This is a genomic window from Erwinia psychrophila, from assembly GCF_039023475.1.
In the GTDB taxonomy this organism is placed as follows: Bacteria; Pseudomonadota; Gammaproteobacteria; order Enterobacterales; family Enterobacteriaceae; genus Erwinia.
Map to the genome: position 1 here is coordinate 1 of NZ_JBCHVB010000010.1, position 57,671 is coordinate 57,671.

General features: G+C 54.8%; 43 protein-coding genes. 18 read left to right on the top strand and 25 right to left on the bottom strand.

From position 1 onward, the window contains the following. From AAH446_RS18410 to AAH446_RS18425, 4 genes are all read right to left on the bottom strand, one after another. Positions 1-9,003 (bottom strand): Ig-like domain-containing protein (locus AAH446_RS18410; protein WP_342908130.1); only part of this gene is annotated, 9,003 nt, incomplete at its 3' end. Positions 9,004-9,044: 41 nt separating this feature from the next. Continuing rightward, entirely contained in the window at positions 9,045-10,028 is a 984-nt protein-coding gene (locus tag AAH446_RS18415) for an OmpA family protein (protein ID WP_342908131.1), read from the bottom strand. A gap of 136 nt (positions 10,029-10,164) precedes the next feature. Beyond that, on the bottom strand, positions 10,165-10,782 hold the full coding sequence (locus AAH446_RS18420; protein WP_342908132.1) for a helix-turn-helix transcriptional regulator: 618 nt from the start codon (positions 10,780-10,782) through the stop codon (positions 10,165-10,167). A 66-nt stretch (positions 10,783-10,848) separates the two neighbouring features. Continuing rightward, a complete protein-coding gene (locus AAH446_RS18425; protein WP_342908133.1) occupies positions 10,849-11,439 on the bottom strand; it encodes a transcriptional regulator in 591 nt (196 codons plus the stop codon). Between the two features lie 1,350 nt (positions 11,440-12,789). Here AAH446_RS18425 and AAH446_RS18430 point away from each other — a divergent pair. Both AAH446_RS18430 and AAH446_RS18435 read left to right on the top strand, forming a co-directional pair. Next, positions 12,790-13,446 carry a response regulator transcription factor gene (locus tag AAH446_RS18430; RefSeq protein WP_342908134.1) on the top strand — a complete coding sequence of 219 codons (657 nt, stop codon included), beginning with the start codon at positions 12,790-12,792 and terminating at the stop codon, positions 13,444-13,446. Positions 13,447-13,827: 381 nt separating this feature from the next. After that, positions 13,828-14,250: a DUF1090 family protein gene (locus AAH446_RS18435; protein WP_342908135.1), complete on the top strand. Its 423-nt coding sequence runs from the start codon at positions 13,828-13,830 to the stop codon at positions 14,248-14,250. Positions 14,251-14,306: 56 nt separating this feature from the next. Here AAH446_RS18435 and AAH446_RS18440 read toward each other — a convergent pair whose 3' ends face one another. From AAH446_RS18440 to AAH446_RS18450, 3 genes are all read right to left on the bottom strand, one after another. Continuing rightward, entirely contained in the window at positions 14,307-14,849 is a 543-nt protein-coding gene (locus AAH446_RS18440; protein ID WP_342908136.1) for a YfaZ family outer membrane protein, read from the bottom strand. Positions 14,850-15,208: 359 nt separating this feature from the next. Beyond that, positions 15,209-15,703 carry a FidL-like protein gene (locus AAH446_RS18445; RefSeq protein WP_342908137.1) on the bottom strand — a complete coding sequence of 165 codons (495 nt, stop codon included), beginning with the start codon at positions 15,701-15,703 and terminating at the stop codon, positions 15,209-15,211. Further along, positions 15,700-16,509, bottom strand: coding sequence for a winged helix-turn-helix domain-containing protein (locus tag AAH446_RS18450; protein WP_342908138.1), 810 nt, complete (start codon positions 16,507-16,509; stop codon positions 15,700-15,702). Before AAH446_RS18450 ends, AAH446_RS18445 begins: the two co-directional genes overlap by 4 nt. 346 nt (positions 16,510-16,855) lie before the next feature. On the opposite strand from AAH446_RS18450, the gene norV reads away from it, so the two are divergent. From norV to AAH446_RS18480, 6 genes are all read left to right on the top strand, one after another. Next, a complete protein-coding gene (norV, locus tag AAH446_RS18455) occupies positions 16,856-18,292 on the top strand; it encodes an anaerobic nitric oxide reductase flavorubredoxin (RefSeq protein WP_342908139.1) in 1,437 nt (478 codons plus the stop codon). A 4-nt stretch (positions 18,293-18,296) separates the two neighbouring features. Continuing rightward, entirely contained in the window at positions 18,297-19,430 is a 1,134-nt protein-coding gene (gene norW, locus AAH446_RS18460) for an NADH:flavorubredoxin reductase NorW (RefSeq protein WP_342908140.1), read from the top strand. Between the two features lie 172 nt (positions 19,431-19,602). Continuing rightward, a complete protein-coding gene (locus tag AAH446_RS18465) occupies positions 19,603-19,959 on the top strand; it encodes a TehB family protein (protein ID WP_342908141.1) in 357 nt (118 codons plus the stop codon). A gap of 237 nt (positions 19,960-20,196) precedes the next feature. Further along, entirely contained in the window at positions 20,197-21,177 is a 981-nt protein-coding gene (locus AAH446_RS18470; RefSeq protein ID WP_342908142.1) for an XdhC family protein, read from the top strand. A 197-nt stretch (positions 21,178-21,374) separates the two neighbouring features. After that, positions 21,375-21,794, top strand: coding sequence for a translesion error-prone DNA polymerase V autoproteolytic subunit (gene umuD, locus AAH446_RS18475; protein WP_342908143.1), 420 nt, complete (start codon positions 21,375-21,377; stop codon positions 21,792-21,794). Positions 21,795-21,802: 8 nt separating this feature from the next. Continuing rightward, complete coding sequence (locus AAH446_RS18480) at positions 21,803-22,201, top strand: hypothetical protein (RefSeq protein WP_342908144.1); 399 nt, start codon at positions 21,803-21,805, stop codon at positions 22,199-22,201. A gap of 135 nt (positions 22,202-22,336) precedes the next feature. Here AAH446_RS18480 and treF read toward each other — a convergent pair whose 3' ends face one another. Beyond that, entirely contained in the window at positions 22,337-23,995 is a 1,659-nt protein-coding gene (gene treF / locus AAH446_RS18485) for an alpha,alpha-trehalase TreF (RefSeq protein WP_463322838.1), read from the bottom strand. 489 nt (positions 23,996-24,484) lie between these two features. Between treF and AAH446_RS18490 the strand changes: the two genes are divergently transcribed. Beyond that, positions 24,485-25,114 (top strand): LysE family translocator, encoded by a 630-nt coding sequence (locus AAH446_RS18490; RefSeq protein WP_342908145.1) that lies wholly within the window; start codon positions 24,485-24,487, stop codon positions 25,112-25,114. A 16-nt stretch (positions 25,115-25,130) separates the two neighbouring features. Next, positions 25,131-26,039, top strand: a complete 909-nt coding sequence (locus AAH446_RS18495; RefSeq protein WP_342908146.1) for a LysR family transcriptional regulator — start codon at positions 25,131-25,133, stop codon at positions 26,037-26,039. A gap of 29 nt (positions 26,040-26,068) precedes the next feature. On the opposite strand, the gene AAH446_RS18500 is transcribed toward AAH446_RS18495, so the two are convergent. Together AAH446_RS18500 and AAH446_RS18505 are read right to left on the bottom strand one after the other, a co-directional pair. Next, a complete protein-coding gene (locus AAH446_RS18500) occupies positions 26,069-26,848 on the bottom strand; it encodes an L-threonylcarbamoyladenylate synthase (RefSeq protein ID WP_342908147.1) in 780 nt (259 codons plus the stop codon). A 241-nt stretch (positions 26,849-27,089) separates the two neighbouring features. Then, positions 27,090-28,157 carry an SDR family oxidoreductase gene (locus AAH446_RS18505; RefSeq protein WP_342908148.1) on the bottom strand — a complete coding sequence of 356 codons (1,068 nt, stop codon included), beginning with the start codon at positions 28,155-28,157 and terminating at the stop codon, positions 27,090-27,092. 99 nt (positions 28,158-28,256) lie between these two features. On the opposite strand from AAH446_RS18505, the gene AAH446_RS18510 reads away from it, so the two are divergent. Next, positions 28,257-29,162: a LysR substrate-binding domain-containing protein gene (locus AAH446_RS18510; protein ID WP_463322837.1), complete on the top strand. Its 906-nt coding sequence runs from the start codon at positions 28,257-28,259 to the stop codon at positions 29,160-29,162. 14 nt (positions 29,163-29,176) lie between these two features. Here the strand turns inward: AAH446_RS18510 and yjdN are convergent, their stop codons facing one another. From yjdN to gltP, 5 genes are all read right to left on the bottom strand, one after another. After that, complete coding sequence (yjdN, locus tag AAH446_RS18515) at positions 29,177-29,608, bottom strand: VOC family metalloprotein YjdN (RefSeq protein WP_342908149.1); 432 nt, start codon at positions 29,606-29,608, stop codon at positions 29,177-29,179. A gap of 94 nt (positions 29,609-29,702) precedes the next feature. Then, positions 29,703-32,645, bottom strand: a complete 2,943-nt coding sequence (locus AAH446_RS18520; protein ID WP_342908150.1) for an EAL domain-containing protein — start codon at positions 32,643-32,645, stop codon at positions 29,703-29,705. Positions 32,646-33,056: 411 nt separating this feature from the next. Then, entirely contained in the window at positions 33,057-34,706 is a 1,650-nt protein-coding gene (locus AAH446_RS18525; protein WP_342908151.1) for a dihydroxyacetone kinase subunit DhaK, read from the bottom strand. 637 nt (positions 34,707-35,343) lie between these two features. Beyond that, positions 35,344-36,888: a methyl-accepting chemotaxis protein gene (locus AAH446_RS18530; protein WP_342908152.1), complete on the bottom strand. Its 1,545-nt coding sequence runs from the start codon at positions 36,886-36,888 to the stop codon at positions 35,344-35,346. 351 nt (positions 36,889-37,239) lie between these two features. Further along, positions 37,240-38,544 carry a glutamate/aspartate:proton symporter GltP gene (gltP, locus tag AAH446_RS18535; RefSeq protein WP_342908153.1) on the bottom strand — a complete coding sequence of 435 codons (1,305 nt, stop codon included), beginning with the start codon at positions 38,542-38,544 and terminating at the stop codon, positions 37,240-37,242. A gap of 530 nt (positions 38,545-39,074) precedes the next feature. Between gltP and acs the strand changes: the two genes are divergently transcribed. From acs to actP, 3 genes are all read left to right on the top strand, one after another. Beyond that, on the top strand, positions 39,075-41,030 hold the full coding sequence (gene acs / locus AAH446_RS18540) for an acetate--CoA ligase (protein ID WP_342908154.1): 1,956 nt from the start codon (positions 39,075-39,077) through the stop codon (positions 41,028-41,030). Positions 41,031-41,308: 278 nt separating this feature from the next. Continuing rightward, entirely contained in the window at positions 41,309-41,620 is a 312-nt protein-coding gene (locus tag AAH446_RS18545) for a DUF485 domain-containing protein (protein WP_342908155.1), read from the top strand. Further along, a complete protein-coding gene (actP, locus tag AAH446_RS18550; RefSeq protein ID WP_342908156.1) occupies positions 41,617-43,275 on the top strand; it encodes a cation/acetate symporter ActP in 1,659 nt (552 codons plus the stop codon). The genes AAH446_RS18545 and actP overlap by 4 nt, the downstream gene beginning before the upstream one ends. Positions 43,276-43,315: 40 nt before the next feature. On the opposite strand, the gene AAH446_RS18555 is transcribed toward actP, so the two are convergent. The 3 genes from AAH446_RS18555 to AAH446_RS18565 all read right to left on the bottom strand — a co-directional run bounded on the left by AAH446_RS18555 (position 43,316) and on the right by AAH446_RS18565 (position 45,124). Further along, the gene (locus tag AAH446_RS18555; protein ID WP_342908157.1) at positions 43,316-43,861 is read right to left on the bottom strand and encodes a YfaZ family outer membrane protein; all 546 of its coding nucleotides are present in this window, start codon (positions 43,859-43,861) and stop codon (positions 43,316-43,318) included. Positions 43,862-44,004: 143 nt separating this feature from the next. Further along, positions 44,005-44,703, bottom strand: coding sequence for an LrgB family protein (locus tag AAH446_RS18560; RefSeq protein WP_342908158.1), 699 nt, complete (start codon positions 44,701-44,703; stop codon positions 44,005-44,007). After that, positions 44,696-45,124, bottom strand: a complete 429-nt coding sequence (locus AAH446_RS18565) for a CidA/LrgA family protein (protein WP_342908159.1) — start codon at positions 45,122-45,124, stop codon at positions 44,696-44,698. The genes AAH446_RS18560 and AAH446_RS18565 overlap by 8 nt, the downstream gene beginning before the upstream one ends. A 102-nt stretch (positions 45,125-45,226) precedes the next feature. Between AAH446_RS18565 and AAH446_RS18570 the strand changes: the two genes are divergently transcribed. Further along, on the top strand, positions 45,227-46,129 hold the full coding sequence (locus AAH446_RS18570; protein ID WP_342908160.1) for a LysR family transcriptional regulator: 903 nt from the start codon (positions 45,227-45,229) through the stop codon (positions 46,127-46,129). A gap of 41 nt (positions 46,130-46,170) precedes the next feature. Here the strand turns inward: AAH446_RS18570 and AAH446_RS18575 are convergent, their stop codons facing one another. The 4 genes from AAH446_RS18575 to soxR all read right to left on the bottom strand — a co-directional run bounded on the left by AAH446_RS18575 (position 46,171) and on the right by soxR (position 50,882). Further along, positions 46,171-47,820 (bottom strand): Na+/H+ antiporter, encoded by a 1,650-nt coding sequence (locus AAH446_RS18575; protein ID WP_342908161.1) that lies wholly within the window; start codon positions 47,818-47,820, stop codon positions 46,171-46,173. A 153-nt stretch (positions 47,821-47,973) separates the two neighbouring features. Next, positions 47,974-49,323, bottom strand: a complete 1,350-nt coding sequence (locus tag AAH446_RS18580; protein WP_342908162.1) for an NCS2 family permease — start codon at positions 49,321-49,323, stop codon at positions 47,974-47,976. A 385-nt stretch (positions 49,324-49,708) separates the two neighbouring features. Beyond that, positions 49,709-50,371 (bottom strand): glutathione S-transferase family protein, encoded by a 663-nt coding sequence (locus tag AAH446_RS18585; protein ID WP_342908163.1) that lies wholly within the window; start codon positions 50,369-50,371, stop codon positions 49,709-49,711. A gap of 43 nt (positions 50,372-50,414) precedes the next feature. Further along, the gene (soxR, locus tag AAH446_RS18590; protein ID WP_342908164.1) at positions 50,415-50,882 is read right to left on the bottom strand and encodes a redox-sensitive transcriptional activator SoxR; all 468 of its coding nucleotides are present in this window, start codon (positions 50,880-50,882) and stop codon (positions 50,415-50,417) included. Positions 50,883-50,995: 113 nt separating this feature from the next. On the opposite strand from soxR, the gene soxS reads away from it, so the two are divergent. Continuing rightward, positions 50,996-51,421, top strand: a complete 426-nt coding sequence (gene soxS, locus AAH446_RS18595) for a superoxide response transcriptional regulator SoxS (protein WP_342908165.1) — start codon at positions 50,996-50,998, stop codon at positions 51,419-51,421. A 1-nt stretch (position 51,422) separates the two neighbouring features. Here soxS and AAH446_RS18600 read toward each other — a convergent pair whose 3' ends face one another. Next, complete coding sequence (locus AAH446_RS18600; protein WP_342908166.1) at positions 51,423-52,745, bottom strand: diguanylate cyclase DgcN/YfiN; 1,323 nt, start codon at positions 52,743-52,745, stop codon at positions 51,423-51,425. A gap of 670 nt (positions 52,746-53,415) precedes the next feature. Between AAH446_RS18600 and AAH446_RS18605 the strand changes: the two genes are divergently transcribed. After that, positions 53,416-53,697 carry a YjcB family protein gene (locus AAH446_RS18605; protein ID WP_342908167.1) on the top strand — a complete coding sequence of 94 codons (282 nt, stop codon included), beginning with the start codon at positions 53,416-53,418 and terminating at the stop codon, positions 53,695-53,697. Between the two features lie 55 nt (positions 53,698-53,752). Here AAH446_RS18605 and AAH446_RS18610 read toward each other — a convergent pair whose 3' ends face one another. Together AAH446_RS18610 and AAH446_RS18615 are read right to left on the bottom strand one after the other, a co-directional pair. Next, positions 53,753-54,712 (bottom strand): ATP-grasp fold amidoligase family protein, encoded by a 960-nt coding sequence (locus tag AAH446_RS18610; RefSeq protein WP_342908168.1) that lies wholly within the window; start codon positions 54,710-54,712, stop codon positions 53,753-53,755. Positions 54,713-54,720: 8 nt separating this feature from the next. After that, positions 54,721-55,977 carry an MATE family efflux transporter gene (locus AAH446_RS18615; RefSeq protein ID WP_342908169.1) on the bottom strand — a complete coding sequence of 419 codons (1,257 nt, stop codon included), beginning with the start codon at positions 55,975-55,977 and terminating at the stop codon, positions 54,721-54,723. 539 nt (positions 55,978-56,516) lie between these two features. On the opposite strand from AAH446_RS18615, the gene AAH446_RS18620 reads away from it, so the two are divergent. Then, positions 56,517-56,912 carry a transposase gene (locus tag AAH446_RS18620; protein ID WP_342908170.1) on the top strand — a complete coding sequence of 132 codons (396 nt, stop codon included), beginning with the start codon at positions 56,517-56,519 and terminating at the stop codon, positions 56,910-56,912. The last annotated feature ends 759 nt before the right edge of the window (positions 56,913-57,671 follow it).

The window sequence follows — 57,671 nt, forward strand, 5'->3', positions numbered from 1 at the left end:
CACCTGCGCGCTGTCCTGGTTGTTGGCAGTACGCTGGTTCACCTGCTGCTCGGTGCCGATTTTGTGCAGACCATCGGCCTCATAAAGCTGCATGTAGACCTCGGTACCCATAGCGCTGGTACCGGAGATATCAGTTCCCTGCCATACCACCACGATGCGGCCATCGGCCAGTCGGGTGGTTGCCGGGTTAAGCTGATCGCCTGCGGTGGTGGTGTTCACCTGCGCGCTTTCATTCAGAAGGTCATAGCTGGCCAGCGCCGAGCCCTGGAACGCAACAGGCTCGCCCTGATTACCCGCCGGGTCGATAGCATAGATCTCGCCTGACTCACCGGCAGCAATAGGGTTAGGTGCAATAATCCATTTACCCTGCTGATCGGCTACGGTGCGATATTCAGTGCCATTATTATCAATGACGACAATCTCCACGCCGGGTTCAGTAACGCCGCTCAGTGACTCTTCAGCATTGCCTGAAATACCAACGTTAGGCGCAGTGATGTCCAGAATGAAATTCCAGCTATTGCTGATTTCGCTCACGTTACCTGCCGCATCAGTCGCCGTTGCAGTAATGCTGTGCGTGCCTTCCAACAGGTTAGTGGTCGGGGTGTAGCTCCAGTTACCCTCCACATCTGCAGTGATCGTTGCCAGCAGAAGACCATTGTCATACAGCGTGACCAGCGATCCCGCTTCCGCCGTACCGGTAAAGGTCGGTGCCGGATCGTCCGTGACATTACCTGCCACCGGTGAGGTGAACTGTATTGTGCCGACATCATCTTCCAGTGACTGAATAATCACCGGCTCAGGCGGCGTAGTATCGACCGTCAGGGTGAAGGTGGCCTCGCTGCTGTTGCCCGCCGCGTTGATCACTTCCGCCGTGAAGCTGTGCTCGCCGTCCGCCAGCTCCGCCACCGCAAAACGCCATGCGCCGCTGCTGTCCGCCGTACTGCTGCCCAGCACCACACCCGCCGCATCGCGGATGGTCACCACCGCGCCGGCCAGCGCCGTGCCCTGCAGCTCCGGCGTGCTGTCGTCGGTCAGACCGCCGTTCAGTACCGCGCCGGTCACGCTGCCCACGTCATCGTTCGCCTGGTCAATCGTCAGCGCCACGCTGCTGCTGTCCAGCGTGAAGGCTGAACTTTCGCCGCGCGTTTCGTTGCCCGCCGCGTCCGTTACCTTCACCTGCCAGCTGTGCTCACCGTCCGCCAGCGTGCCCAGCGCCAGCGTCCAGCTGCCGTCTGCGCCCGCCACCGTGCTGCCCACCGCCGTGCTGCTGCCGTCCAGGTAAACCGCCACGGTCGCGCCCGCTTCCGCCGTGCCCTTCAGCACCGGTGAACGGTCGTCGGTCACGCCGCCGTCCGCCACCGTGCCCTGCACTTCGCCCTGCGCATCCATCAGTGACGCTTCTGCCGCCGCCGGAGCCGCCGTATCCAGCACCACGTTAAACGCGCCCGTTTCCGCTGAGGAGACGCCTGCCGCGTTCACCGCCGTTGCCGTCAGGCTGTAGCTGCCGTCTGCGCCCAGCGCCGTCGTGGTGATACTCCAGCGACCCTCGCTGTCCGCCACGCCTTCGCCCACGTTCACCCTGTTACCTTCGGCGTCCGTCGCCCAGACCACCACCGTCAGGCCCGCGCCTGCGGTTCCGTTCACCGTCGGCGTGCTGTCGTTGGTGGACTGCCCTTTCTGCAGGAAGCCGGTATCCGCATCCTCGCCCTGGCTGTAGTCATCCACCACGTTTTCAATTGCCGGCTGCCCCGGGGCGCTGGTCAGGACGCTGAAGTCCCACGCCCCGTCCGCCGTGCCGCTCACCTGCGGACCTTCGTTGCCCGCCGCGTCGACCGCCGCCACCGTCAGGGCATGCGCCCCGCTTGTCACCGCGCTTTCCGGCGTCCAGCTCCAGTTGCCGTCCGCATCCACCGCCGCGCTGCCAACCAGCTGTCCGGCGTCATAGATATTGACGCTGACCACACCGTCCGTCAGGCCTTCCGCGCTCACGCTGCCGCTGTAAGTTGGCCGCGCGTCATCCGTGGTCGCGCCGTCCGCGATGATACCCTGTACTGGTCCAACGTCGTCCGTCAGGCTGATACTGCCTTCCGTGAAGGCGTTGTCACCCGGTGCAGAGGTGTCAATGGTGAAGCTCCAGCCGTCGTCCGCCGTGCCGCTCACCTGCGGGCCTTCGTTACCTGCCGCATCGACCGCCGCCACCGTCAGCTCATGTACCGAACCGTCCGCCAGATCCTGCGCCGGGGTCCAGCTCCAGTTGCCGTCCGCGTCCACCGGCGCCGTGCCGGCCAGCTCGCCGTTGTCATAGATGTTGACGTGATCGATATCCGCCGTCGCCTTACCGGCGTAAACCGGACGGGTGTCGTCGGTGACGCTGCCGTCAGCGATCTCGCCGATCACCGCGCCCACGTCGTCGGTCAGGGTGATCGAATCCACCACGATACCTGAGGTCTGGTTGTCCGGGACGGAGGTGTCAATGGTGAAGCTCCAGCCGTCATCCGCCGTGCCGCTCACCTGCGGACCTTCATTGCCCGCCGCGTCAACCGCCGCCACTGTCAGCTCATGTACCGAACCGTCCGCCAGATCCTGCGCCGGGGTCCAGCTCCAGTTGCCGTCCGCGTCCACCGGCGCCGTGCCAGCCAGTTCGCCGTTGTCATAGATGTTGACGTGATCGATATCCGCCGTCGCCTTACCGGCGTAAACCGGACGGGTGTCGTCGGTGACGCTGCCGTCGGCGATCTCACCGGTCACCGCGCCGACATCGTCGGTCAGGGTGATCGAATCCACCACGATACCTGAGGTCTGGTTGTCCGGGATGGAGGTGTCAATGGTAAAGCTCCAGCCGTCATCCGCCGTGCCGCTCACCTGCGGACCTTCGTTACCTGCCGCGTCAACCGCCGCCACCGTCAGCTCATGTACCGAACCGTCGGCCAGATCCTGCGCCGGCGTCCAGCTCCAGTTGCCATCCGCGTCCACCGGCGCCGTGCCGGCCAGTTCGCCGTTGTCATAGATATTGACGTGATCGATATCCGCCGTCGCCTTACCGGCGTAAACCGGACGGGTGTCGTCGGTGACGCTGCCGTCAGCGATCTCGCCGGTCACCGCGCCCACGTCGTCGGTCAGGGTGATCGAATCCACCACGATACCGGAGGTCTGGTTGTCCGGAGGCGTGCTGTCAGCCGGGCCATCAATAACGATACTGTTACTGTTGCCCGCCTCATCGATGGCTTCCACCACCACATCCTCAGCGCCCACATCCACCGGATTAGGCTGAATGCTCCAGTGCCCGTCGGCATCCGCCACCGTTTCGGTTTTGCTGCCATCTGCCGGATCGGTGATCACAATCACCGCGCCCGGCTCGGCGTTACCCGCCAGTTCATCCTCGGTGTTGACGGTAATGGCAGGTGCATTGGTGCTGGTGTCAATGGTAAAGCTCCAGCCAGCGTCCGCCGTGCCGCTCACCTTCGGACCTTCGTTACCTGCCGCGTCAACCGCCGCCACCGTCAGCTCATGTACCGAACCGTCCGCCAGATCCTGCGCCGGGGTCCAGCTCCAGTTGCCGTCCGCGTCCACCGGCGCCGTGCCGGCCAGTTCACCGTTGTCATAGATATTGACGTGATCGATATCCGCCGTCGCCTTACCGGAGAAGGTCGGACGCGCGTCGTCGGTAACGCCGCCGTCGGCGATCTTGCCAGTGATGGCGCCGATATCGTCAGTCAGGGTGATCGAATCAGCCACGATACCGGAGGTCTGGTTATCCGGGGTGGAGGTGTCAATGGTGAAGCTCCAGCCGTCGTCCGCCGTGCCGCTCACCTGCGGGCCTTCGTTGCCCGCAGCGTCAACCGCCGCCACCGTCAGCTCATGTACCGAACCGTCGGTCAGATCCTGCGCCGGGGTCCAGCTCCAGTTGCCGTCCGCGTCCACCGGCGCCGTGCCGGCCAGCTCGCCGTTGTCATAGATATTGACGTGATCGATATCCGCCGTCGCCTTACCGGCGTAAACCGGACGGGTGTCGTCGGTGACGCTGCCGTCAGCGATCTCACCGGTCACCGCGCCGACATCGTCGGTCAGGGTGATCGAATCCACCACGATACCGGAGGTCTGGTTGTCCGGAGGCGTGCTGTCAGCCGGGCCATCAATAACGATACTGTTACTGTTGCCCGCCTCATCGGTGGCTTCCACCACCACATCCTCAGCGCCCACATCCACCGGATTAGGCTGAATGCTCCAGTGCCCGTCGGCATCCGCCACCGTTTCGGTTTTACTGCCATCCGCCGGATCGGTGATCACAATCACTGCGCCCGGCTCGGCGTTACCCGCCAGTTCATCCTCGGTGTTGGTGGTGATCTCTGGCGCGATCGTGCTGGTATCCAGCGTGAACGACCAGTCGGCGCTCGGCGCGGAAACATTACCTGCCGCATCGGTACTGGTGACGCTGATGCTATGTTCGCCGTCCACCAGATTGGTGGTTGGGGTATAGCTCCAGCTGCCTGCGGCATCCGCACGAACGCTGCCCAGTACGGTGGTATCGCCGTCATACAGCGTGACCAGTGACCCAGCCTCTGCCGTACCGGTAAAGGTTGGTGCCGGATCGTCAGTTACACCGCCGCTGACCGTAAGCGTATCCTGAACGGTGCCTACGTCATCAGTCATGCCGGTAATAACCGGCAGGATCGGTGCAGTCGCATCCACTGTCAGAGTGAAGGTCGCCTCGCTGCGGTTGCCCGCCGCGTTGGTCACTTCCGCCGTGAAGCTGTGCTCGCCGTCCGCCAGCTCTGCCACCGCGAAGCGCCAGATACCGCTGCTGTCCGCCGTGCTGCTGCCCAGCACCTCACCCGCCGCATCGCGGATGGTCACCACCGCGCCTGCCTGCGCAGTTCCCTGCAGTTCCGGCGTGCTGTCGTCGGTCAGACCGCCGTTCAGCACCGCGCCGGTCACGCTGCCCACATTGTCGTTCGCCTGGTCTATCGTCAGCGCCACGCTGCTGCTGTCCAGCGTGAAGGCTGAACTTTCGCCACGCGTTTCGTTGCCCGCCGCGTCAGTGACTTTCACCTGCCAGCTGTGTTCGCCGTCCGCCAGCGTGCCCAGCGCCAGCGTCCAGCTGCCGTCTGCGCCCGCCACCGTGCTGCCCACCGCCGTGCTGCTGCCGTCCAGGTAAACCGCAACCGTGGCACCCGCTTCAGCGGTGCCCTTCAGCACCGGTGAACGGTCGTCGGTCACGCCGCCGTCCGCCACTTCGCCCTGCACTTCACCCTGTGCATCCATCAGCGTCGCTTCTGCCGCTTCCGGGACCAGCGTATCCAGCACCACATTAAACGCGCCGGTTTCCGCTGAGGAGACGCCTGCCGCGTTCACCGCAGTCGCCGTCAGACTGTAGCTGCCGTCTTCTCCCAGCGCCGACGTGGTGATGCTCCAGCGGCCTTCGCTGTCCGCCACGCCTTCGCCCACGCTTACCTTATTGCCCGCGGCGTCCGTGGCCCACACTACTACCGTCAGGCCCGCGCCCGCGTTACCGTTCACCGTCAGCGTACTGTCGTTGGTGGACTGCCCCTTCTGCAGGAAGCCGGTGTCCGCATCCTCGCCCTGGCTATAGTCATCCACCACGTTTTCAATCGACGGCTGTGCCGGGGCGCTGGTCAGGACGCTGAAGTCCCATGCCGCGTCCGCCGTACCGCTCACCTGCGGACCTTCGTTACCCGCCGCGTCCACTGCCGCCACCGTCAGGGCGTGCGCCCCGCTCGCCAGCGCACTTTCCGGCGTCCAGCTCCAGTTGCCGTCCGCATCCACCGCAGCGCTGCCGATCAGCGTGCCGTCATCGTAAATGTTGACGTGATCGATATCTTGGGTTGCGGTTCCTGCATAGGTCGGACGCGCATCGTCGGTGACGCTACCGTCGGCGATCACGCCCTGCACCGGACCAACATCATCGGTCAGGGTGATCGAGTCAGTCACGATACCGGAGGTCTGGTTGTCCGGCGCAGAAGTGTCAACGGTGAAGCTCCAGCCATCATCTGCCGTGCCGCTCACCTGCGGACCTTCGTTACCTGCCGCATCGACCGCCGCCACCGTCAGTTCATGCACCGAACCGTCGGCCAGATCCTGCTCCGGCGTCCAGCTCCACTTGCCGTCCGCATCCACCACCGCGCTGCCGGCCAGTTCGCCGTTGTCGTAGATGTTGACGTGATCGATGTCCGCCGTCGCGCTGCCCGAGAAGGTCGGCCGCGTGTCGTCGGTGACGCCGCCGTCGGCGATTTCGCCGGTAACAGGACCAACGTCATCAGTCAGGCTGATGTCATCAACGATAATGCCGGAAGTCTGGTTATCCGGGACAGAGGTGTCGACGGTGAAGCTCCAGCCGCCGTCGGCAGTACCGCTGGCCGCCGGACCTTCGTTGCCCGCCGCGTCAACCGCCGTGACGGTCAGCTCATGCACTGAACCGTCGGCCAGATCCTGCGCCGGCGTCCAGCTCCAGTTGCCATCCGCGTCCACCGGCGCCGTGCCGGCCAGTTCGCCGTTGTCATAGATATTGACGTGATCGATATCCGCCGTTGCCTTACCGGAGAAGGTCGGACGCGCATCGTCGGTGACGCTGCCGTCGGCGATTTCGCCGGTAACGGGACCGACGTCGTCAGTCAGGCTGATGGAGTCAGCCACGATACCGGAGGTCTGGTTATCCGGCGGCGTGCTGTCTGCCGGGCCGTCAATGATGATGGTGCTGCTGTTGCCCGCCTCATCAGTGGCTTCCACCACCACATCGTTGTCGCCCACGCCTGCCGGGTTCGGCTTAATGCTCCAGTGTCCGTCGGCGTCCGCCACCGTTTCGGTTTTGCTGCCATCCGCCGGATCGGTGATCACAATCACCGCGCCCGGCTCGGCGTTACCCGCCAGCTCCTCTTCGGTATTGACAGTGATCTCCGGGGCTACCGTGCTGGTGTCCACGGTAAAGCTCCAGCCATCCGTCTTCGCACCTTCGTTACCTGCGACATCGACGGCTGCTGCGCTCAGGTCATGCGCCGAGCCGTCGGCCAGATCCTGCGCCGGGGTCCAGCTCCAGTTGCCGTCCGCGTCCACCGGCACGCTGTCGATCAGCTTACCGTTGTCGTAAATGTTGACGTGGTCAATATCTGCCGTTGCCTTACCGGAGAAGGTCGGACGCGCATCGTCGGTGACGCTGCCGTCGGCGATCTCGCCGGTGATGGCGCCCACATCGTCAGTCAGGGTGATCGAATCAGCCACGATACCGGAGGTCTGGTTGTCCGGCGCAGAAGTGTCAATGGTGAAACTCCAGCCGTCGTCTGCCGTGCCGCTCACCGCCGGACCTTCATTGCCCGCCGCGTCAACCGCCGCCACCGTCAGCTCATGCACTGAACCGTCCGCCAGATCCTGCGCCGGGGTCCAGCTCCAGTTGCCGTCCGCGTCCACCGGCGCCGTGCCGGCCAGTTCGCCGTTGTCATAGATATTGACGTGATCGATATCCGCCGTTGCCTTACCGGAGAAGGTCGGACGCGCATCGTCGGTGACGCTGCCGTCGGCGATTTCGCCGGTAACGGGACCGACGTCGTCAGTCAGGCTGATGGAGTCAGCCACGATACCGGAGGTCTGGTTATCCGGCGCAGAAGTGTCAACGGTGAAGCTCCAGCCGCCGTCGGCAGTACCGCCCGTCTGCGGACCTTCGTTGCCCGCCGCGTCGACTGCCGCCACCGTCAGCTCATGCGCAGAGTTGTCGGCCATATCCTGCGCCGGGGTCCAGCTCCAGTTGCCGTCCGCATCCACCGGCACGCTGTCGATCAGCTTGCCGTTGTCGTAAATGTTGACGTGATCGATATCCGCCGTCGCCTTGCCGGAGAAGGTCGGACGCGCGTCGTCGGTGACGCTGCCGTCGGCGATCTCGCCGGTGATGGCACCGACATCGTCAGTCAGGGTGATCGAATCTTTAATAATGCCGGAATTAATATTGTCTGGCGCAGTAGTATCGGGGCGCGAAGCATCCGTCGGAGGGGATAAATTCCCGGCAGGATCGACTACCACGACGCTCACGTCGCTGTCGCCTTCATTAACAGGGTTGGGCTGGATGCTCCAGTCACCATTTTCATCAACGTCAACCGTAATAGTTTCACCGGTATCACCATCAGTGATGATTACCGTTGAGCCTGGCTCAGCTTTACCCGCTATTTGCTCATTATCATTGACGTTAACGATGGCAGATTCAGGCGGGACAGTATCGATATAGTCTTTGTCCATACTGCCGCTGTTACCTGCACTGTCGGTAACCGTAACGGTGATTGTACCGTTAGGTTCCGATGCCGGTGCTTCGGCAGACCAGTTACCTTGACTGTCGGTTTTTGCCGTAATTTCTGAGCCGTCTGGAAAGTGGATAACGACCTGTGAGTCAGGGCTGTTTGAAGTTCCCGAAATTTCTGGACGACCATTATTATCCGCATCAGTCACCGGATTCATGGTTATAGAAATAGTTTTGCCTGCCGCAGCGTGATGATCGCCACCGCCGCCACCATGGGAAGCCGCTATCGCGATGCCGCCCGCCGCAGCGGCGCCACCCAGCAGCAGGAAGGGAAGCCAGCCAAAATTGTTATCACCAGCAGCAAGAGGATCGGCACCGGCAAAACCTTCCCCACCGAGTACCTGTTCACCACTATGCCCTTCGGCTAAAGCTGGCGGGTATTCAGCAACATCGCCTGAGGTCGGTACATATTCATAATATTGGCCGTTTTCACCCAGGCCAATCAGATGGACATTATTATTATCGTAATAGTCTTCCAGCACGATATCAGGATGTGCAAAATTATCACCCCCAATGACAATAAGTAAATTATTACCGACGCGTTTGGTCATCACCATCTGTGGTGCATGACCAGTGGTGCTATCGAGCAGCTCTACATTTACGGCTCCATGATGGGGGATTTTGATAGTAGTAGTCTGATCGGTTTTAGTATCAACGGTGTAAGAAGAAATAATTCCCTTAACACTACGCATATTAATTTTAAGCATGGCAACCTTCTTAATAACAAGAATTAATTAAATTGGAAAAATTAATGAGAAAAACGCAGATTTTTTCTGACACCATAAATTTCAACGTTCACGCTTCTCCTGGAATCAAGACAGGCCTGTTCATCATGCTTACTGGCAGAATGTGTAAAGCAATTTTTGAGATCTTTTCCTTGCGCGCTAAACGCCGGCGAAGGGAAATGGGAGTTCACTAACCACGTCGCAACACTATTAGCCCGCATTTGCGAAAGTGGGTGCGTGATGGTGATCTTTTCATTAATGTCACTGGTATTTTTAACAGCTACCTTATCAACTTCACTAAACTCACGTTCAATCGTGCTGACCAATGCCGCCAGCACACTACTGCCCTCAGCGCTTAACGTCGTTGAGTTTTTTTTTGACGTGAAAAGCTTACTGGTATCAATCGAATAGGTTATTTCAGGGCAAGAGCGCTCTCTGACCACACGCGACAGCGTACGCTGTTGAGGCTTAAGACCCATCAGCTCGGATTTCGCGATTGTTTCTGGCACCCAGCGTGTGGTTATGACACCCTGACCGTTTAACGAAACTTGATAATAGTAGCGCTCACCAGATTGCAGCGTGGGTGAAACCACCGCCACGTTGCCTGGCTGCCCATGATGATACTTATCAAGCTGACTGAACGAGACATTTACCGACTTCTTTCCCGGGCATAAAAACAGCTCTACCGCGCGGGTTTGAGGAAGAACGCTGGTATAATATTGATCGTCTATAAAAACGTTAAGAACACGTTTTGATGACAGTGACGAGTTATCATCTTTACGATAAACAATGATATGCGCATGAGTATCCATAGGCTGCCAGCGGCCTGCCACCTCCGGATCATGGCTTGTCAAAGAAGAAGCTGGTACACCTTTCAATGGCGCAGCTGAAACGGGATTGCTGTAAATATAAGTAGATAAAACAACCGCAATGCCTAATAAAATTCCCGTCACAACATTAAATGGAATAGAAAAGCGCGTGGCGTTTTTTGGTGGTTTTTTATTCATAAATGTCTCTTACAAAATGAAAAAAAATAAAAAACTATCTACCCAAACATGCCCAGGCATGCAGGAGATATTTATTAATTTTAAATTGATATTTCATCACGCCAGATTTTTATGCTGGCTTTAATTTAAAAACCCTTTAAATATCCTCGTCATTTATTACTCCCATATAAAGTTCCAGCAGGGAAAGATTATTAAGTAAAGAATGAAAATCATAGTCTCCTTTAAGATCGTACTTCTTCATAACATTGTATTTATGCGCATAAACTGTCTTGACTGATAACCCAAGCGATTCAGCTGTTTGACGTACCGTATGGCCATTTTTCAGGTAACTTATCACTCTTAGCTGCACTAAAGACATACGAGCATAGCTGCATCTGATACAGTCTGTCGGTTTGTAAGTTTTTGATTGTTCCGCACGGGCACTCTTCCATGCGTTAACCATTTTTTCTCTGACTATTTTTAAAGATGCAGTACGATCGATCACAGTTAAAGATTGATAGCAAACGGGCAACTGTTCCGAAATAATGCTTTCAGTACGGTCGACAAAAACCAGTAACACACTTCCTTTTTTCCGAAAGCGATAAGCAGGCTGACACATAAAAATCCGCCATCGGGAAACGCTAATCAAAATAACATCCGCATTTTTCAGCGTTTCACTATCAAAACCTGAAGAAAATTCAATATCAATACAGGATATTAGTGTTTCTCCGATAATCTCAGAGATGCCAAGCCTAAAGTAATAATCGTCATCCATGCAAACTACCTTAAGAACCATCTTTTTTTCCTTTAGCACCCCAAACCATTGTTAACAATCTGCCTGCTAGATAAACTTCCCGTTAACCAGCTCAAGTTCTCCTTTCTCTTTCAACTCTTTTAGCACCCTGGAAATCGAACTTTTAGAGAGGTGCGAACTGTTCTCAATCAGGTAAAGTGCAGAAAACCTTTTTTTTAAATGCGGTGGTAGTGTTTTCCAGCGACCAATCAGAGAAAGTACCTCTTCGTGAGAGTTTCCCTTCGGCAATCGGATGTAATTCATCAAGTCAGAATACTGTCCTGACAGGATTGACATGGCGTCGTTAAATAAATCTTTTTCAAATATCAAGCGCCAGAATGACTCGTAGTCAATAAAACTGATTTTTCCATAATCTATTCTTTCAAGATAAATCGGCGGCTCGTCCAGCGCGGGCGTGACCCCAACCACTGATGGGGCAGAGAGGATATTAAGCACCTTATTCTCTCCTTTTAGCTTCAGCAAAAAATCGCCATCAAGAATAAACATGACCCGACGTGTGTTGTCTTTGGTCAGATGATAACGGCGTTTACCTCTCGATATTTCATCGGGATTTGCCACCTGCGTAAAACCCACCAGTTCGTCGATGATTCGCTCATGATTTTCAGTCACTCTAAACATATCAGCTAACTCAATCTCACTGACGCCATAGCAACGCTTCGTAGCCAGCGATCAGTATAAAAAATTTATAAAAACCCTGTTTGTTATAATCTCTTTATTTTCCGCTGGTGCATTGCCTTTTGCCTGTATCACCTCCAGACGTGGTTGAAGAGGAAGAACCTCACTAACCCGGCCGGCTATAATAAAACCCCCTATATAAAACTCAATCCCACAAACAACGCAAAAGGAGGATTTTTAAGCTACTAAATTGAAAATAAGTAGCTTGTTATTCTATTTTCAGGCTTGAAATTAGCACGTTAAAGCCGCAAACAGAGTTATCCTGGTTGTGTTATAACTATTTTCTGAAAAATGAATTTTTCAATCTCAATTTGAATCAGATGTTATAATCACGTATTGCACCCTGCGAAAAATAACGATTTTTTCTAAAAAACAGACCATTAATGAAACCCACACTACTATTTTGGATTCAATGTTAAAACCTAAAAAAATAACACCTCCGGGCACATTTATTTAATGCAAGTAAATCACAACCCAGAAAAAACAGACAATAAAATACATAAATACCATATATTTAGTTTTTTATCTTACTTATTCATTAAATATCAGAATAAAAAACCAGTAAATAAAATCCGGAAGTTAATACCTGTAATTATTTTGCATTACTTAAACCTGTAACCCATTCCCGCGCATTTTTACCCTCCCCCATGGTAGCTGCATCGCCCTCTCTCTGTACGACAACGGCCCTGCCGTTTGCTGAGTTTCGTTACTTTTCATTAATTAGACATGTACAATAGACCTGCTTTCCCTGCCCCTCTCAAAGAAAAAAGAGAGCTTTCAGATTTTTCCTGAGTAAAAAAGGGCCCTCCCGGTTTCTATGCAAATATTTTTAGTGTCATTTTGGAACGACTATCCTGCTGGATTTACTGCAAACTGCCGGGATAAGACCCGCACTGATATGTTTTTTCAGGCTGGTCATAATAATACCTATAGCGAGTCTCCTATACATTTTTGTCGAACCGATTATTATACTCAGCCGACGGGATTGATATCTTACTTCCTAAGTAACCGGTTCAGCCTGACAAAAGGTGCGGATGCTATCATTCCTTTTTCCCCTCTTTGCTTAAAAAGAACGTATTAAACTGTGCTGGAAACAGAAAGAAGGAAAGCCGTATTGCTGTCATGTCGGTCGGCCCTGAAAATCGCCAGCACCATGAGGGTTGAAGAACGACTAAAACCACATTTCATGCCAAATGTATTTAGCAAGCAGACGTTAGAGTTGCGTAAAAACGCCAAATACCCAGACGTCGGCTTTTACCTGTTTATCACTGATCAAAGGATTTATCAGACGGTATGCTACGAGAAAAAAGGATCTTACGAATTGGGATATCTGAAGAAAGCCCCTTTATAGTGTATGCAATGCAGTCAATGCTGACAGCTGAGTTTTCTCCCGGGGTCGTTTGCACATACCCCACTGACAGAGATGACCTGTTAATACGCCTTAAAGCAGACCCGGTAGATATATTAACCACTGATTTCAGCTATGGTTTAGACAGGGATGGTTTATGTGAGATAAAGAAAACAGAGGAACTGCATCTGAAATTCCCAGAAATGAAAATCATTTTATTCACTGCACAGCACAGATATTCATCTCTAATAAAAGCGATGCAAGCTCCGGCTAATGCTGTTGTTAGCGCGCATGATAATACTCAGGAATTGATTAGGGCATTTCACTGGGTTATTTCAGCTAACAAGAGGGTATTCTACTCCGCAGAGATACAACGTATAGCGGAAGAAGCCCTACCCGCTTCGGGCGATGATATATTATCACCGTCGGAGGGGGAAGTTATCAAACTTTTCGCCATGGGTTACAATCTGACGGATATCGCAAGATTACGTAAGCGCAGCGTGAGTACCGTGGCAACACAAAAATATAATGCAATGCGTAAACTCCAGTTGCGATCTAATACGGATTTAATAAAGCATGCTTTTGCTCAAGGGTTAATCTGACCTGACTTTTTTTGTGAAAAAAAGTGATGAGGCTTATTAAGATCAGGCTGGTTCATCAAGTTGCACTTTCTTTATCCGCTACGCATATTCAACAAGCTAGATCCGGCCGCTTTGCTTATCAAACGGGCATTTCCCAGCATATAAACTCCGCGAAGCAGACAAGCTGCATTTTTTTCGAATCAGATATGCTGCCGGCGTGCGGGTTTTCCAGAGCGATCGGATAGTGAGTATTTATGCGGCAGTAATTCATATCATGGTGCTATACGTTTATCTTAAGAATCAGGTTTGCCGGCAATGCAAGAGGCATTGTTGTATATATTTGTACATTCATTACTTCAATAAACAATGGTCTTATTCATATTAATTCATCAAGGAAAAAAGATGTTAAGGACGATTGCTTTTATTTTATTGTCTTCCTGCTCTACGGTGACTTTCGCCAGTACAACTTCGTGCGCTGAGCAACGCTCAGATATCGCATCGAAGCTCGACACAGCAGAAGCCGATGGTGACTCGTATGAAATTTCCAGACTCCAGCTCGCACAGGAGAAGGTAAACACTTACTGCACTGACGATCGCCAGTACCAACGGGCTTCGCGCGATGTCGCGAATAAAAAACGTAAGGTTGCTGAGATTGAGGAAGATATTCAGGAAGCGCAACGGGATTACAATGAAGCCGCTGAAGATGCCAATGTGCGTAAGATAGAGAAATATCAGCGGAAGATAGCGGAGAAAAAACGCAAGCTTGAAGAGGCGAAAGAGGAAGAGAAAAACGCCGAAGCCGATTTAGCTGCGTTTGCAAATTGACGGTATAGATGACTGGCTGCCAGAAGCCCATTTGTCTGGCAGCCAGAAAAAACAGATCAGAAATTAACCTGCCCACCGATGTAAGGTCCTTCCACCAGACGCTGATTCTCACGCGTCCCTTTTCCATCCATACCGATATAGCGATAGCCCGCTTTCAGCATGACCAGATCAATGGGTTTCCAGCTGACGCCGGCATCCGCATCCAGATAGCTTTTCGAGGTATTGCTCATCTGACGAGGAGCGGTATACATGCTGCCGTAAAGTCCGACCTGTGAAATAACGGGAATAGTGACACCAACGCCGACCGGAAAAACGACGCCTTCACTGCTGCCTGCCGCGCCCTTCACATAATCCGCCTGGATACCCACACTCACATCGACCGCGCCCGCTTTCATATTCAGTCCGGCTTCAGCACCCGTTTTCTCACGCCCGTTTTCATTATTTTTAATCCAGTTGCCGTTGATATAAAGGCCTTCACTCTCCTGCCCCATGCCGACAGTCAAATCTGTGAAGTTTTTACCAACGTTCAGGCTTCCATCTACGGCGTTTGCTGCCGGAATAGCAGCCGCGACCAGTAAGGCAGAAGTCAGGGTAAGCATGAGGCGTTTTTTTGCATAGGCATAAAAATATTCTCCAGGTTGTCAGTTTCAGGGCATCTCCCTGATGTGACCCATAAGACAATTCCTACCCACATTGCGCAATTTAAATCTTAAAAAAGGTATTTTTTAGTTTTAAAATCTGAATTTAACTTAATTTTTAGATTAAATACCCAACAAAACCTCACCGGAAATTACGTGTTAAATAACGTATGTAGTGAGCTCGCTTTGTGGGTCTGCGGCAGGAGGCAGGAGGCAGGAGGCAGGAGGCAGGAGGCAGGAGGCAGGAGGCAGGAGGCAGGGCGAGCGTAACGGCTGGCTCACCCTGTGAACATGCGTTTGACCAGCCACACTATCGGTGTTTAATAACGCTGGCAGGTAAAAAGATAGGAAAGCGGCCCGCTGATCAGATAGGCGCTTTCATCCACTTTATCGATATTGAGCTGCAGATAGGCGGGATCAAGCGTGAGCTCCGCCAGCAGCGCATTAAATAGGTTATCGGGCGTAGTGTCGGTAGAAGACGTTATCGTTTTAGTAATCTGATAGCGGTAGGTATCGTAATCGATTTTTTCTCCCTCCGTCAGAACGATTCTTCTGTTGAGGGTGCTGATATTCTCTCCGCTGGTTACCTGCCCATTGATTAACAGGTAACCCGAATTTTTATTCTGGAAACGCAAATCCTGAGTGACGGCGAACTCCAGCTTATTTCCCTCGCTGCGACTGAGATCGTAGCGGGTGTATGTCGCACAGCGGAACGGATAAGACTCAGCGCGATGGGTAAACCAGAAAATGCCGATAGAGAGCGCAGTCAGTGCGGTCAGCACAAAAGCGAGAATAATACCGGTATGCCGTTTCAATCCATTCTCCAGTCGAGATAATAAAAGTTCTCACACGAAATAATATGTCCACCGCTGTTGAGTTTGCAGGAGGAAAGCATAGTACGACCGTAATTCTGCGGCGTAAACGAGGTGTAATTACCAAAATAGATACGGTGAGCGCTGTCACAGGTCTGATGGTTTTCACGGAGCATCTGCAAAATTTGCTTATCCAACGAGGGGCGTTCTGCTACAGCAAGGCCTTCTAATAGCACCACCTCACAGCCGCCAGCCAGTTCTATTGTGCTGGCCGGCATTCCTCGTTCGGAGAGCGAGATAAACAGAAAATAGCCGCCTGCGCCAGCAAGCAGGATAGCCAGCATCAAGAGTGAAATAAGCCGGCTGCTCAGGCGGAGCGCGTTACCTGACGCTTTTGCTTCCGGTTCGGGCAGCGGTTGATGATTTTCTGTCGCCGCAGCCTCATGTGGCGCCTCTTCTGAGGCTAATGCTGGCGTCCCCGGAACTTGCTCAATTTTAATCTCAGTATTAAGGCGGATGCCAATTTTAGGGATGGTGACGATAAGGTTTTCACAACCATAAGCGGCAAGTGCCCTTCTCAGCATACTGAGATACTGGTTGAGATTGCTGTTCGATCCGCGCAGGCCATATTTGTCCCACACTTCCGTTAGCAAAACGTCCCGGTTCAGTATCTCCCCTTCAGATTTCAACAATAGCTCAAAGAGGCGGCCCGAAGAGATGCTGAGGCTCAGCGATTCCTGAGTGGGGATATGAGTCAGAGTACAATCCTCTGAGTTATAGGTAATACTGTCATCTATGATATAATTCATTGATAAATCACTAAATTTCCGTCACTTCATGCCAGTACAAGGTCGCGTTAAGCACCTGATAAGCCCGCCCGCATCATCCCTTACGAAAACAGACTACTGAGGTAACCGTCAGTCGTGCCAGATAAAATTGAAGAATAGCACAGTAGAACATTTTCCCGCTGGTGAGTAAGCAGCCACCAACGTTTTGCTCCTCCTGCTTATTGTCAAATTAACAATAACGTTGCCATAAATACAGTGTCAAAACCGCACCGCCCTAAAATTAAACCATATAAATCAATAAATTAAAATATGGCACGGTTAATGCAATCTGGTTAGCGTTAATCTACTCACCGCAGGAGCGGCAAAAATGAGCAATATTCATGTAAAAAATAACGTTACCTGGATTGGCCAGCGTGACTGGAGCGTACGGGACTTTCACGGCACCGAATATAAAACGCTGCGCGGTTCAAGCTACAACAGCTATCTGGTCCGTGAAGGTAAAAATTTCATCATTGATACCGTTGATTATAAATTCAGCCGGGAATTCGTTCAGAACCTGCGTGCTGCAATCGATCTGGAAAAGCTGGACTTTATCGTCATCAACCATGCCGAAGAAGATCACGCCGGGGCACTTACCGAACTGCTGAGCGACATCCCGACCATTCCGATCTACTGTACTGCCGCCGCTATCGACTCAATAAACGGCCATCACCATCATCCTGAATGGAACTTTAACGTGGTGAAAACCGGTGACACTATCGATATTGGCAACGGTAAATCCATCATCTTTATCGAAACCCCAATGCTTCACTGGCCTGACAGCATGATGACTTATCTGACCGGTGACGCCATCCTCTTCTCTAACGACGCGTTCGGTCAGCACTACTGCGATGAACACCTGTTCAACGATGAGGTGAACCAGATTGAACTCTATGAGGAGTGCCAGCGCTACTTCGCTAATATCCTGACGCCGTTCAGCCGTCTGGTAAAACCCAAAGTCGATGAGCTGCTGGGCTTCAACGTGCCGGTAGAGATGATCGCCACCTCTCACGGTGTGGTATGGCGAGATAACCCGCTGCAAATCGTTCATAAATACCTTGAGTGGGCAAACGACTATCAGGAAGACCGCATCACCATCTTCTACGATACGATGAGCAACAACACCCGCATGATGGCTGACGCGATCGCGCAGGGGATCCGCCAGACCGACCCGCGCGTTGCCGTAAAAGTCTTTAATCTCTCCAACGCGGATAAAAACGACGTGCTCACTAACGTCTTCTGCTCTAAGGGAATTCTGGCCGGTACCTCAACCATGAATAACGTCATGATGCCGAAGGTAGCCGGGATGATTGAAGAGCTGACGGGCCTGCGTTTTAAAAATAAACGGGGTGCCGCTTTTGGTTCTCACGGCTGGACGGGGGGCGCTGTCGACCGTCTGCAGACCCGCCTGATGGATGCCGGCTTTGATATTTCCGCCTCGCACAAAACCAAATGGCGTCCCGATTTCGACGCGCTGGAAACCTGTCGGGAATATGGCCGTGACATCGCACGCGCCTGGGCCCTGAGTCCGCTGCCTGAAGCCGCCCGGGAAGCCAAAGAAGCGGCCGGGGTGGAAATAAGCAATCCGGGCGATCCTGTCGGGCAGTGCATGATCTGTACGGTATGCCAGTGGGTATATGACCCGGCGAAAGGGGAACCCGGTCAGGAAGTTGAACCCGGCACGCCCTGGGAAGCGGTCCCGGAAGATTTTCTCTGTCCGGAGTGCGGTCTGGGAAAAGCGGTTTTCGAACCTCTGGAGAGCTAACAGCATGACAGCAGATATCGTTGTTATCGGCTCCGGCTTCGCTGCCCGTCAGCTGGTGAAAAACATCCGCCAGCAGGATAAACAGGTGCCCATACGTATCATCGCGGCGGATAGCTGCGATGAGTACAGCAAACCTGAAATCAGCCACGTCTTCTCGCTGGGCCAGTATGCGAAAGACCTGACGCGACAGACGGCGGCTGACTGGGCGGAAGAACATAATATTATGCTGCATCCCAATACGCGGGTTTCACGTATTGATGCCGCGGCCCATACCGTTGAAACAAGTGCGGGCCTCTTTACCTATGGCAGGCTGGTGCTCGCCACCGGCGCAGAAGCCATTCTGCCTCCGGTGCCGGGTAACGAATTAATGTATACCCTGAACAGCCAGCAGGAATACTGCCGCTGCGAAGCTGAACTGCAAAATGCAGAACACGTCCTGCTGATTGGCGGCGGGTTGATTGGCACTGAGCTGGCGATGGATTTAAACCGGGCGGGGAAATCGGTCACGCTGGTGGACCGCAGTAGCAGCCTTCTCTCAACGCTGATGCCCCCTGAGGTGAGTTCACGCCTGCAACACCGGCTGGTTAAAGATGGCGTACGACTGAACTTCAATACTCAGATTCAGCGCGTTGAGCGCGTCAACGATCGGCTGGTCGCCCATCTGGATAACGGGCAGTGCCTCTCTACCGATGCCGTTATCTGCGCCATTGGCCTGCGTCCGAACGTTGAACTGGCACAGTCGGCTGGCCTCACTACCCGTCTCGGCATTGTCGTCAATGACCGCCTGAACACCTCTGATAAAGATATCTACGCGTTAGGTGACTGTGCGGAGATACAGGGCAAACTGTTGCCCTATCTTCAGCCTGCTCTGCTGGCCGCAATGACATTGGGTAAAAACCTGAACGGCAAAGCGGCAACGCTGATACTTCCGGCGATGCTCTGTAAAGTCAAAACGCCGGAGATGCCGCTGCATCTGGCGGGAGACACGGGCAATCCTGCATTAAGCTGGAATATAGACGTTTCCCGGGCCGGCATTATTGCCAGAGGGATGGATGATGCCGGTCTCCTCCGCGCGTTTGTGGTTAGCGAAGATCATATGAAAACCGCTTTCACTTTGCTTAAACAGCTTGCCCGCTGAAGCCAACGGAATACCGGCGTAGCAACGGACTGACCTGCCGGCTACGCCGCGGCTATCAGCAAGATACGCCCTTATAAAAGGGCAAATTAAACTAAGCGGGGCCAGGGGTTCCTCACCTCCTGCCCTCCCAGAAGTATCAGCGTTCACTTATTTTCCTGACAGGAGAAATATCATGACCCGTTTAACTATTCCTGCGCATTTTGTTCATACCCGCGCCACGCCCTTCTGGGACAAAAACACGGCACCAAAAGCGTTATTTACTCATCACAACACCAAAAAAGGGGTTTATGGCCGCCTCTCGGTAATGCAGGGCACGGTGAAATATTTCGGCTTCCCGGATGCGGAGTCCACCACACCGGACCTGGAGCTGGTCATTAACGCCGGCAGCTTTGGCATCAGCCCGCCGCAAAAATGGCACCGCATCGAGCTGTTGAGTGAAGATACCTGCTTTAATATCGACTTCTTTGCCGATCCTGACGTTATGCTGGAAGGAGAGGGGCTGGGCCAGGTCGTTAACAGCAGGAAGTGAAGCACAGGGGCGTCATCTCAGCATTTCCCACGCCTCATCCCATACGCGCTTCCTCTTACGGAGGAAGTGTGCTGCCGCCGAAAATCTTCTACGCTTAGTCAGATATCAACGCCGGGCGGGCATCGGGCAGGGGCTGACTTCAGGAGTTAGCCGCGCGAATCCTCACTCTGCCGCCTGCCTCTGGCGTCCCTTCAGCCGTAAACGGCCACCCGGATTTTTTACGCAGGGAGCAACACAATGCAAAATTTAGATCGGGAAGTCTTACGCCAGGCGAGGCACTGGAACCATCAGGATCCCGTCTGGCTCTGTACGGTACTCAGCACCTTCGGCTCATCGCCCCGTCCGCCAGGCACCATGATGGTTATCCATGGCGACGGAAGCTATTGCGGGTCGCTTTCGGGCGGCTGCGTGGAGGAGGATTTCCTTCAGCGGCTCGGCGAAGGCGCATTTCGTCAGCCCAGCCAGATTATCCGCTACGGTGAAGGCGGGCTCCACCCGAGCCAGGCGCTGCCGTGCGGCGGCGTGGTGGATATTCTGATTGAATATCTTCCACCTGACGCCCACAGCCAGGCGTGCCTTTTGCAGATGGAAGAGGCGCTGAACGGCACGGTCACCTTACGCAAAGAGCTACGGCTGCCTCATCGCTGCATCAGCCTTGAGCGCTGCGATTATGCCAGCAGCACGCTTGCCCGCTACGACAGCGAAAAGGTGGTGCTGACGCTGGCGGCAGCGCCGAGGCTGATTGTGGCAGGCTTGTCGGGCGTGGCGGTCTTCTGCGCGAATTTTGCCGAAGCGCTCGGATTTGAAGTCATCGTGCTGGAGACCCGGCCTGAATTTATCCACAACTTCTCGCCGCTGTTGAGCCCGGCCCTCAGCGTGCAGCAAACTTTTCCGGCGAAATACATCGAACGGCAAGGCTGCCATGCTCACTCGGCGGTGGTGGCGCTGACGCACGATCCCCGCATTGACGATCTTACCCTGATGGAGGCCATGCACACGCCAGCCTTCTATATTGGCGCGATGGGCTCTGCGGGGAACAGTAAAAAAAGGTGCGACCGGCTGCGGGAGTATGGTGAATTCAGCGATAAGGAGATTGCCCGTATTCATGCCCCCATCGGCATGGATATAGGCAGTAAAACCCCGGCGGAGATCGCGCTGGCGGTGATGGCAGATATTGTCCGTTATAAAAATGGCGTGATGAATTCGCCCCAGGCATAGCCGTTGCAAAAGGCTGTTAACGGCTCTGCCCATACAGCGTCCCGGCAAACAGCGTCGTCAGGGAGACATCCTCCCTGCTGCCCTGCCAAAATGTTCTGAATCCCCTCACTTTTTAAAAAAAAGCGGACCCGCGCTTGTCGATTCTGCCAAATGCGAATACTGTATTTATATACAGTCATTTTTGCGAGAATCTTCCGATGCACTTTCTTCAACCAGCAGAAAGCAGCGCGGTCATGCGCCTGCCGCTCTTTCTTGAGCGCGTCCCCTGCGGCCTGCCCTTCTCTACTCAGGACGGCGTGGAGCAGCGCCTCGATCTTAACGAACTGCTGATCCAGCGGCCTGGGGCCACCTATTTTATTCGCGTGAGCGGCGAATCGATGACGGGTGCCGGGATCAACGACGGCGACCTGCTGATCGTGGACAAATCCATTATGGCCAGCCACGGCGATATTGTGGTCGCCGCCGTGGATGGCGAGTTTACGGTAAAAAAACTGCAGCTCGTGCCGGACGTCCGGCTGCTTGCCATGAACGATCGCTGGCCCGCCATCATTCCCGGCGGGGAAACGGAGCTGGAAATTTTCGGCGTGGTCACCTTCACCATTAAAGCAATGGAATAGGCGCAAAAATGAAAAACGGTGCATCCTTATTTCCTGAGGCGGGCTTCGCGGTTTCGCCTGTCGAAACCCGCTTCAGCCGCCCCGCCCGCCGCGAGCTGACTTTTCTGTTTGGTAAGCTGGCGGACATTGTTCCAACCAACGCCGACTGTTATCTGACCGCCTGTAACGGAACCTTACGGATTATCGATCGCTACCGTCCACCGGTGGCTGGCTGCCAGGTGCTGATTGAGCGGGGAGGCAGGAATGACTGGGCTTCCGTCAGCGCTAATCCTGAACGGCTGGTGATCGGGGATGACGTCATCCTGCAAGGTGATCAGCTGCGGGAAGTGACGGTTATCGGCGTGGCGATAGGGGAAGTGGTGCCCGCCCGGAGCGCCGTAGCGCCTGTCCCGTTAGCGGCACATTAAAACGGGCTGCCGCCGTGGCGACAGCCCGTCCGGGACTGGTTAAGCAGATTGCCCTGCTATCCCCATCAATAAGCCTGAAAATGGGCGGTTTACCTTCCGCCTTCAGGGTAACGTCAGTTCAGTCAGGCGATTTGCTTACCCGCTGGTCTGACGCTGCGGCGCAAGATCGGGATACATTGCCAGCAGGCGACGCGTCACGCCGTTGGTCCAGCCGAAGCCATCCTGGAGCGGATACTCGCCGCCTCCGGCCAGCACCGGCGCCCGTCCGGCAACATTATACTTCTCCACCATCTTATGATGACGATGGTAGGTGGCACCGACCACCTGCAGCCAGCGGGCGGCGATCTCTTTCGCCAGCAGCTCTTCGCCATAGCTGTTAAGTCCCTTAATCGCCATCCACTGCATGGGTGCCCAGCCGTTCGGCTTGTCCCACTGCTCCCCCGTCTCTTCAACGGTAGAGAGCAGGCCGCCGGGCGCCAGCAGGTGGGAGCGGATAGCGGCAGCGGTCTGATTCGCCTGTTCAAGACTGGCCATACCCACATAGAGCGGCGTCACCGACGCGGCAGAGAACGCGCCCTTCTCCCGCTCCCGCCAGTTATAGTCGCGGTAAAGGCCGGCTTCCGCATCCCACAGATACTTATCGACGATTTCCCGGCGACGAACCGCTTTCTGCTGGAACTGGCTGGCGGTTACCCGATCGTTACCGCTCGCTGACAGGCGGGCGATCGTCGTTTCCAGCTTATAAAGAAAGGCGTTCAGATCGATCGGTACAATGCTGGTGGTCTGGATGCTCTCCAGCCGCCCCGGCTCATTCAGCCAGCGTGACGAGAAGTCCCAGCCCGAGGCCGCGCCCGCACGCAGGTCACGGTACACCTCGCCCGACGGACGCGCCGAGCTGCGGGCGGTCTCCACATCCTCAATCCAGGATTCATCACGAGGCGTGTCGCGATCGTCCCAGTAGCGGTTCAGCACCGCGCCATCCGGCAGCATCACCACATGGCGGCACGCCTCGCCAGGCGAAAGCCCTTCTGCACCTTCCATCCAGAACGCATATTCACGTTTAAGGTGTCTGAGGTAACGCTGCGCCTTATTTACGCCATCCTTTTCGAACAGCTCCACCATCAGGGCAAACACCGGCGGCTGCGAGCGGCTCAGATAATAGGTGCGGTTGCCGTTTGGAATATGACCGTAGGTATCAATCATCCAGGCAAAATTATCTGCCATATTATGCAGAAGATCGCTACGACCGCTGGCGGCGAAGCCGAGCATGCTGAAATAGGAATCCCAATAATAGGCCTCACCAAAACGACCGCCCGGCACGATATAGGGCTGCGGCAGCGGCAGCAGGGAAGAGAATTCCGAGTGCTTTTCCGGCTGGCGGGTTAATACCGGCCAGAGTCCGTCAATATGCTGGCTCATACTTTTCTGCGGATCGGACACATAGCGACTGTCATGAACCCGGGGAAGCTCAAAATTTTCCAGCACAAAGGCCAGCAGGTTAAAGTCTTCCTGCTCACGCTGAATAAAATAGCGGTAAAGAATATGCTCAGGCTCTGCTTTTGGCGCGCAGTCGGCAAAGGTTTTGCTGTCGCTGAATATCCGCGAGGCCTGTACCGCCTCAAACAGCTCCTGATAGCGATCGGAAGGTGTCAGAATGTCCGGTGCGGGCAGGCCACGGATAGGCTCCGGCTGTGGCTCAACGGCCATCTCCTGTCCCGCTTCATAGTCGTGATACCAGCCTTCATATTCGGTCTGGCTGTGCTCAACGATCAGGTCATTTTGATTAAAAGCGATAAAAACCTCCTGATGCCAATAAATATCGACAATTATTAATCTGCATTATCAGGCGAAACAACAATTATAGTACTCCCGTCTTACAGCGCAACCCGGTTATTTTATGACGGTCAGTGATCCAATATGTCAAAATATAAACATGCGCTCTGGATGTTAAATAAAACGGCTTTCATTCACAGGATTACCCCTGAGTTAACATAAACTGACATAAATAAGAAAACGCTAAGAAATTCGCCGGAAAATTAAGATAATTCCAGACCTGATTTGACTTAAGTTAACCCTTATTTTTAAGCCGGTTATTCTTTAGATCGCGTTGAAATCAATGCTCTGAAATTTTCCGGTAAATATTCCCTGCTGCCCCACGCTCGCGACCGGTTTCTCCCGCCTTTACGATTTACAACCTACTGTTCAACCATTAAGCTACAGCCCTCATTTTACGGGCCAGAGGCCGTCACGCCTTTTCCTGTTTTATTCCAAAGGAATGTCTCCATGACGCTACAACTCTGGCTGGCTTATACCGGCATTATTGCCGCACTGATCGCTATTCCCGGCCCTTCCGCGCTGATCAGCATGACCCACGGCCTGCGCTACGGCCATCGCCGCGCGTTCGCTACCGTGCTGGGCGGCGTGCTCTCCGCCATGACGCTGATGACCGCTTCCGCGCTTGGCCTGGGCGCAATTCTGGCCACGTCAACCACCGTCTTTACCGTGCTGAAAGTGGTCGGGGCCGCCTATCTTATCTGGCTGGGCATCAGCGCCTGGCGGGCACCTGCGGCAGCGGAAACGGCGCTGGAGGCCAGCCCAGCGGAGGCTTCTCCGGGCGTGATGAAGCTGTTCCGTAAAGGCTATATGGTGGGGATCAGTAATCCTAAAGATCTGCTCTTTTTCGCCGCGCTTTTCCCGAATTTTATCGATGCGGCGCAGCCCCATGCCATGCAGTTCGCCGCGCTGGCGATCACCTGGGCGATACTGGATTGCAGCCTGATGTTCGCTTACGCCTGTGCGGGACGCCGTCTCTCCTCCCTCTTCGCGAGCCCGGCGCGTTTGCGTATCCTTAATCGATCCACCGGCACGCTGTTTGTCTTTGCCGGCAGCGCACTGGCCGCATCCGCCAGATAAATCAGCGAGGGCGGCTATGAGCGACAGGGAAAATCTCCAGGCGATGATCGTCTTCGCCAGAGTGGTGGAGACGTTAAGCTTCACCGAAGCGGCAAGCCTGCTTGGCCTGTCAAAGTCGGCGGTCAGCAAAGAGATCGCCGCGCTGGAAGTCCGGCTTGGCGCCAGACTGCTTGAGCGCACCACCCGCAAAATTGTGGTCACCGAGGTCGGCATGACCTGGTATCACTACTGCGCCCGCATTCTTAGCGAAGTGAAAAGCGCCGACCTGTTTATCCGTCAGTATCATGAAGAGCCGACCGGCAGCCTGCGCGTCGTCGCGCCCGTGACCTTTGGCTGCCAGTGCATCGTGCCGGTGCTTAATCAGTTTGTCGCCAGCAACCTGCACGTCAGCGTCGATCTCGACCTGACCGATCGCCCGGTAAATCTGGTGGAGGATAATGTGGATATCGCCATCGTTATCCGCCGCGACCTGCCTGAACATCCTCACTTTAAGCCGCTGAGGGATATCAGCTGGGGGCTGTATGCGGCGCCTGACTATCTGGCCCGCTTCAGTCCGATTGAAAAACCTGAGGATTTGCCGCGCCACGACTTTGTTCTGTTTCGCGGCCCGGCTCATACGCTGGCGCTGCCGTTCCGGCGCGATAAGCAAAAGCGCAATATTGAGGTCCGCAGCCGCTTTCGTGCCAACAACAGCACCGCGCTGGTAAATTCCGCTGTCGCCCGGACCGGCATCGCCTATCTGCCCGATTATATTGCTCAGGAAGCGGTAAAGGCCGGCAAACTGACGCGGGTTTTAGCGAACTGGGAAATGGATCTTTTTAAGTCTTATATTTTGTATAAGCAGGAAAGTTTTACGTCGCCGCGCGTGAGGCTGTTTATTGAGACGTTACAGAAAGCGGTACGGCAGGAAGGAAAGGGAAAATAACGGGGCGGCAGGCGCCGCCCCGTCGGAACTCAGTAGTAGTTACCGTGACGGTAATCCCAGGTGGTAAAGGTATCGGAAAGCATCGACATGATCTTATCCACGTCCAGTCCTTTACGAATCAGTACCGGGCAAGGCGTGATATTACGTTCGCCCTTCTGTTCCGGCACCAGTTTGCCGCTCTCATCCACCATCGCCACCATCACACCCTGCTCATAGCGGGTTTTTTCAGACTCATTTGGCTGAATCGATTTCACATAATCGTTGGCTTCAATAATCAGGTCGGCCTGCGATTCAATGCGCTCGCCGATGCCTTCCACCAGCCCACGGTTGCCTTTGCCTGACGGGTTAGCGGAGCTGGCGAAGGAGAATTTACCGTGGTTTTCCCACAGCTCTTTTGCCAGATTCTCACCAGGCACGCCGAATTTAATCACGAAGCAGCTGGTCTGGCGGCGGTCCATCATCAGATCTTTCGAACCATCATCAGGAATACGCGCCACCGCCTCTTCTTTCCACGGCAGGATGCAGCCCAGCAGCACGTCTTTATCCCAGTGCTGCTGATAGAGAGACTCGATTTCCGGGTTCAGCTGCGCCAGCTCTTTCAGCTGCGCCAGCGAACCGCACAGCACCACGCCCGGCTTATTGCGGTTGCGCTGCTTGGCGTCAAATTTGCGCTCCAGACCTTTAGCGTCTGAAGTCATGATGATATAGCCCACTTTGGTCGGGCAAACGATCATGCCGCCCTCGGCGGATAAGATCTTAACGGCTTCTGGCTGTAAGCCGCCGTTCCAGTGAATAGTTTTATTGCTCACAATCGCACCTGCCTGTCTGAAAGAGTTTCACAAGGGGTTAGCGGGTCGCCTGCGCTGACGGGATATGCCCTCGCCGCCTGAAGCGCCGTAACCTGATGACGTTATCCTAACTCAGGCGCGCCTTTTAGCAACAATTAGCGAATCTTTCACGCTATTGTTTCCTCAAAGAAACAATAGTTGCCTGCGAATCTTCTTTTCAGCCTGCTGCGTACACACTCTGGTGCACGCAGCAGTGACGGCATCAGCCGGGAATAAGCTTCTCGGCTTTCAGGCGATCGAACAGGGCAATGAAGGCGTCGCGGGTACACTGGTAACCGGTGAAGCCTGCCTTACGGCTTTTGCTGATGTCGGTAAAGACCTCCATCGGACGGCCCAGATCCGCATCGGTGTGCCACCAGGAGACCAGACGGGTGATATCCGCTTCTTTAAGATCGAACTGCTTCGCAATCGCTTCCCACTGCGCGGGCGCGTCATCCATACGGCCTTCAAGCGGCTGTGCTTCGCCGGAAAACGGCGCGGCTTCGATGCCGAAGTAGTCGGCAATCTGGCCCCACATCCACTTCCAGCGGAATACGTCACCGTTAACGACGTTGTAGTCCTGGTTCTGGGCTGAGGAAGTGGTCGCCGCCCATTCCACCTGCTGAGCCAGCACGCGCGAATCGGTCATATCGGTAACGCCTTCCCACTGCGCTTCGGAGCCGGGGAACAGGAAAGGCTGGCCGGTCTGCTTACAGAGGCTGGCATAGACCGCCAGGGTCTGGCCCATGTTCATGGCGTTGCCCAGCGCGAAGCCGATGATAGTGTGCGGACGGTGTACGCTCCAGGTGAAGCCATACTTTTCTGCACCGGCAAAGACTTCATCTTCCTGCGCGTAGTAAAAGTTATCGACCGGCTGACGTCCCTGCTCCTCACGGAAAGGCGTCATCGGTACCGCGCCTTTGCCATAGGCATCGAACGGGCCCAGGTAGTGCTTCAGGCCGGTCACCAGCGCGACATGGCCGCCTTTCAGGCCGTCACCCAGCGCATCGATAACGTTGCGCACCATCGCGCCGTTAACGCGGATGTTCTCTTTCTCATTTTCCTGTCTGGCCCAGACGCTGAAAAATACTTTATCGACCTTCACGCCGTTCAGCGCTTCGGCCACGGAGGCACTGTCGGTCAGATCCGCCGTCAGGGATTTACAGCCTGCGGGGATCGCGGTGCGCCCGCGTGACAGTCCGTACACTTCCCAGCCGTCACCGGTAAGCTGTTCCGCAATAGCGGTGCCGACAACGCCGCTGACGCCGACGATTAATGCGCGTGGTTGCATAATTTCTCTCCTTTTCAGTTCAGAAGGTAAGCTTAATAGAGAATTTAAGTCTTGTCTGAGGTATAAATTCACAACATTAATGAACTGAGTTCACGAATCATGCACAGTCTCGATCGTCTTAAGGGCATTACGCCTTTTGTGGCGGCCGTTGAACAGGGCAGCTTTACCGCGGCGGCGGAAAGTTTGCACCTGAGCAGCTCGGCGGTCAGTAAAAGTGTCGCGAAACTGGAAGCGCGCCTTGGCTCAAAATTATTCGAGCGTACCACCCGTCGCCTGACGCTGACCGACGCCGGTCAGGCATTTTTTGACACCTGTACCCGCGTGCTGAACGAGCTGGCGGAAGCAGAATCCGTGCTGGCAGCGCAGCGCACTATCCCCGTGGGCAAGCTGCAAATCGCCGTACCCAATACCTTCGGACGCATGCGCGTCATGCCTCTGCTGAACACCTTCTGCCAGCAGAATCCTGAGATGCAGATCAGCCTCGCTTTCTCCGACCGTTTTGTGGACCTGTTTGAAGAAGGGGTGGATATCGCAGTAAGGATCGGCGGCCCGGCGGAGTATCCCCCTTCCCTGGGCTTTCGCTTTCTGGGCAATGAACGGTTAATTTTCTGCGCCGCGCCGCACTATCTTGCGCAGTTTGGTACGCCGCAAACGCTGGAAGCGTTAAGTAAACATCGCGCTATTGTCTACCACCGGGTCGACGGCAGCACCAGCCCGTGGCACATCGCCGCGCCCGATGGCCGGATAGCGCCGCGCAACGTGGCGTACAGAATGGCGCTGGGAGACGGTGAGGCGCAAATCTCTGCGGTGGTTGCCGGGCTCGGCGTGGCGCAAATGGCGACCTGGCTGATGGAGAAGCAGCTGGCGAGCGGTGAACTGGTGCAGATCCTGCCGGAACTGGCGGTGACCGGTCTGCCGCTCTATGTGATCTGGCCGCGCAGAAAGCAGCTGACGCCAAAAGTTGACGCGCTGCTAGCGGCGCTTGATGGGCTTAACATTACCTGACATAAACAGCCCCCTCAGCGGCCCTGCGGTTTTACGACGCTCACCATCCAGGCGATGCCGAACCTGTCGGTCAGCATACCGAAACCGCTGGCCCAGAACGTCTCCTCCCATGGCCGTGTTATCGTTCCCCCGACGGCCAGATTATCAAACCAGCGTTTCCCTTCCGCCAGGTCAACGGTGGAGAGCGAAATTGCGCTTCCTGCCATTACCGGCGCTGTGTCGGGGCTGTCGCACATCAACAGTTCGCTGTCGCCAATGCGCAGTTGGGCATGCATGATCTTCTCCGCCGGCAGCGGGCCTGCGCTGTCACAGCCATGATGTGCCCGATCGGGCGGCATATCGCCCCAGGTCATTTTAAAGGCCAGATGCGCGTCAATCGCCTGGTGGTAAAAGGCAATGGCCTCTTCGCAATTTCCTGAAAAGAACAGATAGGGTGTGATCTGCATAACTTCTCCTGAAACGTCGTGATGGCGTAAACAGGAGAAGTGTAGTCGGGGCAGCGGGGGGAAAGAGTGATAGCTGTTGAAAAAACAGGCAGCGCTAGCTACCGGCAGCAGCACCAGGATCAACCAGGCCCGTTGGCGGACTCTCCGGCAGCATGGCATCAGGAGGGGCCATCCGGAATCGCTCCGGTGGGTGGAAAATTTTCAGTCGCGTTTCAGAAGGCTGAGGCCGGCCAAAATAGTACCCCTGGAAGAGCGTGCAGCCCTCAATCTTAAGCTGCTCAAACTGCTCGCTGCTCTCGACACCTTCTGCGGTGATCTGAATATCCAGACTGCGGCTCATACCGGTAATGGCCCGGATAATGGCCAGCGCCTCCCGGCTCTCCTTCATATCGTTAATAAACGACTTATCAATTTTGATTTTATCGAACGGGAACGAACGCAGGTAGCTGAGCGACGAGTAGCCGGTGCCGAAATCGTCCAGCGCGATGCGGACGCCCAGCGCCTTGAGTTTTTGCAGCGTGCGGATATTGACCAGAGTGTTATCCAGCAGCACGGACTCGGTAATTTCAACCTCCAGACGCTGCGGCGCCAGCCCTGAATCCTTCAGCGCGGCCTGCACAACGGAAACCAGCGAGCTGTTTTTGAACTGTAGCGGCGAGAGGTTAACCGCCACGCTCTGATGGGCGGGCCAGGTGATCGCCTCCCGGCAGGCTTCATAAAGCGCAAAGGCGCCGAGGCTGTGGATCAGTCCGGTCTCTTCGGCGATGGGAATAAAATCTAACGGCATGATCAGCCCTTTTTCCGGATGATGCCAGCGCATCAGCGCCTCATAACCGATGATTTCCTCGCCCTGGCCGTTGGTGATCGGCTGGTAGTAAAGCTTAAGGTGCCGTCCCGTCATCGCCTCACGCAGATCGGTTTCAATCATCCGCCGCTTGCTGGCCGCTTCTCCCATGGCGGCTGAGAAGTGTTCAAACCGGTTACGTCCGTTACGTTTCGCCTCATACAGCGCCATATCAGCGCAGCGCAGCAGCTGATCGGGCGTATTGAGCTTGCTGTCGGCCAGCGCAATACCGATGCTGAGGCCCACCGAGAGGTTATGACCATCAACGCTGAACGTGGGCCTGATCGCCTCAATCAGCCTTTTTGCGACCGCTTCAGCTTCAGCAATCTGCATCAGGCCGGGCAGCACAATCGAAAACTCATCGCCGCCGCTGCGCGCCAGCGTATCCTGATCGCGCAGCACGTTGCGTAAGCGGACGGCCACTGCCCGCAGGAGGTCATCCCCTACCTGATGGCCAAGCGCATCATTGACGTTTTTGAAATTATCGAGATCGAGTCCAAGCGTGGCGGTGCGCTTACCGTTTTCTTTATCGGCGCGCAGCGCCTCATTCAGGCGCTGGCTGAACAGCTCACGGTTCGGCAGGCTGGTCAGATTATCGTGGTGGGCCATGTGATGGATGCGGGCATCGGCCGCACGCTGATCGGTGACGTCATTGGCAATCAGCAGCACATAGTTATCGCGCGCATCGCTGCCACGGACAATGGAGGCTGAGGCGCTGATAATGCGCTCACCGCCCTGCGTCAGCAGCAGCTGCTCGTTCCTGTGCACTCCTTCATTACGCTGCGCCGCGGCGGAGAGCTGGGCAAAATAGGCTGCCATCTCCGGCGGGAGCCGATCCGACAGTTTTTTACCGCTCATCTGCGGCTGTGATACGCCCAGCAACTGTTCAGCTCTGTTATTCAGTAACAGAATCTCCTGCGAAACCAGATCTTCCACAATCACGCAGGAGGGAATATTGGTGATAATCGTATCCAGAAACTTAGAGAGAGAAGCGGTTCTGACGCTGTTCTGTTCGGCGAGATCTTTTGCCCGCAGGATCTGCTGCTCATACTCGCGTACTTCCGTACAGTCGCGGGTGATCTTGGCATACCCCAGCAGCCTTTCTTCGTCGTTATAGATCGCCTGAATCACCACATGCGCCCAGAATGCGCTGCCGTCTTTACGATAGCGCCATCCCTGGTCCTCAAAGCGTCCTACCGTATTCGCCGTCTTCAGGTTAGTTTCCGGCACGCTGGCCTGGCGATCCTGCGCGCTGTAGAAGCAGGAGAAGTGCTTGCCGACGATCTCACCGGCACTGTAGCCTTTCGCCCGCCGCGCTCCGGCATTCCAGTTCACCACCAGGCCATGCGGATCCAGCATATAGATGGCGTAATCGCTGACGCCTTCAACCAGCAGGCGGAATACCTCCGCCTGCTCCCGCTGTTCGTTGAGGGAGCGCTGCTGCTCGGTGCAGTCGCGGGTGATTTTGGCATAGCCAATCAGCTTGCCATCATCATCATGCACGGCGTCGATCACCACGTGCGCCCAGAACGCGCTGCCATCCTTGCGGATACGCCAGCCCTGCTCCTCAAATCGCCCGGTCTGGTAGGCCGTTTTCAGGTTATTTTCCGGCAGCTTTGCCTGCCGGTCTTCCCGGCTGTAGAAGCAGGAAAAGTGCTTGCCAACAATTTCTTCGGCGGTATAGCCCTTATTGCGCCTGGCCCCTTCGTTCCAGTTGACGACATGGCCCTCCGGATCCAGCATATAGATGGCATAGTCGGTGACGCCTTCCACCAGCAGACGGAATTTTTGCTCCTGCGCGCGCTGCTCTGCCAGTTTCTCTTTCTGTTCGGTACAGTCGCGGGTGATTTTGGCGAAGCCAATCAGCGTGCCGTCCTCGGCCCGGACCGCATCAATGACCGCATGCGCCCAGAACGCGCTTCCGTCTTTACGGTAGCGCCAGCCTTCAACGTCGTAGCGCCCCGTCTCTTCCGCAATTTGCAGCCCACGCTGCGGAAGGCCCTTTGCCTGCTCTTCTTCGCTGAAGAAACAGGCAAAATTCCTGCCCACGATTTCAGAGGATAAATACCCGATAGCGCGCTGCGCACCGGCGTTCCAGTTCATCACCGTGCCATCAGGTTTTAACATAAATAGCGCATAGCCATGAATGTTCTGTACCAGAAGACGGTACATAACATCGTCGTTTTCATTCATTATTTTTTTCGCCTGGTTACAGAACGCTCAACCGGGATCGCCCGGAGTAAGTCCTCAGTCGTTACACGACGCCATAAGCTGGCATAAATAGGATGTTTTTATCCCAGCCGTAACGAAAGGAATATTTTTTAGTAATTTTAGCATTAGCTATAAACTGAAAAGAGTCGTGAATTCAAGCAATTTCCCTTTCCGGTGAAAGTTATTCAGGGATTATCGGCACTGCATACAAAACATTCAGATTTTATTTAACAGCCGGGGAAATCCCTGCGAAAAAATTTGCTTTTAATCAGGAGTAAATAAAATAAATTGCTTTTATTGAGCAATAACGCGCCCCAGAAAAGTGCGCTGCGGCTTTTACTGCAAATAAAAAAGCCCCCGTAAACGGGGGCACAGACGGCTGAGGAATTTAAGTTAGTTTGCCTGTTTTGCCAGGGCAGCGAAGACCTTTTCTACCGCCAGCGCGCCGGGATCTTTCACCCCGCTCAGGCTCTCCTGATTGAGATAGGAGGAGCGTCCGGCCTGCGCTGAGGTCATTTTCGCGGTCTCATCGGCCCCTTTCTTCGCGGCCTGCGCCGCGCTCGCCAGATCGCTACCGGCCACCAGTGCCTCAAAGGCCGGGTGAAGCGCATCGATCATCGTCCGGTCACCGGGACGTGCCCCGCCGTAATGCTGCATACGCTCCAGCCCGTAGACCAGCGCTTCGGCCAGAGACGCGCCCTCTTCCCGCTTCTGTCCGGCGGAGGTGAACATGATCGACATCAGCACGCCGCTCGATCCTCCCATCACCACTGCCAGCTGTTCACCCACCAGCGTCAGCAGGCTGGCGGCGTCGTTAAGCGGCAGCTTATTCTGCTCCAGCTCACTGAGCACCTTGCCCGCGCCCGCCGCAAAGGTCGAGCCGGTATCGCCGTCGCCCACTCTGGCATCCAGCTGATTCAGCTCTTTTTCCATGCTGACCAGCGTTTCACAAACGACCCGCACGACGCCGGCGGCCTCAGCATTAGCAGAAGGCGTAAACTGCTGCTGAAATGCCACCTTTTCGCCTTCAACCGGCGTCAGCGCCTTCACCACCGTCACGGGCTGCCAGCCGCTGGCTTCCACCGGTGCCAGCAGTGCCTCTTCCAGACGTTCAGAGAGCAGCAGGGTGGAGAGTGAAAAACCTTTCATATCAAGCGCACTGACCAGCGTGGCCGGACCTGCCAGCAGCTTCACCTTTTTACCCAATGGAGAATGAAGCACTTCACGTGTCAGCACGGCCATTTCCAGCGCGGAGAAGCCGCCAAGATTATTCACCAGCAGCGCCACTTTTTTTCCGTCGGGGTTATGCGTCGCCAGCTTTTCCGTCAGATGCGTCACGATCTCATGGCTGTTCTGGGTCTCAAGCGTTGAAGCCCCCGGTTCGCCGTGGATCCCCATGCCCAGTTCACTGTGGCCCTCCTTAACACGATCGTCCCGTTTTTCGCCGGGCACATGACAGGTCGCAAAGGCGAGGCCAATACTCGCGGTCGCCTCAATGGCTTCATTAGCCAGGGCGGTCACCGCTTCCAGCGATTCCCCCTGCTCTGCCGCATAGCCCACCACTTTATGAACCAGCGCCGTACCGGCTATGCCTCTTGGCTGAGGATTATCGGGCAGCGCTATATCATCTTTTACCATTACCATCCCGACCTTCAGCCCGCGTTTTTTGGCCTTCTCGGCCGCCAGACCAAAGTTAAGCCGATCGCCGGTATAATTTTTCACAATCAGCAGACAGCCCTTTTCGCCCGTTACGTTAACGATGGCCGCAAGAACCGCCTCCACGCTGGGGGAGGCGAAAATGTCGCCGCAGACGGCGGCGGTCAGCATGCCTTTCCCGGCAAAGCCTACGTGGGCGGGCTCATGCCCGGAACCGCCGCCCGAAATCACCGCCACCCGGGATTTATCCCAGTCGTTGCGCACCACAATGCGCATATCGCTGCCGGTTTCCAGCCGGCTGAGGTTGTGATAGCGGCTGCTGAGCAGCGCGCCTTCGATCGCCTCGTTAACGAGGTCGCTTTTTTTGTTCATAAAAAACTGACTCATGACGCATCTCTCTCTGATGTTGAAGGAAAAAAGCACTGCGGCTCTAACTGTAGTTGAGTTATGCCGGTCAGGAGAGGTGAAAAAGCGCGCTGAGGGGAGGGTCTGAAAGAATGTTCAGAATATTAAGGGGAACATTTAAGATTAATCTTTAGCAGGACCGTTAATTAATAAAAAGAATAATAACAGTAAAAGTAAAATTATATTTCAAAAGTTTTCATTGTCGGAAAAATTAAGAGTTTTAATTCAGTACCATAAGAAAATGGCACTGTTTTTGCGTACGCAACACCCTGATACTTAAGATTTTTCTTATGGAGTGACTTTTTACGGCGAAAGCGGGGAGAGGGAAAATGAAATTGCAGTATCAATCACACTTTAGAACAAAAACTGCTGCACTCTTTCCAGAAATAACCTAAAAATGGCAGGGTTGACCGGGGGGCTTTTTGTCGCTCAGTCATTTTTCAGGCAGCAGACGGGGCTGTCAGCCGTTATACCTCCATCCCGTAAACCGCAAAACAGAAACGAGTCCAGTCACGCCAACACCAGGGCGTTCCTCCAGGCAGACCGCAAGGTCTGCTTTTTTTTGTACGACCGCCCCCGCAAACCTGGCTGAACGCCTGAACGCCAGCCAGGCCGGAGACTAGCGGAAAACGCTGATCGCTTCCACCAGGCGGGTCGCCTGCCGCGTCATCTGTCCTGACGCCTGTGCGCCCTCCTCCACTCTGGCCGCGTTCTGATGGGTGATGCGATCGAGATCCTCTACCGCCAGGCTGACCTCGCTCAGGGCCGTCGCCTGCTCGGCGGTCGCCGCGCTGATTTGGGCAATGAGCGACGTCACGTTCTGTACCTGAGAAACAATGTTCTCCATGGTTTTACCGGCATCATTCACATGGTCGCTGCCAGAATGTACCTTGGTGGTGCTGGCCTCCACGAGTTTTTTGATTTCGCTGGCCGCCTTCGCGCTGCGCTGGGCCAGGTTACGGACCTCGCCCGCCACGACCGCAAACCCTTTGCCCTGCTCACCGGCGCGTGCGGCCTCCACGGCCGCGTTCAGCGCCAGAATATTGGTCTGGAAAGCGATGCCGTCAATCACGCTGGTGATGTTAGCGATCTTTTTCGAGCTGTCAGCGATTTCGGCCATCATGCTGACCATATCTTTCATCGCTTTACCGCCGCTGCTCGCCGCATCGCTGGTGGTTTTCGACAGCACGTTCACCTGCTGCGCCGTTTCGGTGTTGCTCTGCACCGTAGCGGTCATTTCATTCATTGTGGCGGCTGTCTGCTGCACGTTTGCGGCGGCCTGCTCGGTCCGGCGACTGAGGTCGTTATTGCCGCGCGCAAGCGCATCGCTGGCGCTGAGAACATTGATCGCCTGCCCGCTGACGTCATTGACCAGCCAGCGGAACATCAGGCCCAGCTGGCCGATGGCGCGCTGCGTTGTGCCGATTTCATCGGCGCGGTCCTGCTCCTCAACCTTATGACTGGCACCGGTCGCCACCCGCAGCGCCTGCTGGCATAACCGCTCAACGGGGCGGGAGACCTGCTGCTCCAGCCAGGCGGAGGTGAACAGCAGCAGCAGCGCCATCACGGCGGTAAAAATAGCCAGCGGCTGCGCGGCCAGGCCCAGCGCCCAGACGCCTGCCACGCTCAGCGGCAGCAGCAGCATCAGCGGCGTACGGACGCGCCAGCGCAGCGGCAGCGTTTTCAGTACCGACGCCCAGCGCATCATCCCGCTGCGTACCAGCAGCCCCTTATGAAAGCGCCAGCCCTTTCGCTTACCTTCACGAAATTCGCGGTAGATCTGCTCGGTGGCCTTAATTTCCTGCGCCGATGGCCGGGTCCGGACGGACATAAAGCCCTGAACTTTGCCCTCACGCATCACCGGGACGGTATTGGATCTCACCCAGTAGTGATCGCCATTTTTACGTCTGTTTTTGACCAGCGCCGACCAGGGCTCGCCCTTTTTCAGCGTGGCCCACATATCCGCAAAGGCTTCCGCAGGCATGTCCGGATGACGAACCAGGTTATGGGGCTGCCCGTTAATCTCTTCCGGCGTGTAGCCGCTGACCTCGATAAATGCATCATTCGCATAGGTAATATGGCTGCTGGCATCCGTTGTAGACATCAGCGTGGCATCATCATCAAACACATGTTCGTGCTGCGTGACGGGCAGATTATTTCGCATGTAAATCCTTGAAGCGTGGCGAGATTAAGACAGGAGTAAAGGATTACTATTTTTTATAGTTTTCGGCGGAGGGAGAGCGATCTTTAGTCCCTAAATGAAATTTTGTGATCCTTGCCGGATTCCAGCCTGCATAAGCGCTGACTGGTGATACACCAGCTAAATCCGCTCCCTTTCACGCGCAGAGGGGCCGATTCATCATGCAGAAAAACTTCACTGTAGCGTCAGGGAATGGTTAAGCGCTGGCGGCAGTTATGGCGTTCTGGTGAGTGTAAGATGGCATGGCGGGGAAAAGCGAAGATGAGACGGGTGAGAAACGCCTGCGGCACGGCTGTACCGGCAGGCGTTTTACGATCAGGTTGGTGAAGAGAGATGCTTCAGCTTGCTTTCATAAGCAGTGGCCTGCTCTTTATCAAACTGGTTTTCCCATTTGGCAATCACCAGCACGGCCAGCGCATTGCCCACCACGTTCAGGGCAGTACGTGCCATGTCCATGATGCGGTCAACGCCAGCAATAAAGGCCAGCCCTTCCAGCGGGATCCCCACGCTGCCCAACGTCGCCAGCAGCACCACAAAGGAAACGCCAGGCACGCCCGCAATCCCCTTCGACGTTACCATCAGCGTCAGTACCAGCACGATTTCATCGCCCAGAGAGAGATCGATACCGTACAGCTGGGCAATAAAGATCGCGGCAATACTCTGATAGAGCGTTGAGCCATCCAGGTTGAAGGAGTAGCCGGTCGGCACCACGAAGCTGGTAATCGACTTAGGCGCGCCGTAAGCCTCCATCTTCTCCATGATGCGCGGCAGCACGGTTTCCGAGCTGGAGGTAGAGTAGGCGAGAATCAGCTCATCTTTCAGGATACGCATCAGCGTGGTGATGCGCAGGTTACAGAAACGTGCCACCGCACCCAGCACCACGAACGCGAAAAAGAGGATCGCGGCATAAACCAGGATCACCAGCTTGGCGAGTGGCCATAGCGAAGCGAAACCGAAGTTAGCAATGGTGACGGAGATCAGGGCGAACACGCCAATTGGCGCGTAACGCATAATCATATGGGTGACTTTGAACATCGTTTCTGACGTGGAACGGAACACTTTCAGCAGCGGCTCGCGATGTTCAGACGGCAGCGAAGAGAGGCCCAGCCCAAACAGCACCGAGAAGAAGATAATCGGCAGCATGTCGCCTTTGGCGATGGCCGCGAAAATATTCTGCGGAATCAGCGACAGGATGGTCGTGACCAGGCTGTGCGCCCCGCCCTGTACCTGCGCCGTGGTCGCTTCATATTTAGAGATATCCACCGTTGCCAGCGTCGACATATCAATGCCGTAGCCAGGGGTAAAAACGTTCGCCAGGGTAATACCTACCACAATGGCAATGGTGGTGATCACTTCGAAATAAACGATGGTTTTAACACCAATACGTCCCAGTTTTTTCGCATCGCCCACGCCGGCAATGCCGACGATCAGCGTGGAAATAACGATAGGCACCACGATCATTTTGATCAGATGGATAAAGATGTCACCCGCCGGACTGAGGATATTGGCGATTAACCATTCACGATCCTCTGGCTGATTATGCAATATCGCACCAACGACGATCCCCAGTACCAACGCCGTCAGTATTTGCCAGGCCAGGCTGAATTTAGGAGCTTTCATAATATTTTTTCCTTAACAAAACCCGCTTTCCGCGCGTACTTTGCGGAATGAATCACTCTCAAGGGAGGCTGTACCGACGTCGGTGAATTCGCGGATATTGGATAGTTGATACCTGATTTGCAGGCGCGTGATCAGTACCATTTTCACTGGTATAAATGCAACCCTGCCAGCGATGCGGCTACTTTATCAGCGACTTACGGGATAAAGCTCTGCGGGAAAGGCTCATAAATAACCCGTTGTTATAATTAGAAATATTTTTATACCTCAACGCATAGCTATGCAATACGTCCATTTTGGGCACAGTGACATAAAGGTTTAATTGCCTCTTTTGTGAGCAGCTTATGCAGCCCGATTCCCTCTTCTGGGGCCATAATATGAGTCAGCGGCTCACCGTCAGGGTAATTTTCCGCCCCATTTCCATCACGTGTCGTTATGACGTGATCTGTCGCGCAAAAAGCAAACAAAGCATTCAGGCTCGCTTCACTTAACCTTTGATTGACATATGATTAACATCTTCAAGGAGATTAGCCATGAGCCAACAACACAGACATCCCGTTCCCGCCAGCATTGCGGAAAACACCCTGATTAACGCCGAACAGTACCAGTCGATGTATCAACTTTCCGTGCAGGACCCCGATGCATTCTGGGGAGAGCAGGGCCGGATTCTTGACTGGATTAAGCCTTATACCACCGTGAAGAACACCTCTTTTGCCCCTGGTGATATCCGCATTCGCTGGTACGAAGATGGCACGCTCAACCTGGCAGCCAACTGCCTCGATCGCCATCTGCACAGCCGCGGCGACCATCCGGCCATTATCTGGGAAGGCGACGACGCCAGCGAAAGTAAAACGCTGACCTTTCGCGAGCTGCACCGCGAAGTGTGCCGATTTGCCAACTCGCTGAAGGAGCTGGGCGTCAATAAAGGCGACGTTGTCGCTATCTATATGCCGATGGTGCCGGAAGCGGCCATCGCCATGCTCGCCTGCGCGCGTATCGGTGCCGTCCATACGGTTATTTTCGGCGGCTTTTCGCCAGAAGCCGTGGCGGGACGCATCACGGACTGTAACGCTAAGCTCGTGGTCACTGCGGATGAGGGCATTCGTGCGGGCCGTACCATCCCACTGAAGAAAAACGTGGATGATGCGCTGGCTAATCCCAAAGTCACCTCCGTGACCAACGTCGTGGTATTCCGCCGCACCGGTAAAGAGACCGGCTGGGAGAACGGTCGCGATCTCTGGTGGCATGAGCTGGTCAACAAGGCGAGCGCTCACCATCAGCCGGAAGAGATGAACGCGGAGGATCCGTTATTTATCCTTTATACCTCCGGCTCCACCGGCAAGCCGAAAGGCGTACTGCACACCACCGGCGGCTATCTGGTTTATGTGGCTTCCACCTTTAAATACGTATTCGACCACCGGCCAGAGGACGTGTACTGGTGTACCGCCGACGTTGGCTGGATCACCGGCCACAGTTATCTGCTCTACGGCCCGCTGGCGTGCGGCGCCACCACGCTGCTGTTTGAAGGGGTGCCAAACTGGCCGAAGCCGAGCCGCATGGCGGAAGTCGTGGACAAGCATAAAGTCACGCTGCTTTATACCGCGCCAACGGCTATCCGCGCGCTGATGGCCGAAGGCGATAAAGCGATTGAGGGAACCGATCGCAGCTCCCTGCGCATCATGGGCTCGGTCGGTGAACCGATCAACCCGGAAGCCTGGGAGTGGTACTACAACAAAATCGGCGATGGCCGCTGCCCGATTGTCGATACCTGGTGGCAGACGGAGACCGGCGGTTTCATGATCACCCCGCTGCCTGGCGCGACCGAGCTTAAGGCGGGATCGGCCACTAAGCCGTTCTTTGGCGTACAGCCTGCGCTGGTGGATAACGAAGGCAACCCGCAGGAAGGTGCCTGTGAGGGTAACCTGGTCATGACGGACTCCTGGCCCGGCCAGGCGCGCACGCTGTTCGGCGATCACGATCGCTTCGAGCAGACCTACTTCTCCACCTTTAAGAATATGTACTTCAGCGGCGATGGCGCACGACGCGATGAGGATGGCTACTACTGGATCACCGGGCGCGTGGACGATGTGCTGAACGTGTCAGGCCACCGTCTGGGCACCGCAGAGATCGAATCCGCTCTCGTCTCTCATCCCAAAATTGCCGAAGCCGCCGTGGTCGGGATCCCGCACGGCATCAAAGGTCAGGCGATTTATGCCTATATCACGCTGAACAGCGGCGAAGAACCTTCACCGGAGCTGTATGCCGAAGTCCGCAACTGGGTGCGGAAAGAGATCGGCCCGATCGCCACGCCGGATGTGCTGCACTGGACGGACTCGCTGCCGAAAACCCGCTCCGGCAAGATTATGCGTCGTATTCTGCGCAAAATCGCCACGGGCGACACCGGCAACCTGGGGGATACCTCGACGCTGGCCGATCCGGGCGTGGTTGAGAAGCTGCTGGAGGAGAAACAGGCGATCAATATGCCCTGATCCACGGCATCATCCGTAAACGGAAAGCCCGGCAGTCCCGCGTTTTGCTGCCGTGGCTTTTCGCATTCCTTCATGACGCAACGTAGTTGAAGACATCTTTACCAGAATCAAGATAAGCGACCACCGACAGTCAAATAACTAAAAAGGAAGCTATCGTCGCAGGCCGTTTGAATTCGTCCGCGCCATCAGTACGCCGCACGTCAGGCATATGAACCGGCCCGGAACGCCATATGGCAGGCGAGATAATCCCTCCCAATACTACCTCTGGAGACTCTGTGATGAACGATGTTATTTATCAGCGGATAGAAAAGAGCGCACGCTTTAAGGAGCTGGTCAGAAAACGCCAGGCTTTTGCCACCCTGCTCTCCGTGATTATGTTAATTCTCTACGTCGGTTTTATTCTGCTAATCGCTTTTGCGCCGGGCTGGCTGGGCACGCCGCTTAATGCGGACACCAACGTCACGCGCGGCATTCCCATTGGCGTTGGCCTGATTGTGATCTCTTTCCTGCTTACCGGTATTTATGTCTGGCGGGCAAATGGTGAATTCGATCGTCTGACCCGCGAGCTGCTGAATGAGGTGAAGGGATGAAACTACGCCACACACTGCCTGCGCTGCTGGCGCTGCTTCCTTTCTCAACGCTGGCGGCGGATGCCATCACGGGCGCGGTAGAACGACAGCCGACGAACTATGAAGCCATCGTGATGTTTATCGTCTTTGTGGCCGCCACCCTGGGCATTACCTACTGGGCCTCCAAACGCACCCGCTCACGCAGCGATTATTATACCGCCGGCGGGAATATTACCGGCTTTCAGAACGGTCTGGCGATGGCCGGTGACTTTATGTCCGCCGCTTCCTTTCTGGGAATTTCCGCGCTGGTTTACACCTCCGGTTATGACGGGCTGATCTATTCGCTGGGCTTCCTGGTCGGCTGGCCGATTATTCTCTTTCTGATCGCCGAACGCCTGCGCAACCTTGGCCGCTATACCTTCGCCGATGTGGCTTCTTACCGTCTGAAGCAGATGCCCATTCGTACGCTTTCCGCCTGCGGCTCGCTGGTGGTGGTGGCGCTCTATCTGATCGCGCAGATGGTCGGTGCCGGCAAGCTGATCCAGCTACTGTTCGGCCTGGACTACCATGTTGCGGTGGTGCTGGTCGGCATACTGATGGTGCTCTATGTGCTGTTCGGCGGCATGCTGGCCACCACCTGGGTGCAGATTATTAAAGCGGTGCTGCTGCTGTTCGGCGCCAGCTTTATGGCCATTATGGTGATGAAGACCGTCGGCTTCAGCTTCAACAATCTCTTCACCCAGGCGATGGCGGTTCACCCGAAAGGCATCGCGATTATGCGCCCCGGCGGGCTGGTTAACGATCCCATTTCGGCGCTGTCGCTCGGGCTGGGGCTGATGTTTGGTACGGCCGGGTTGCCGCATATCCTGATGCGTTTCTTTACGGTCAGCGACGCCCGCGAGGCGCGTAAGAGCGTATTTTACGCAACCGGCTTTATGGGCTACTTCTACTTCCTGACCTTTATCATCGGCTTCGGCGCCATTCTGCTGGTCGGTGCCAATCCGGCGTTTAAGGATGCCGCAGGCGCGCTGATCGGCGGTAACAATATGGCGGCCGTTCACCTGGCAGATGCCGTCGGCGGCAGTCTGTTCCTGGGCTTTATCTCTGCGGTCGCCTTCGCCACTATTCTGGCGGTGGTTGCCGGACTGACGCTGGCTGGCGCCTCCGCGGTGTCCCACGATCTTTATGCCAGCGTCTTCCGCAAAGGTCAGGCGACCGAACAGCAGGAGCTGCGCGTGTCGAAAATCACCGTGCTGGTGCTGGGCATTGTGGCTATTGCGCTCGGTATCCTGTTTGAGAAACAGAATATCGCCTTCATGGTTGGCCTGGCGTTTTCGATTGCCGCAAGCTGTAACTTCCCGATTATTCTGCTCTCGATGTACTGGTCGAAGCTGACCACGCGGGGTGCGATGGTGGGAGGCTGGCTGGGACTGGGGACAGCGGTACTGCTGATGATCCTTGGCCCAACGGTGTGGGTGCAGGTGCTGGGCCACGCTGAAGCGATATTCCCGTATGAGTATCCGGCACTGTTCTCAATGGTGGTTGCGTTTACCTGCACATGGTTCTTCTCTGTCACCGATAACTCGGCGGCAGGTGCTCAGGAACGCCAGCGTTTTCAGGCACAGTTTGTTCGCTCCCAGACGGGAGTCGGCATCGACAGCGGGAAAGCGCACTAGTCAGTGAAGGGGGCGAATCGGGAGATTCGCCCTTTTTACATTAAAAGTGCAGCGCGGCACCCACGTAAGGGCCATCGGCGATCACGTTATCTTTGCGACCGTCTTTGCCGTTCATGGTCATATATTTGTAGCCCACGCGCACGTCTACCAGTGAGATCGGCTGGAAGCTGATGCCGCCTGACGCTTCCTGGTAGTTATCAATATGGCTGGAGAACGAATCCGGAGAGTAGTAGTACTCACCAAAGACGTTAAACATTTTGGTTACCGGGAAGTTCACGCCGCCACCGACCGCGACGGCATAACCATCTTTAGTGTCTTTCGGGCTGGTGGACATCACTTTGACCTGTGGCGAAAGGAAAATGTCACCAATGGCCACGTTATAACCCAGGCCCACGCTTCCCACGCTGCCATCATGATCGCTACGCAGCCAGTTACCTGACAGCGCGAGGCCGGGCGTGGTGGTGCCCAGACCGACGCGAACGTTTGTGTAATCTTCACCGACGTCGACGCCGCCTTCGATAGCCTGCGCCGATCCTGCCAGCGCCAGAAGCGCCAGCGCGCCTGCGGTAGTTGCCACTGCTTTCATATTATTCTCCTGATAAATTTACTCACGCCATTTTCCGGCGGCTTCGCAGAGTAAACTAACTGCTGGCTGAATAACATGAGAAAACGGATAATCGTCGGTCCATTTAGTTAACATTACAAATCTCCTGTAACAGGATATGTCCCCTAAACCGTCGCCCACATCAGATGACCAATAACCGGTGCGAAGATAACCGTCACCACGCCGGAAAGCATCATCACCAGGCTTGCCACCACGCCCTCCTCCTGGCCGGTCTCATAGGCGCGTGCGGTGCCCGCCCCGTGTGACGCAGCGCCGAAACCAGCGCCTTTCGCGATGCCCTGCTTGATCGCCAGCCGGATAAACAGCAGATCGCCAATCGCCATACCGAACACGCCGGTGATCACCACAAACAGCGCCACCAGATCGGGCTGGCCGCCGAGCTGTTTTGCCGCCGCCAGCGCGAAGGGTGTGGTAATGGAGCGGACGGCAAGGCTGCGCTGGATCGTCTCCGGCAGCGCCAGCAGCCTTGCCAGCCACACCGAGCTGATCACGGCGACCAGCGTGGCGGTCATTACGCCCGCCGTCAGCGACAGCCAGTGGCGACGGATAATCGCCATGTTTTCACAGACGGGAACGGCAAAGGCCAGCGTCGCCGGGCCAAGCAGCCACAGCAGCCAGTGGCTTTCGCCAATATAATTTTGCCAGGAGATATGGGCGATTAGCAGCAGCGCCACCAGCAGCAGCGGCGTCATGATCAGCGGCATCAGCAGCAGCTTATGCCAGCGGCGGTAGAGGCGCTTATTGCAAAAATAGATGCACAACGTGGCAAGCAGGCAGAGGATGCTGACGGTGAAATCACTCATCGCGCTGCGCCTGCCGGCGCCGGGCCAGCCAGATTTCGAGGCGGTAAACGCGATCCACCACCAGCGCGGTCGTCGCCAGTACCAGCAGCGTGCTGATGCCGATCACCAGCATAATCCGCCAGCCTTCAACCCGCAGCAGCGACGTATAGTTGACGACCGCCACCACGGCGGGCACAAAAAAGAGCAGCATTTCCGCCAGCAGCCAGCGCGACCCCGCCTTCACCCATTTCAGAGGCAGAAGACGCATCATAATCATCGCCAGTAACAGCAGCATCCCGACAATGTTAGCCGGGAGCGGCAGGTGCAGCCGATCCACCAGCCACTGCGCCAGTAAAAAAAATCCGATATAAAAAATGACCTGTAGCGGAACCTCAACACGCTGCATCCACCCGCGCTGCACGGGGCGCATTGCCAACGCCATGATAATTTCTCCTGATCTGTAATGTGCAGCCAGTATAAAGCGGTTACAAAGGGTGAAAAAAATGACTTAATATTATTCACACTATGCCTTTCAGGAATGTTTATGGACGTCAGAGCCCTACGCTATTTTGTGGAAGTGGTGCGCCAGCAAAGCTTCACCCGGGCGGCTGAGCAGCTCTTCGTGACTCAGCCCACCATCAGTAAAATGCTGCGCCAGCTGGAGGATGAGCTGGGCTGTACGCTGCTGCTCCGCGAAGGACGTAAGCTGCATCTTACCGATACCGGACAGGCGGTATTCCAGCGCGGCGTCACCATCCTGCAGGAGTTTAAGCAGCTGGAGGCGGAGATCAGGGATATTAACGATCTGAAAACCGGGGAGCTGCGGCTCGGCATTCCACCGATGGTGGGAATGCAGATTGCCGGAGCGATTTCGGCGTTCCGCCAGCGTTATCCCGGCGTCGTGCTGAATATTGCCGAGTTTGGCGGCCTGACCGTGCAGCAGGCCGTCCTTTCCGGCACTCTGGATATTGCGCTGACTGCCCTGCCGGTCGCGGAGGAGCTTCCGCTCAATGCCCTGCCGCTGATGAGTCATCCGCTCTGCGTGCTGGTGCCGCGTACGGAGGAATGGCTGCGCCGCACCCACATTCCTGTCGCCGAGCTGGCGGGTCACCCTATTCTTATCTACAACGAGGAGTTCTCCCTGAACCGCCAGCTGATGCGTGCTTTTCAGGCGAGCGGATTTTCCCCTCAGATAGCGGTACGCAGCGGGCAGTGGGATTTTCTGGCGGCGATGGTGCAGGCCGGTATGGGCGTCGCCATCCTGCCGGAGCCGATCTGTCAGCGGCTCGATAAGCGCCATCTGCTGTGGCTGCCGCTGGAGTCGGATCTGGTCTGGGAGCTGGGGCTGATCTGGCGTGACGGCAGCTATCTGTCAAAAGGGGCGCAGGCGTGGATCGCCTGCTGCCGCGAGTTCTGGCCGGGCGAAGCGCCCCGGCTGTCGCTCTGAGCCGTCCCGCAGGCGATTAGCGGCCTGCGGGACGATCGCTTCTACTCTTCCTTTTCACTTAGCAGAGACTCCAGCAGATCGAGATCGTGCAGCAATTTCTGCATCGTCTCGTTGCTGATTTTCTGCGTGGCGCGCAGGTGATAAAGCTCAGCCCGCTCGGCACGCAGCGCGGTTACGCGAAAGCGCCGCTCAAGCCGCTCCGCCTCCAGGGAGCGATCCAGATCCTCTTTGCCATCTACCCGGCGACGCAAATTGCCGATGACGCGGGAGCTGACCTCTTTCAGCAGATCGACATCAATATTCTCCTCCACATCCGCCGTCAGGCGCTCCTCCATTTTGTAGAGGCTTTCAATGGCCGAGCCCGCCATTACCGCCCGCGCCATTTGCAGCTCGTGCCGGTGGGCGGTTTTATCTTTGCCCGGCATCCCGCGCAGCAGTATCGGCAGCACAATCACGCCGACCAGCAGTGAGAACAGGATCACGCCCGTGGCGAGAAAGACCAGTTCATAGCGCGCCGGAAACGCATCTCCGTTGCTCAGATAGAGCGGAATGGAGAGCACACCGGCCAGGGTAATGGCACCGCGCACGCCGGCAAAAGAGGCGATAAGCAGCTCACGCAGCGTGTAGTTGCTGAACTCCATCGGTTTTTTCTTCAGCAGGCGATGGCTGATCAGCTGCATCGTCCAGAGCCAGCCAAAGCGGACCACCATCAGCGCCGCATAAATCAGCACCACAGAGAGGAACAGCATCCAGAGATCCACATTCGGATCGACTTCCACCTGGGTGACGGAGGTTTGCAGGATAGCGGGCAGTTGCAGGCCCAGCAGCAGGAACACCATGCCGTTAAAAACAAATTCCAGCATCTGCCAGACGCTGTTGGCGCGTAGCCGCATCGCCAGCGGTGCCTGACGGATAATGCCCGAGCGGGTGATGGTCATCCCGGCGGCCACTGCGGCAAGAATGCCGGAAACGCCAAGATGTTCCGCTATCAGGTAGGTGGCAAACGGCAACAGCAGCAGCAGCACGGTCTGGGTCGCCGGATCGTCACCGCTCCAGTGGCTGAGCAGGCGCAGCGACTTACCGTAAAGCCAGCAGATGGCGATCCCGGCCAGCAGGCCGCCGATCGCCACCTTCAGAAATTCAATGGTTGCGCCGGAAACGGTAAATATCATCGTGCCCATCGCCACCGCAACGGCAAACTTCAGCGAGACCAGGCCGGAAGCATCGTTCATTAATGCCTCGCCCTGAAGGATCGCCATGATTTTTTTAGGGATACGTCCTTCACCCACGATACCAGAGAGCGCCACGGCGTCGGTTGGGGAGAGCACGGCCGCCAGCGCGAAGGCCGCCAGCAGCGGGATACCCGGCACCAGCCAGTAGATCAGATAACCAATGCCCACCACGGTGATCAGCACCAGCACCAGCGCCAGCCCGATAATTTCTCTCCCGTGATTCAGGAACTCGCTGGTGGGCGTTTTCCAGCCGTCGGCGAACAGCAGCGGCGGGATAAACAGCACCAGGAACAGCTCGGGATCGAAATCCACATGCAGGCCAAATGTCGGCCAGGCAAGCAGCGCGCCCATTGCAATCTGCACCAGCGGCAGCGGGATTTGAAAGGGAATAATTCGGGCCGCGACGCCGGAGAGCGACACCACCAGCGTGAGAATGAGGATGGTGAAAAAGATTTCCATGTTTTCCTTATACGTCTTCCTGTTGTTTACCAGTAATGCGACCAATGTAATCAGTCCGTCTTCACCGATAGTAAAACAAATTCATAAAAGGTTTGAAAACAGGAAGTGCGCAGACAGGAAGAAAACGGGGGCCGGAAGCCCGGCCCCTGCTAATCAGATGGCCCAGCCGCCCGCGTAGAAGGCGATCAGTGCCACGGCAATAATCACCGTTCCCATATTTAGCTTGCGCCATTCGCCGGCGAAAACACGGCCAATGACCAGCGCGCCGAAACCAAGCATGATGCCGGTCACGATATTACAGGTCAGGACGATAAATACCGCCGCCAGCAGGCCTGACATCGCATCCACGAAGTCGGAGAAGTCAATTTTCGAGACGTTGCTCAGCATCAGCAGGCCAACGTACATCAGCGCCGGCGCCGTGGCATAGCCAGGGACAAGGTAGGCGAGCGGAGAGAGGAACAGGATCAGCAGAAAGAGTACGCCGACCACAATCGCCGTCAGGCCGGTCTTACCACCTGCCGCCGTTCCCGCGGCGGATTCGATATAGACCGCCGCAGGCGATGCGCCCACCAGACCGGAGAAGATGCTGCTTACCGAGTCGGTCGTCAGCGCCCGGCCACCGTTAATAATCTGATTATCCTTGTCCAGCAGGTTCGCCTGCCCGGCGACGGCGCGAATGGTGCCCGTGGCGTCAAAAACGGCGGTCATCACCAGCGCCAGTACGCTCGGCAGAACCGCCGGCTTCAGCGCGCCCAGGATATCCAGGCTGAAAAACAGGGAGTTGCCGCTGGCGTCGCTCAGGCTCGGCATGGCAAACAGCCCCTGATACTTCACCGCCGGATCGACCATCAGCCCGATGACGGAGATAACGATAATCGTCAGCAGAATGCCGCCCGGCACGCGCCGCTTCTCCAGACCAAAAATGGCGGCCAGGCCCAGCAGCGACATGATCACGGGAAACGAGGCAAAGTCGCCCAGCGCGACCGGCAGACCCGGCGCCGGGTTTTTCACCACCAGACCCACGCCATCAGCCGCAATCAGCAGCAGAAAGAGGCCAATGCCGACCCCGGTTCCGTGCGCCACGCCCATCGGCAGATTGCGCAGGATCCATGAGCGAATCCCCGTTGCCGAAATCAGGGTAAACAGTATCCCCATCAGGAAAACCGCGCCCAGCGCAACCGGTACGCTAATCTGCTGCCCCAGCACCAGGCTGAAGGCGGTAAAGGCGGTCAGGGAAATCGCGCAGCCAATCGCCATCGGCAGATTGGCCCAGAGCCCCATGACCAGCGAACCGAAGCCCGCCACCAGACAGGTGGAGACGAAAACGGCCGTGGGAGGAAAGCCCGCTTTGCCCAGCATAGACGGCACCACAATCACCGAATAGACCATCGCAAGAAAGGTCGTCAGGCCAGCTAAAATTTCCCGGCGCACGGTACTACCGCGCGCAGAGATGTTGAACCAGGCGTCTAACGAACCGCCGGCCTGTGGAGAAGGAGTCGACATAGTGAAAATCCCCTGAGAATTTTTTTGATTTATTAATGCGGGGTGCGGGAAGCCTGACCTGGTTCAACGTTTTACATCCCCGGCAACAATGTTCACGGATCGTGAAAACCACGAAAAGAGGCGACGATCGGAAAAAAGGCAAACGTTTACCACACCACGCATGAAAGCTGCATTATTTTAAAAGCAAACGATTATCCAGCCTTTAACAGGGCATTATCAACACCTGTTCATGCATAAATTTGCCAAAATTTTCCGGGCGCCTTTAAAAGCGCCTGTCGGAAAGACTTTATCTCTCTTTTCAGGATCTCCCTGACAGGACTTTCTTATGACGCGCACGCTCCGGACGGAAATGTGAAACGCGTAATGATTGCAGAAGGGAAAAAATTCAGTCGAGCTTCACTTCACCGCCCTGCTCCAGCGCGCGCTGCCAGGCGGCCCGGCTCTGCACCTTACTGAGCCAGGCCTGAATCGCCGGCGAACCGGCGGCACCGCCGCGTGCGGTCAGCGCCTGTAGCGGAAAGCTCATTTGTACGTCGGCAATGCTGAAACGTGACCCGGCAAACCATTCATGGCTGGCCAGATGCTGCTCGATAAAGTCGCGGTGGGTCGCCAGCTGTTTATCCAGATAGGCTTTTTGCACGCCTTTGCCAAACGCGCTGCCAACCGGCCTGAGCAGCCAGGGAACCGGCGGTTTGCCCATCCGGCTGAAGATTAGCTTCATCACCAGCAGCGGCATCAGCGAACCTTCGGCATAGTGCAGCCAGTAGCGAGACTGCAGGCGCTCTTCCTCATCAAAAAGTTTCAGCCGTTTTTCTGCGTCATAACGCTCCTCAAGGTACTCAAGGATCGCGCCAGATTCGGCGATCACCCGATTTTCATCGGTAATGATTGGGGATTTCCCGAGAGGATGCACTTTTTTCAGCGAGTCTGGTGCCAGCATGGTCGCTTCGCGCTGGTAGCGCTTGATCTGATACGGTGTTTCAAGCTCTTCCAGCATCCAGATAACGCGCTGCGACCTGGAGTTATTAAGGTGATGAACGGTGATCATGAGCTAACCTTGCATAAAATGAGAAGTCTCAGTATAGACGCTCCTAATCCTTTTCTGGCTCCAGCAGGATCGCGCCCGTCCCCCGTTCACTCAGACGATCGTCCGGATTGCGCAGCGGGCAATCAGCCATCGACAGACAGCCGCAGCCGATGCAGCCGTCCAGATCGTCTTTCAGACGGGTCAGGGTGTCGATACGCCGATCCAGCTCCTCCCGCCAGCGCCCGGTCAGCAGCCGCCACTCTTTCGGCGTCATCCGCGTGCCGGGTGAAATCTGCATCAGATGCTCACCAATTGTCGCCAGAGGAATGCCGATACGCTGGGCAATTTTCACAATAGCCACCCGACGCAGCACGTCACGCGTGTAGCGGCGCTGATTGCCGGCATTGCGGAAGCTGCTGATTAATCCTTTGCTTTCATAAAAGTGCAGCGCTGAAACCGCCACGCCGCAGCGCTTCGCCACGTCGCCTGGGGTCAGCTCCCGCTTGTTCAGGTAATTGCGATATTTTTTCATTTAGCTCTTTACCTCAAGTTAACTTGAGGAATTATACTCAGCGGCCAGTAAGAAGGCGAAATGAAATACAGTTACCTTTCTATTTTTGCGGCTGAACCAGGGAGAAGAGACGTATGCATGACGAAATCATTCAAACACTTACCGACTGGATCGAAGAGAATCTTGATAAGACGCTCTCCATTGATGAGGTCGCAGCAAAATCCGGCTATTCCAAATGGCACCTGCAGCGGATGTTTCGTACGGTGACCAAAAAAACGCTGGGGAACTATATTCGCGAGCGGCGCCTGACGCTGGCGGCCGCGGCGCTGAGTCAGACGCAGCGTCCCGTGTTCGATATCGCCATGCAGTACGGATACGATTCGCAGCAAACTTTTTCCCGCGTGTTTCGCCGCCAGTTTTCCCAGACGCCGACAGCGTATCGCCATACCATGCGCCATCAGCTTCTGACCCGACAGAGCCGCTACAGCTTCGAACGTAACGACTTCCCCTCTTCGGTCTACAGCCAGTGCAGCCGAGATGAAGGTTGTCCGGTAAGCTGATTCATCCCAGATTATCTGCGCTGTCAGCCTCGGGCGAGATCCGCTTCGCCCGCTGGCGGTCGATTTCCGTCTCGTTTTTCCAGATCAAGGGCGACAGGAACCAGCCTCCGCCCCGTTCCTTGATGTGATACATGGCCGCGTCCGCCTGAGCCATAATGCTCTGTGCTGAAGGATGATCTTTCCCCAGCGCGATACCAATACTCAGCGACTGCGTGACCAGCGTGCCGTCGTCCAGCCGGATCGGCGCCCGCATTACCTCAACGATAGCCTCAGCCACCCGCTCAGCCTGCGCGCCGCTGTCGATCGCGGAAAGCAGCACGGCAAATTCATCTCCGCCCAGCCGGGCAACCAGATCGCCCTTACGCAGGCGGCTACGCAGGCGCTGGGCAGTTGCCGCCAGCACGGTATCGCCCGCCGCATGGCCGTAACGATCGTTCACCTCCTTAAAACGATCGCCGTCGATAAAAAAAACGGCCAGCTGCGATGCGGTCAGCAGGTTGCCCTGCTGCCGGTGCAGTTCAGTAACGAAAGCGGTGCGGTTTGGCAGGCCGGTCAGCTCATCGTGATACGCCTGGTGAGTCAGCGAGGCATTTTCACTTTGCAGATGCCGCTGCCAGAGAGAGAATTCATCCAGCAGGCTGTGAAAGTCGGCGTTCAGCTTGTTCAGTTCGGTAATGGAAGAGGCGGGAACACGCAGGGAGAAAGCGCGTCGCCGTCGGACATCCTGGGCGACAGAGGCGATATTTTGCAGGCCTGATAGTATCCCCGCATGCATACGATGAGAAAGGTAGAATGCCAGCAGCGCGGTAACTAACAGGCTGCCGCCCAGCCATTTCAGCACCTGGCTTAGCCAGATCAGCACACGGCTGGCATCTCCGGTCAGCCAGACCTGACCTTTTTCACGATCGGCAAGCACGACGGGCACCTTAACCGGCGCGGGAAATATCCATTGTGCGATCGCTTCCCCAGGCCCTTCCGGCCTCTCCTCTTTTACGGCGGGCCAGCTTACCAGGACATGATGGCTGGCATCCGAGATCCTGACCTTGCCGAAATCCACCTTCTGGCTAATCTCTTTCAGGATCCTCGCCGCCGCTGCATTATCTCCAGCCAGCAACGCAGGCTGCACGCTGTAACCGATGGTCGTTGCCACCAGTTCAAGGTTATTTTCCGCATAGCTGCGTAGCGCAAGCAGTGACAGCACCGACAGCGAAATTCCGCTGAACAGCAGTGAAACCAGGATGATCACAAGATGGATACGCTGAAGGCTCCTTTTTAGCGTCAGCAGCGGCTTTTTCGGTGGCGGCGTGGTCCGGGCATGGGGCACTGATATCTCCTCGATTTAAGCAGTCCCTTCGACGGCACCTTAGCCCTGGCTAAGTGAGGAACCGGTAAGCGGGAAAGCATGACCTCCTCAGAGAAAGCTGAAGATATCGTCAGTTAAGGGAATTAAGGCTTTTCAGATAAAAAACCGCTTCCCGCGTCATTGAAAGGAAATGCGTAATATCTCTGGATAGCCGAAAAAGCCTACAACTCACTGCCATTCCATACAATGTTTCAGAGGTCGGATTCATCCCAAAGGAGAAAGTCTGCTGAATAAAATGGCCGCGTCTCTTATTACTTATACAATGATAATTGTTACTATAAATAGTCTCAAAAATATAACCCGGTTAATGCTTATTCAGTAAAAGTAAATAAAAGCGTTTTATTTCCGCGCAATAACATCTGGCCAGCACGCTAAAGCTGGTTTCTTGTATCCGCCAAAAAAAGAGAATATTGGTCACAGGCTCAGGTGAACTGGCTTTTGGTCAGAAAACCATCCCCACCGGTCTGAATTTTGTTCAAATTCTTAAAAGGGGTGATACAATGTGACCTTCGTCACACTTTGAGATCCACCGGGTCCGGTTTGATTGGGGTTTACCTGGCATACCTGCCATCAAATCGTGTGATGTTCCGTTCTGTTGTCAGGTCTGTTAAGTCGCGGAGTATGAAAAAAGATGGGGACTATAGCTGCCAGCGTGCTGCTTATGCGCTGGGAACTTCTTAGCGCGATAATGATGTTTTTTGCCAGCACGTTTAACGTGAAATGTCGTAAAGCCAGTCATAACGCAATGGCTTTTATGTTCACCGGGATCGGCATTGGCATGGCGTGTTGGTTCGTTATGGGTCTGGCAGGTATGACGCTCAGTATCGCTGAGGTCCGCAACTTCTGGCAGATCACCAGAGATGTCTTTATCCAGATGATCAGCACCACGCCGCCTGACTATCCGCTGCCTTAAACGCAAACGTGCCGCCTCTCATAAGAGCAGCGGCACGTTTCGTTGCAGGGAAAACTCAGACTTTTTTCAGTACGGCTGGGAGTGGAGCCACCTCGCCTGCATGAAGCTGCTGAGGATGAGTGGCGGCTTTACGCTCCTGAAGCCACATATCTCCCATCATCCTGTCCAGCCCCTGATCCAGCCCCGTCACCAGGCCCGCCCCTGGGGTAAAGGTCAGCTCACCGAAGTAAATCTGTCCTTCACTGATATACCAGTCAACGCGAACATAGTCGAAATCGCTGGCCAGGCGCTTACTCAGTTCAAGCGTTTTTTCCAGAGAGGCCATTTCATTGCTGATGTCCAGACCGGTGTCACGGATCTTGTAAAAGCACTGCTTGAGATTATTGACGTAAAAATTCATCGATAGCGGCGCGTTGCCACAGCGATTATAGATAACCTGCAGCACATACTCGAAGTTGCCGTCTTTCTTGTTAAACATGTGGAACTTGTAGTCGACAGCGGCAAATTTGCCGTCGCCCACATATTGTTCGACCAGAATCCGCGGCTTGATGTAGCGATAGTGGATCTCCCGCGATTTATGAGAGAAGTCATGGCTCAGCCACTCTTCACAACGCTTAATCAGCAACTGCTTTTGAACACAGTCAGGCTCTTCCAGCAAAATTTCCACCATACCGGAACCGTGGTTCGGCTTTATGACGGTATTTTTTAATGAGCCCATATTCAGCAACGTCACCGGTTCTACCGTCTCATGCAGCAACGGGATCAGATACTCCTCACCGATGGTGGCAGAGATGTATTCCCTCACCAGAAATTTATCCGAAAGCATGCCGTAGCGAACATAGTCGCCGGTGACAAATTTACGGTAGAGGACTTTTTCATTAAACAACTTCGGCTGACGAATATTGGGCAACCTCTTAAACTGACGAAAATATTGAATTCTGTCCTGGTAAGCCCAGGGCATTTTCTTCAGCAGGTATAAGACGCCTTTTCTCAATTCGGCCTTGAGTTTTAACATTTTTTACCTCATTTGTAGGTTTTGTAGTTCAGTGAGGAAAGCTGTATTTTAAGAATGACCCCATTCTTAAAGAAATAATTCATTACGGTCAGCGAAAGCAGTTCCGTAATCAGGACGCTCCATGCAGCGCCTGTTAATCCCCAGGTTCTGATAAAAAACCAATTGGTTACCACACTTACTGCAACCAGCAGAATAATTTTAACCAACAGATAGTTAAAACCGCCCTCTTTCACCATGTAGCGGTAAGCCACCGTTCCCATGGCTGAAAAGCAGGTTGCCAGCGACAGCAGCGTGACAAGATTTCCCGACTGTGCGTAGTCATGCCCATAAAGGGCTGCGATGATCCAGTCGCCAAACAGCGCGACGATAAGAAGCATCACTAATGAGACTGCCATTACATAGCCATACAGCCTTGCAGCAAGCTTCGCTGCCACATCTGAACGCTCCCTGAAAATCTCAGTAAAGCAAGATGTTATGATTGCCACCGGGATAAAAATCCACGAGGCTGAAATCGTATTGGCTGCCGTAAACAGCCCCAGCTCATGGGCGGAACCCACGCCCACCAGGAAAAACTGCGCCAGCTTCACCTGAATGGAAATAAACACGCTGGAGATCGCCAGCGGCAGCCCGGCATGCATCAGATAGCGCAGATAGCTGCGTCGGTTCCGCTTCGGTGGCGGACTGATGCTGTTTGCCTGATAAAACATGCTGCGCTTGATCATATAAGGCACCAGCGTGACGGAGACGATGGAGAGCGAGAGCAGCAGAGGACTCAGTTTTAACCAGGCCACCAGGAAGCTAATCGCAAAACTCAGCAGCATCCCTGTCGCGTTCGCCACCGTATTCAGGCGGGAAGCCAGCCGTGCATTGTTGTAGACGCTGAAAATATCCTGGGTAACAAACATCGCTGCAAAAAAGGAGGCGATAGCAAAAACCAGAAAATTCTCCCGCATGGTCAGCCAGACATAGAGCAGAACCGGCAGAGAGAAGAGTAATAACAAAGCCAGCCTTAGCTGTTTGACCACCGCCATCAGGCGCATTCCCTTCGTCGTGCTCTTGCTGATGCTTTTGAACAGAATGGTCTCAGTGCCGAAAATGGCCAGGGTCTGAACAATTGAAAAGAGTGACGCTGAAAAAGCGATCTGCCCGAAGACCGACGGGCCAAAGGATTTAGCGACGTAGGATGTGACAAATATCACTCCGAATACGGAAACAATCTTTTCCGACATCATCCAGGCTGCGTTAGACATGACACGGTATTTCATCGAAGCATCCTTTGTGTTTCTGACATCTACTGCACAACCAATACATCCATGTGTAAAACGGGGGTAATAATGCTCCGGTTACCCTGGTGAAAATTGGCACTGCGATATTATATTTTTCAGGCAAGGCGAACCCACTCTTATTTAAAAGATTTTTATTCGGCTCACCGCTTTTTCGTCGGGATTATTCTAATCATCCCTGGCCTTGAATTTTTATACGTAAATTCTTAAAAAATTCGTTTAGATATTTATCATGCCACAGAAATGTTTGGCCTTATGCTGGAGTATTCTTAATTACTCGCCAGACTCATCGTTGGCATGGAACGAATTTATAACAAAAACCTGAATATCGAAAGCTAACTACGTCCTTTGCAAATAAAATCGGAGAAATCCCATGATGATATTTATTCATAATCCCTTAACGTAATCACTGCCATTCAAATCGCGTGCTTAACGCGGCTTTGCTAATTCCTGGTCAACGTAGATCCATTTTTTAGTGAAGTCGCTCTCATCACATTATAGTTAAGAAAGGTAATAGAATTATGAGAAAGTCACGATATACCGAAGAGCAAATCACCAATGCCATTAAAGCATCTGAATGTGGCGTTAAGGTTAAGGAGATTTGTGAAGATCTGGGAATTTCTGAGGCGACATTTTACAGCTGGAAAAAGAAATTCGCTGGACTATCCTCTGAAGAAGGAAGAAAAATCAAGGAGTTAGAAGACAAGGTGCACAGTATGGAGCGTGAACTACAGACGCTGGCCTCGGACAAAGAGATGCTTCAGAGCGTGTTGAAAAACTTCTTTACGACTAACGACAAGCGGCAGGCCGTCAATTATCTCCAGGATACGTTCGATATCGGTACGCGCCGGAGTTGCCGTCTGCTGGATATAAGCCGTAGCGTTTACCACTATCCTTATAACTGTGAAAATCAATAAATGCGACGCAGTACACAATTTTTGACCACTTGCAGGACCATATTAAAATATTCCTTTTGCTAATTAAAAACCTCAGAATGATTTTATGGAGACATTTTTACTTGATGAGTCATTTATCATAATTGTCCCCTGTCAGGCTGTATTGCGACCCGCCACCAGCTAAAAATTCATAAATTTCAGTATATTGAGCGCGCATTTATCTTTGAGCACAAAGATAAATGCGCCATCATTTGCATTAGCCATGCTAACCACAGAGGGTCGTCCTGCCCCGCCAGCGCGTTTTTCTTTGATGATTCCCTGTTTATAAATGGTTTACAGAATTAATTCTTCTGGTGAAATTGCATTTCATGTGCTACTTCACCATTTTACCCTACAGCCAAGGATACAGGCCTTCTGCACCCTTTCGCTCCCCACCGATCCCAACCTGAGACCAAATATTAAGTAGAGTCACTTAACCATCATGAATGATTAGCTCAAAAAGCAGACAGATGTAAGCGTTTAACCTTAACTATTCTGATGCGTTTAACGCTTTACTGATGCTTTACTAACCTCTTTATGACCCGATAATTTGAGTTAATCGTGGTTTTATATTTAGAAAACCGTCTCAAAAATGGCTGTGCAGAGAATGCGCAGCGTTATTTTATTGTCCGCGATTAACGCTGAATAACATTAGCGATTATTCTGATGGCAGAACAATTCCTCTGTGTGCCAGGGCGATCTGGCTAAAAAAAGTGGAAAGCCATGCCGGGAAGAGTCCTA

Excerpts from the sequence above, each read along its gene's own strand:
- AAH446_RS18545 (WP_342908155.1), top strand. The coding sequence starts at position 41,309 with ATGAACGATGTTATTTATCAGCGGATAGAAAAGAGCGCACGCTTTAAG.
- AAH446_RS18605 (WP_342908167.1), top strand. The coding sequence starts at position 53,416 with ATGGGGACTATAGCTGCCAGCGTGCTGCTTATGCGCTGGGAACTTCTT.
- AAH446_RS18510 (WP_463322837.1), top strand. The coding sequence starts at position 28,257 with ATGCACAGTCTCGATCGTCTTAAGGGCATTACGCCTTTTGTGGCGGCC.
- AAH446_RS18490 (WP_342908145.1), top strand. The coding sequence starts at position 24,485 with ATGACGCTACAACTCTGGCTGGCTTATACCGGCATTATTGCCGCACTG.
- norV (WP_342908139.1), top strand. The coding sequence starts at position 16,856 with ATGAGCAATATTCATGTAAAAAATAACGTTACCTGGATTGGCCAGCGT.
- AAH446_RS18495 (WP_342908146.1), top strand. The coding sequence starts at position 25,131 with ATGAGCGACAGGGAAAATCTCCAGGCGATGATCGTCTTCGCCAGAGTG.
- AAH446_RS18430 (WP_342908134.1), top strand. The coding sequence starts at position 12,790 with ATGCTACGAGAAAAAAGGATCTTACGAATTGGGATATCTGAAGAAAGC.
- AAH446_RS18565 (WP_342908159.1), bottom strand. The coding sequence starts at position 45,124 with ATGGCGTTGGCAATGCGCCCCGTGCAGCGCGGGTGGATGCAGCGTGTT.
- acs (WP_342908154.1), top strand. The coding sequence starts at position 39,075 with ATGAGCCAACAACACAGACATCCCGTTCCCGCCAGCATTGCGGAAAAC.
- AAH446_RS18520 (WP_342908150.1), bottom strand. The coding sequence starts at position 32,645 with ATGAATGAAAACGACGATGTTATGTACCGTCTTCTGGTACAGAACATT.
- AAH446_RS18450 (WP_342908138.1), bottom strand. The coding sequence starts at position 16,509 with ATGAATTATATCATAGATGACAGTATTACCTATAACTCAGAGGATTGT.
- AAH446_RS18525 (WP_342908151.1), bottom strand. The coding sequence starts at position 34,706 with ATGAGTCAGTTTTTTATGAACAAAAAAAGCGACCTCGTTAACGAGGCG.
- AAH446_RS18620 (WP_342908170.1), top strand. The coding sequence starts at position 56,517 with ATGAGAAAGTCACGATATACCGAAGAGCAAATCACCAATGCCATTAAA.
- AAH446_RS18470 (WP_342908142.1), top strand. The coding sequence starts at position 20,197 with ATGCAAAATTTAGATCGGGAAGTCTTACGCCAGGCGAGGCACTGGAAC.
- soxR (WP_342908164.1), bottom strand. The coding sequence starts at position 50,882 with ATGAAAAAATATCGCAATTACCTGAACAAGCGGGAGCTGACCCCAGGC.
- umuD (WP_342908143.1), top strand. The coding sequence starts at position 21,375 with ATGCACTTTCTTCAACCAGCAGAAAGCAGCGCGGTCATGCGCCTGCCG.
- AAH446_RS18505 (WP_342908148.1), bottom strand. The coding sequence starts at position 28,157 with ATGCAACCACGCGCATTAATCGTCGGCGTCAGCGGCGTTGTCGGCACC.
- AAH446_RS18610 (WP_342908168.1), bottom strand. The coding sequence starts at position 54,712 with ATGTTAAAACTCAAGGCCGAATTGAGAAAAGGCGTCTTATACCTGCTG.
- AAH446_RS18465 (WP_342908141.1), top strand. The coding sequence starts at position 19,603 with ATGACCCGTTTAACTATTCCTGCGCATTTTGTTCATACCCGCGCCACG.
- gltP (WP_342908153.1), bottom strand. The coding sequence starts at position 38,544 with ATGAAAGCTCCTAAATTCAGCCTGGCCTGGCAAATACTGACGGCGTTG.
- AAH446_RS18575 (WP_342908161.1), bottom strand. The coding sequence starts at position 47,820 with ATGGAAATCTTTTTCACCATCCTCATTCTCACGCTGGTGGTGTCGCTC.
- soxS (WP_342908165.1), top strand. The coding sequence starts at position 50,996 with ATGCATGACGAAATCATTCAAACACTTACCGACTGGATCGAAGAGAAT.
- AAH446_RS18530 (WP_342908152.1), bottom strand. The coding sequence starts at position 36,888 with ATGCGAAATAATCTGCCCGTCACGCAGCACGAACATGTGTTTGATGAT.
- yjdN (WP_342908149.1), bottom strand. The coding sequence starts at position 29,608 with ATGCAGATCACACCCTATCTGTTCTTTTCAGGAAATTGCGAAGAGGCC.
- AAH446_RS18615 (WP_342908169.1), bottom strand. The coding sequence starts at position 55,977 with ATGAAATACCGTGTCATGTCTAACGCAGCCTGGATGATGTCGGAAAAG.
- AAH446_RS18555 (WP_342908157.1), bottom strand. The coding sequence starts at position 43,861 with ATGAAAGCAGTGGCAACTACCGCAGGCGCGCTGGCGCTTCTGGCGCTG.
- AAH446_RS18420 (WP_342908132.1), bottom strand. The coding sequence starts at position 10,782 with ATGGATGACGATTATTACTTTAGGCTTGGCATCTCTGAGATTATCGGA.
- AAH446_RS18425 (WP_342908133.1), bottom strand. The coding sequence starts at position 11,439 with ATGTTTAGAGTGACTGAAAATCATGAGCGAATCATCGACGAACTGGTG.
- AAH446_RS18435 (WP_342908135.1), top strand. The coding sequence starts at position 13,828 with ATGTTAAGGACGATTGCTTTTATTTTATTGTCTTCCTGCTCTACGGTG.
- norW (WP_342908140.1), top strand. The coding sequence starts at position 18,297 with ATGACAGCAGATATCGTTGTTATCGGCTCCGGCTTCGCTGCCCGTCAG.
- AAH446_RS18580 (WP_342908162.1), bottom strand. The coding sequence starts at position 49,323 with ATGTCGACTCCTTCTCCACAGGCCGGCGGTTCGTTAGACGCCTGGTTC.
- AAH446_RS18585 (WP_342908163.1), bottom strand. The coding sequence starts at position 50,371 with ATGATCACCGTTCATCACCTTAATAACTCCAGGTCGCAGCGCGTTATC.
- AAH446_RS18440 (WP_342908136.1), bottom strand. The coding sequence starts at position 14,849 with ATGCTTACCCTGACTTCTGCCTTACTGGTCGCGGCTGCTATTCCGGCA.
- actP (WP_342908156.1), top strand. The coding sequence starts at position 41,617 with ATGAAACTACGCCACACACTGCCTGCGCTGCTGGCGCTGCTTCCTTTC.
- AAH446_RS18570 (WP_342908160.1), top strand. The coding sequence starts at position 45,227 with ATGGACGTCAGAGCCCTACGCTATTTTGTGGAAGTGGTGCGCCAGCAA.
- AAH446_RS18480 (WP_342908144.1), top strand. The coding sequence starts at position 21,803 with ATGAAAAACGGTGCATCCTTATTTCCTGAGGCGGGCTTCGCGGTTTCG.
- AAH446_RS18415 (WP_342908131.1), bottom strand. The coding sequence starts at position 10,028 with ATGAATAAAAAACCACCAAAAAACGCCACGCGCTTTTCTATTCCATTT.
- AAH446_RS18560 (WP_342908158.1), bottom strand. The coding sequence starts at position 44,703 with ATGAGTGATTTCACCGTCAGCATCCTCTGCCTGCTTGCCACGTTGTGC.